Annotated in this window: 43 protein-coding genes and 13 pseudogenes (2 of these 56 only partly in view); 18 read left to right on the top strand and 38 right to left on the bottom strand. The window is 49.8% G+C overall.

Annotated elements, in window-relative coordinates; genetic code table 11:
• A pseudogene (locus KHX94_RS10270) lies at positions 1-235 on the bottom strand (heme lyase CcmF/NrfE family subunit); it reaches 1,740 nt to the left of the window's first position.
• Between the two features lie 456 nt (positions 236-691).
• Between KHX94_RS10270 and ccmI the strand changes: the two are divergent.
• Entirely contained in the window at positions 692-1,984 is a 1,293-nt protein-coding gene (gene ccmI, locus KHX94_RS10265; RefSeq protein ID WP_213680570.1) for a c-type cytochrome biogenesis protein CcmI, read from the top strand.
• A 198-nt stretch (positions 1,985-2,182) separates the two neighbouring features.
• On the opposite strand, the pseudogene KHX94_RS10260 reads toward ccmI, so the two are convergent.
• The 25 genes and pseudogenes from KHX94_RS10260 to gmk all read right to left on the bottom strand — a co-directional run bounded on the left by KHX94_RS10260 (position 2,183) and on the right by gmk (position 27,448).
• Positions 2,183-3,414 (bottom strand): annotated as a pseudogene (locus tag KHX94_RS10260) (beta-ketoacyl-ACP synthase).
• Positions 3,411-4,136, bottom strand: a complete 726-nt coding sequence (locus KHX94_RS10255; RefSeq protein WP_213680569.1) for a 3-ketoacyl-ACP reductase FabG2 — start codon at positions 4,134-4,136, stop codon at positions 3,411-3,413. Before KHX94_RS10255 ends, KHX94_RS10260 begins: the two are co-directional and overlap by 4 nt.
• Positions 4,133-4,623: pseudogene (locus tag KHX94_RS10250) on the bottom strand (hotdog family protein). The gene KHX94_RS10255 and the pseudogene KHX94_RS10250 overlap by 4 nt, the downstream one beginning before the upstream one ends.
• Positions 4,616-5,808: pseudogene (locus tag KHX94_RS10245) on the bottom strand (beta-ketoacyl-[acyl-carrier-protein] synthase family protein). Before KHX94_RS10245 ends, KHX94_RS10250 begins: the two co-directional pseudogenes overlap by 8 nt.
• A 16-nt stretch (positions 5,809-5,824) precedes the next feature.
• On the bottom strand, positions 5,825-6,403 hold the full coding sequence (locus KHX94_RS10240) for a DUF3261 domain-containing protein (RefSeq protein WP_213680568.1): 579 nt from the start codon (positions 6,401-6,403) through the stop codon (positions 5,825-5,827).
• Positions 6,403-8,739: an MMPL family transporter gene (locus tag KHX94_RS10235; RefSeq protein WP_213680567.1), complete on the bottom strand. Its 2,337-nt coding sequence runs from the start codon at positions 8,737-8,739 to the stop codon at positions 6,403-6,405. The genes KHX94_RS10240 and KHX94_RS10235 overlap by 1 nt, the downstream gene beginning before the upstream one ends.
• Complete coding sequence (locus KHX94_RS10230) at positions 8,739-9,413, bottom strand: outer membrane lipoprotein carrier protein LolA (protein WP_213680566.1); 675 nt, start codon at positions 9,411-9,413, stop codon at positions 8,739-8,741. The genes KHX94_RS10235 and KHX94_RS10230 overlap by 1 nt, the downstream gene beginning before the upstream one ends.
• Positions 9,410-9,833: pseudogene (locus KHX94_RS10225) on the bottom strand (acyl-CoA thioesterase). The gene KHX94_RS10230 and the pseudogene KHX94_RS10225 overlap by 4 nt, the downstream one beginning before the upstream one ends.
• Positions 9,833-11,365 carry an HAL/PAL/TAL family ammonia-lyase gene (locus tag KHX94_RS10220; protein ID WP_213680565.1) on the bottom strand — a complete coding sequence of 511 codons (1,533 nt, stop codon included), beginning with the start codon at positions 11,363-11,365 and terminating at the stop codon, positions 9,833-9,835. Before KHX94_RS10220 ends, KHX94_RS10225 begins: the two are co-directional and overlap by 1 nt.
• Entirely contained in the window at positions 11,362-13,059 is a 1,698-nt protein-coding gene (locus KHX94_RS10215; RefSeq protein WP_213680564.1) for a glycosyltransferase family 2 protein, read from the bottom strand. Before KHX94_RS10215 ends, KHX94_RS10220 begins: the two co-directional genes overlap by 4 nt.
• Positions 13,056-13,418, bottom strand: a complete 363-nt coding sequence (locus tag KHX94_RS10210; RefSeq protein WP_213680563.1) for a 3-hydroxyacyl-ACP dehydratase FabZ family protein — start codon at positions 13,416-13,418, stop codon at positions 13,056-13,058. The genes KHX94_RS10215 and KHX94_RS10210 overlap by 4 nt, the downstream gene beginning before the upstream one ends.
• Positions 13,411-14,783, bottom strand: a pseudogene (locus KHX94_RS10205) (AMP-binding protein). Before KHX94_RS10205 ends, KHX94_RS10210 begins: the two are co-directional and overlap by 8 nt.
• 9 nt (positions 14,784-14,792) lie before the next feature.
• On the bottom strand, positions 14,793-15,341 hold the full coding sequence (locus KHX94_RS10200; RefSeq protein WP_213683399.1) for a COG4648 family protein: 549 nt from the start codon (positions 15,339-15,341) through the stop codon (positions 14,793-14,795).
• Positions 15,341-15,588: pseudogene (locus KHX94_RS10195) on the bottom strand (acyl carrier protein). The gene KHX94_RS10200 and the pseudogene KHX94_RS10195 overlap by 1 nt, the downstream one beginning before the upstream one ends.
• A 9-nt stretch (positions 15,589-15,597) precedes the next feature.
• Entirely contained in the window at positions 15,598-15,852 is a 255-nt protein-coding gene (locus KHX94_RS10190; protein WP_213680562.1) for a phosphopantetheine-binding protein, read from the bottom strand.
• Positions 15,839-16,630, bottom strand: a complete 792-nt coding sequence (locus KHX94_RS10185; protein ID WP_213680561.1) for a lysophospholipid acyltransferase family protein — start codon at positions 16,628-16,630, stop codon at positions 15,839-15,841. Before KHX94_RS10185 ends, KHX94_RS10190 begins: the two co-directional genes overlap by 14 nt.
• Positions 16,624-17,349, bottom strand: a complete 726-nt coding sequence (locus KHX94_RS10180; RefSeq protein WP_213680560.1) for a beta-ketoacyl synthase chain length factor — start codon at positions 17,347-17,349, stop codon at positions 16,624-16,626. The genes KHX94_RS10185 and KHX94_RS10180 overlap by 7 nt, the downstream gene beginning before the upstream one ends.
• A gap of 198 nt (positions 17,350-17,547) precedes the next feature.
• Positions 17,548-18,432 carry a DUF3014 domain-containing protein gene (locus KHX94_RS10175; protein ID WP_213680559.1) on the bottom strand — a complete coding sequence of 295 codons (885 nt, stop codon included), beginning with the start codon at positions 18,430-18,432 and terminating at the stop codon, positions 17,548-17,550.
• A 173-nt stretch (positions 18,433-18,605) separates the two neighbouring features.
• Positions 18,606-20,679, bottom strand: a pseudogene (gene recG, locus KHX94_RS10170) (ATP-dependent DNA helicase RecG).
• Between the two features lie 88 nt (positions 20,680-20,767).
• Positions 20,768-21,696: pseudogene (locus KHX94_RS10165) on the bottom strand (calcium/sodium antiporter).
• Between the two features lie 139 nt (positions 21,697-21,835).
• On the bottom strand, positions 21,836-23,494 hold the full coding sequence (locus tag KHX94_RS10160; protein WP_213680558.1) for an AMP-binding protein: 1,659 nt from the start codon (positions 23,492-23,494) through the stop codon (positions 21,836-21,838).
• Between the two features lie 436 nt (positions 23,495-23,930).
• Complete coding sequence (locus tag KHX94_RS10155) at positions 23,931-24,314, bottom strand: RidA family protein (RefSeq protein WP_213680557.1); 384 nt, start codon at positions 24,312-24,314, stop codon at positions 23,931-23,933.
• A 23-nt stretch (positions 24,315-24,337) separates the two neighbouring features.
• A pseudogene (spoT, locus tag KHX94_RS10150) lies at positions 24,338-26,456 on the bottom strand (bifunctional GTP diphosphokinase/guanosine-3',5'-bis pyrophosphate 3'-pyrophosphohydrolase).
• Positions 26,457-26,484: 28 nt separating this feature from the next.
• Positions 26,485-26,766 carry a DNA-directed RNA polymerase subunit omega gene (gene rpoZ / locus KHX94_RS10145; RefSeq protein WP_133040421.1) on the bottom strand — a complete coding sequence of 94 codons (282 nt, stop codon included), beginning with the start codon at positions 26,764-26,766 and terminating at the stop codon, positions 26,485-26,487.
• A gap of 58 nt (positions 26,767-26,824) precedes the next feature.
• On the bottom strand, positions 26,825-27,448 hold the full coding sequence (gmk, locus tag KHX94_RS10140; protein WP_213680556.1) for a guanylate kinase: 624 nt from the start codon (positions 27,446-27,448) through the stop codon (positions 26,825-26,827).
• Positions 27,449-27,614: 166 nt separating this feature from the next.
• Between gmk and KHX94_RS10135 the strand changes: the two genes are divergently transcribed.
• The 4 genes from KHX94_RS10135 to yjjG all read left to right on the top strand — a co-directional run bounded on the left by KHX94_RS10135 (position 27,615) and on the right by yjjG (position 30,735).
• Positions 27,615-27,905 carry a hypothetical protein gene (locus tag KHX94_RS10135; RefSeq protein ID WP_213680555.1) on the top strand — a complete coding sequence of 97 codons (291 nt, stop codon included), beginning with the start codon at positions 27,615-27,617 and terminating at the stop codon, positions 27,903-27,905.
• Entirely contained in the window at positions 27,829-28,794 is a 966-nt protein-coding gene (locus KHX94_RS10130; protein WP_213680554.1) for a hypothetical protein, read from the top strand. The genes KHX94_RS10135 and KHX94_RS10130 overlap by 77 nt, the downstream gene beginning before the upstream one ends.
• A gap of 10 nt (positions 28,795-28,804) precedes the next feature.
• Positions 28,805-29,899: a phosphotransferase enzyme family protein gene (locus KHX94_RS10125; RefSeq protein WP_244859092.1), complete on the top strand. Its 1,095-nt coding sequence runs from the start codon at positions 28,805-28,807 to the stop codon at positions 29,897-29,899.
• Between the two features lie 137 nt (positions 29,900-30,036).
• A complete protein-coding gene (yjjG, locus tag KHX94_RS10120) occupies positions 30,037-30,735 on the top strand; it encodes a pyrimidine 5'-nucleotidase (protein ID WP_213680552.1) in 699 nt (232 codons plus the stop codon).
• Between the two features lie 47 nt (positions 30,736-30,782).
• On the opposite strand, the gene ccmE is transcribed toward yjjG, so the two are convergent.
• Genes ccmE through ccmA form a run of 5 tightly spaced genes read right to left on the bottom strand, consistent with a single transcriptional unit; the run spans position 30,783 to position 33,567 of the window.
• Positions 30,783-31,277 carry a cytochrome c maturation protein CcmE gene (gene ccmE / locus KHX94_RS10115; RefSeq protein WP_213680551.1) on the bottom strand — a complete coding sequence of 165 codons (495 nt, stop codon included), beginning with the start codon at positions 31,275-31,277 and terminating at the stop codon, positions 30,783-30,785.
• Entirely contained in the window at positions 31,274-31,483 is a 210-nt protein-coding gene (gene ccmD, locus KHX94_RS10110) for a heme exporter protein CcmD (protein ID WP_244859091.1), read from the bottom strand. The genes ccmE and ccmD overlap by 4 nt, the downstream gene beginning before the upstream one ends.
• Entirely contained in the window at positions 31,480-32,223 is a 744-nt protein-coding gene (locus KHX94_RS10105; RefSeq protein ID WP_213680550.1) for a heme ABC transporter permease, read from the bottom strand. Before KHX94_RS10105 ends, ccmD begins: the two co-directional genes overlap by 4 nt.
• 1 nt (position 32,224) lies before the next feature.
• Entirely contained in the window at positions 32,225-32,911 is a 687-nt protein-coding gene (gene ccmB, locus KHX94_RS10100) for a heme exporter protein CcmB (RefSeq protein ID WP_213680549.1), read from the bottom strand.
• Positions 32,912-32,919: 8 nt separating this feature from the next.
• Positions 32,920-33,567, bottom strand: a complete 648-nt coding sequence (gene ccmA, locus KHX94_RS10095; protein ID WP_213680548.1) for a cytochrome c biogenesis heme-transporting ATPase CcmA — start codon at positions 33,565-33,567, stop codon at positions 32,920-32,922.
• Positions 33,568-33,892: 325 nt separating this feature from the next.
• Between ccmA and KHX94_RS10090 the strand changes: the two genes are divergently transcribed.
• On the top strand, positions 33,893-34,192 hold the full coding sequence (locus KHX94_RS10090; RefSeq protein WP_213680547.1) for a c-type cytochrome: 300 nt from the start codon (positions 33,893-33,895) through the stop codon (positions 34,190-34,192).
• A gap of 497 nt (positions 34,193-34,689) precedes the next feature.
• Here the strand turns inward: KHX94_RS10090 and KHX94_RS10085 are convergent, their stop codons facing one another.
• The 4 genes and pseudogenes from KHX94_RS10085 to KHX94_RS10070 form a co-directional block, all read right to left on the bottom strand.
• Positions 34,690-35,283 carry an FMN-dependent NADH-azoreductase gene (locus tag KHX94_RS10085; protein ID WP_213680546.1) on the bottom strand — a complete coding sequence of 198 codons (594 nt, stop codon included), beginning with the start codon at positions 35,281-35,283 and terminating at the stop codon, positions 34,690-34,692.
• Positions 35,284-35,434: 151 nt separating this feature from the next.
• Positions 35,435-35,872: a D-aminoacyl-tRNA deacylase gene (dtd, locus tag KHX94_RS10080; RefSeq protein WP_213680545.1), complete on the bottom strand. Its 438-nt coding sequence runs from the start codon at positions 35,870-35,872 to the stop codon at positions 35,435-35,437.
• The gene (locus KHX94_RS10075; RefSeq protein WP_213680544.1) at positions 35,869-36,813 is read right to left on the bottom strand and encodes an alpha/beta fold hydrolase; all 945 of its coding nucleotides are present in this window, start codon (positions 36,811-36,813) and stop codon (positions 35,869-35,871) included. Before KHX94_RS10075 ends, dtd begins: the two co-directional genes overlap by 4 nt.
• Positions 36,800-37,694, bottom strand: a pseudogene (locus tag KHX94_RS10070) (virulence factor BrkB family protein). The gene KHX94_RS10075 and the pseudogene KHX94_RS10070 overlap by 14 nt, the downstream one beginning before the upstream one ends.
• Positions 37,695-37,805: 111 nt before the next feature.
• On the opposite strand from KHX94_RS10070, the gene KHX94_RS10065 reads away from it, so the two are divergent.
• Entirely contained in the window at positions 37,806-38,024 is a 219-nt protein-coding gene (locus KHX94_RS10065; RefSeq protein ID WP_213680543.1) for a hypothetical protein, read from the top strand.
• Between the two features lie 19 nt (positions 38,025-38,043).
• Positions 38,044-38,688: a DUF2959 domain-containing protein gene (locus tag KHX94_RS10060; RefSeq protein ID WP_213680542.1), complete on the top strand. Its 645-nt coding sequence runs from the start codon at positions 38,044-38,046 to the stop codon at positions 38,686-38,688.
• A 23-nt stretch (positions 38,689-38,711) separates the two neighbouring features.
• Here the strand turns inward: KHX94_RS10060 and KHX94_RS10055 are convergent, their stop codons facing one another.
• A complete protein-coding gene (locus tag KHX94_RS10055) occupies positions 38,712-40,067 on the bottom strand; it encodes a diguanylate cyclase domain-containing protein (RefSeq protein WP_213680541.1) in 1,356 nt (451 codons plus the stop codon).
• A gap of 268 nt (positions 40,068-40,335) precedes the next feature.
• Here KHX94_RS10055 and KHX94_RS10050 point away from each other — a divergent pair.
• The 4 genes and pseudogenes from KHX94_RS10050 to KHX94_RS10035 all read left to right on the top strand — a co-directional run bounded on the left by KHX94_RS10050 (position 40,336) and on the right by KHX94_RS10035 (position 46,944).
• Positions 40,336-41,546, top strand: a pseudogene (locus KHX94_RS10050) (4Fe-4S binding protein).
• 855 nt (positions 41,547-42,401) lie between these two features.
• Positions 42,402-45,417: pseudogene (fdnG, locus tag KHX94_RS10045) on the top strand (formate dehydrogenase-N subunit alpha).
• 76 nt (positions 45,418-45,493) lie between these two features.
• Positions 45,494-46,324, top strand: coding sequence for a formate dehydrogenase subunit beta (fdxH, locus tag KHX94_RS10040; protein WP_280529556.1), 831 nt, complete (start codon positions 45,494-45,496; stop codon positions 46,322-46,324).
• Positions 46,321-46,944 (top strand): formate dehydrogenase subunit gamma, encoded by a 624-nt coding sequence (locus KHX94_RS10035; protein ID WP_213680540.1) that lies wholly within the window; start codon positions 46,321-46,323, stop codon positions 46,942-46,944. Before fdxH ends, KHX94_RS10035 begins: the two co-directional genes overlap by 4 nt.
• A gap of 196 nt (positions 46,945-47,140) precedes the next feature.
• On the opposite strand, the gene typA is transcribed toward KHX94_RS10035, so the two are convergent.
• Positions 47,141-48,964: a translational GTPase TypA gene (gene typA / locus KHX94_RS10030; RefSeq protein ID WP_213680539.1), complete on the bottom strand. Its 1,824-nt coding sequence runs from the start codon at positions 48,962-48,964 to the stop codon at positions 47,141-47,143.
• A 756-nt stretch (positions 48,965-49,720) separates the two neighbouring features.
• Between typA and glnA the strand changes: the two genes are divergently transcribed.
• Complete coding sequence (glnA, locus tag KHX94_RS10025) at positions 49,721-51,133, top strand: glutamate--ammonia ligase (protein ID WP_213680538.1); 1,413 nt, start codon at positions 49,721-49,723, stop codon at positions 51,131-51,133.
• A gap of 99 nt (positions 51,134-51,232) precedes the next feature.
• On the opposite strand, the gene KHX94_RS10020 is transcribed toward glnA, so the two are convergent.
• Positions 51,233-52,147, bottom strand: a complete 915-nt coding sequence (locus KHX94_RS10020) for a LysR family transcriptional regulator (protein ID WP_213680537.1) — start codon at positions 52,145-52,147, stop codon at positions 51,233-51,235.
• A 111-nt stretch (positions 52,148-52,258) separates the two neighbouring features.
• On the opposite strand from KHX94_RS10020, the gene KHX94_RS10015 reads away from it, so the two are divergent.
• The 5 genes from KHX94_RS10015 to glnG all read left to right on the top strand — a co-directional run.
• Complete coding sequence (locus KHX94_RS10015; RefSeq protein ID WP_213680536.1) at positions 52,259-53,074, top strand: SDR family NAD(P)-dependent oxidoreductase; 816 nt, start codon at positions 52,259-52,261, stop codon at positions 53,072-53,074.
• 32 nt (positions 53,075-53,106) lie between these two features.
• The gene (locus KHX94_RS10010) at positions 53,107-55,047 is read left to right on the top strand and encodes an FUSC family protein (RefSeq protein WP_213680535.1); all 1,941 of its coding nucleotides are present in this window, start codon (positions 53,107-53,109) and stop codon (positions 55,045-55,047) included.
• 90 nt (positions 55,048-55,137) lie between these two features.
• Entirely contained in the window at positions 55,138-55,533 is a 396-nt protein-coding gene (locus KHX94_RS10005; RefSeq protein WP_244859090.1) for a DUF4124 domain-containing protein, read from the top strand.
• Positions 55,534-55,807: 274 nt separating this feature from the next.
• Entirely contained in the window at positions 55,808-56,875 is a 1,068-nt protein-coding gene (gene glnL / locus KHX94_RS10000; RefSeq protein WP_213680534.1) for a nitrogen regulation protein NR(II), read from the top strand.
• 22 nt (positions 56,876-56,897) lie between these two features.
• Positions 56,898-57,671, top strand: the 5' portion of a protein-coding gene (gene glnG, locus KHX94_RS09995; protein WP_213680533.1) for a nitrogen regulation protein NR(I). 630 nt of this gene lie beyond the right edge of the window; only the first 774 of its 1,404 coding nucleotides appear in the window; it begins with the start codon at positions 56,898-56,900; its stop codon lies beyond the right edge, outside the window.

Below are 57,671 nucleotides of genomic sequence, written 5' to 3'. Positions count from 1 at the left end.
GTTCAGAGTTCGAATGATGTGCCACATAAGCAACTGAGAAATCATCCACGGCGAAGCTGTATGCCAGAGAAACAACAGCAAGAAGAATAAATAAGGTCATACCGTAACTGAGTGGCCAAGCATAGCGCACCAGATACTGGTCTTTTCGGGCAACACCGATCAATGGCACCGTGGCTAGCAATACCGCAAATGCTAACCCAATGATCATTGAGAGATGTCCAAGTTCTGGAATCATGGTTTTTCCTCGGTTCTACGTTCCACATCATTCCCTAAAGGAATAACGACCACACACGACTTAAGAGCTACAAAATCCTAAGCTAATGATTAATTTAAAAAATAATGCTTTATTAACTAGAATATCTTATTTGAGCTTTGGCTCATTTTAGTATTTGCTTTTGTTCCTGTCTGCCCCTTTGCGCTAAATCTGGGTGACGGCTCTCATTCTGCTGCAACGCCCGGATTTTCTTCATATAACGGGTAAGACTCTATGCTGTGACAGAGCTTCGTCATATAAGTTTCATAAGTTTTTGAGTGGTGAATTGGAACTGTGAACCAAACCCCAACTATCGCCTTTAACCGCTAACACTATGGTTATATTACTGTTCAATGAAACATCTTTACGTATAATTTGCGCTCAAGGCTTGCGGTAGGCGACTTTCCGCTTTATCTCCAACCAAAGTGAAACACGATAATGACCACATTCTGGATTTTCATCGCAATCGTTGTGCTGATCAGTTTAGCGCTGATCTGGGTCCCGCATTTCCGCCAGAAAAAACTCCTGGAAGCGGGCGAAACTGAAGTACGTAAAAAAACCAATTTGGAACTGTTCAACGAACGTCTGGCTGCACTGGAAAAAGAACACAGTGAAGGCTCCTTGGATGAACAGGAATTTGACTCTCTGAAAAAAGAGCTCGAAATCAGTCTGCTGCAAGATATGAAGCAAGCAAAAGATGAAACGCTCGAAGTCTCAAGCAAACCTCGCGGTTTATTGTGGCCCAGTCTGATGTCGGTTGCCGTATTAGGGCTTGCTGGTTATGCCTATTATCATCTGGGCGCCTATCAAGAAATTGAAACCGTTCAAGCGACACCCGTCAATCCGCATGCTGGAATGACCCCAGAACAGCTGATGGCCAAGCGGGTGGAGATGCTGGAATCAGCAGTACAGAGCCAACCCGATGACAGCCAAGCCTGGTTTAGTCTTGGTCACGCTTACATCTCTGCTGGCGACTACGATAAGGCAGTACAGGCCTTTGATAAAGTTATTGATTTAGTCGGTGTACATGCCGAACTGCTCGGTCCGAAAGCAACTGCGCTGTACTATAAAGCCGGGCAACAGATGATCCCGATCGTGCAGTCACTGATAGATCAGGCGCTGAAGCTTGACCCTAAAGATCCATCAACCTTGTTGCTGGTAGGGATGAATGCTTTCTACACCGCCGATTATCAGAAAGCCATCGACAGCTGGCAGACTATTCTTGATAGTGACCGGAGTGATGTTGACAGAGCGGCGCTGATCGATGCAATTAACACTGCCAAGATCCGCATGCAGGGTGACACTACCGCTATGCCAAATGACGCGACCCACAGCAAGTTAAAGCAAGAACAAGCCACGGAAACAACAGCTGCGCCGCAAACTGCCACCGCAGGTAAAGTCACAGTGCAAGTATCTGTTGCACCAGCACTGGCCGCCAAGGTTGATAGTACAGATATGGTGTTTGTTTTTGCCCGTCCGACCGAAGGGCCAAGTGTGCCGGTTGCCGCGACCAAAATCAGCGCTAAAGCGTTGCCAGTTACCGTGACACTGGATGACTCTACCAATATGGGCGGTAATGTTAAACTGAGCAGCACCAAAGCGGTTGAGATTATTGCTGTGCTGTCCAAACATGGTAATGTAAAACCACAAGCGGGTGATCTACAAGGTAAAATAGCCAGCGTAGATGTGGGTGGTAATGGTTCACTGGTACTGGATACCGAAGTAAAGTAAAACCTTAACAACCCAAAACGCCACTTTACTCCAAAGGTGGCGTTGCCCCGTAGGCCCCTCGATGGGGCCTTTGTTTTACTCGCTGATTATATTTCCGAGGGCGTCGCTACCGATTTACAGCTTTTCTCTGTTGGCGTTACCGATTGCTTTATCCCACCAACACGAGCGCGTTCATCCACCGCCGCTGGAGTAAAAGTATTACGCAGGCCAGCGACGGAAAATCAGCGAGGTGTTGATGCCACCAAAGGCAAAGTTATTACTCATCACTAACTCGGTTTGTAATGCGCGTCCATTATCGCGGATGTAATCCAAGTCAGCGCAGTCCTCAGCAGGATGTTCAAGATTCAATGTGGGGACAAACCAGCCATCACGCATCATCATGATGCTCCACCAAGCTTCCAACGCACCGCAGGCTCCAGCGTATGGCCGGTATAGCTCTTTAACGAAGATATTGGTACTTGGTTGCCAAAAACAGCATAGGTGGCCTGGCTTTCGGCGGCATCACCACGATCAGTGGCTGTGCCATGGGCATTCACATAGCCAATTTGCTGCGGTGTGATCCCGGCGTCATCCAAGGCTAATCGAATCGCGCCTTCCATGGTGGTCGCATTGGGCTGGGTGATATGTGCGCCATCGGCATTGGTGCCGAATCCTATGACTTCCGCATATATCCGCGCACCACGCGCCTGTGCATGTTGTAACTCTTCCAGTACCAAGGTACCCGCGCCCTCACCAATCACCAGGCCATCGCGGTCGCGATCGAACGGCCTTGGCGTTAACTGTGGGGTATCATTGCGAGTGCTAGTGGCAAATAGCGTATCAAATACCACAGCTTCGCTAGCACAGAGTTCCTCGGCACCGCCTGCCAGCATCAGTGGTTGGCGACCATATTTTATTGCTTCATAGGCATAGCCGATGCCTTGACTGCCTGAAGTACAAGCACTGCTGGTGGTAATAGTGCGGCCTTTTAAACCGAAAAAGACCCCGACATTGACAGCCGTGGTATGGCCCATCATGCGGATATAGCTGGTAGCATCGATACCGCTCATATCGCCATGCTTGAGCATGTCGCCAAAACCTATGATGGCAGAAGGGCTACCCGCCGACGAGCCATAAGCAATCCCCATAGCACCAGAAGCGACAATAGGATCATCCAGTAACCCCGCATCAGCTAACGCGAGTTCACTGGCACGGGTGGCCATCAGGGCTACCCGTCCCATTGAGCGGGTTTTCTTGCGGGAATAATGCGCAGGCACCGTAAAATCGTTGACGGGCGCTGCCAACCGGGTATTGAGACCATCATAACGATCCCACTCTGGCACACGCTGCACCGCATTACGGCCACTCTGTAAGCGCGCTTTAATCGTTGGCCAATCTTGCCCCAATGCCGAAATACCCGCCATGCCGGTAATGACAACTCGTTGACTCATAACATACCGCCATTGACTGAAATCACCTGGCGGGTGATATAGGCCGCTTCATCAGACATCAGGAAATTTGCTAAGCCAGCTATCTCTTGCGGTTTGCCCATACGGCGTAGCGGTACCAGTTGCTGAACCAATTCCTCACTGAAATTATCCACCATCTCGGTATCTATGATGCCGGGCGCAATGCAGTTGACGGTAATTTTGCGTTTGGCAACTTCCAATGCCAGTGCCTTGGTAGCACCAATAATACCGGCCTTGGAGGCACTGTAATTCACCTGTCCACGATTGCCGGCCAAGCCTGAAACCGACGACAACGTGATAATGCGGCCACCATGACGAGCTTGGATCATCGGCATCAATAACGGCTGCAGTACATTGTAAAAACCATCGAGATTAGTATGAATAACACCATCCCATTCCGCGTCTGTCATGGCCGGGAAGGCGGTATCGCGGGCAATCCCCGCATTGAGCACTGCGCCATAATAAGCGCCGTGGGCGGCAATATCGGCGGCGATGGCGCTGCGACAAGTCGCTCTGTCGGCCACATCAAACTGCAACTGGCTTACCTGTACACCAAACTCAGCCAATGCTTGTACGGTTGCGTTGGCCGCCTGCTGATTACGATGAAAGTGCAGCGCGATATCGTAGCCTGACTGTGCCAGACGCAAAGCAATCGCTTTGCCGATACCACGACTGGCACCGGTCACCAAAATTCGTTTACTCATGTGCGAGCTTCCACAGATACTTCGGCACCCGCCGCAACATAAGCGGCGGTGTCCTGGGGTTGAAATACGTTCACATTGGCACTGGCGATAACTTCGCCATGATGCAATATCTGGCAGTCAAATACCGCCAATCCACTCTCTTCCTGATAAAGCCGTCGTACGCTAGTCTGATACTGTTGTCCTGAGAAAAAGCCGTCACAATGTAATTGCAATTTGCGGCTTCCCAGCAAGAATCCTACTCGTATTGGTTCACGCCGGAGTTCCGCCTCAACCCCGCGAGGGCTGCAATGCTCTGCGCCATATATTCAATACCGACATAGTTGGGCACTCGCCCGAGAGCAAGCTCAAAAAATGGGCTCTGTTCATGGATGTTGATATTGGTCAGCAGCGAGTTGTCGCTGTACTGTTCAATGCTGTCTATCAGGATCATCGGTGGCCGATGGGCCAGAAAATCGGCAATATTCCGCTGCCGTAATGCTTCACTCATGCAGGTTTCCACGACTTAAAATCAGGCTGACATTACTGCCGCCAAAAGCAAAAGAGTTACTCATCAGATGCTGCAAACGGCCACGGTCACCCGCTTGCACCAGTGGCAATGGCACTAGTTTTTCATCAACAATGCCGTCCCAAAGATGTGGCGGCAACAACTGCTCGTTATTATAGTGAGACAGCAACAACCAACAAAATGCCGCCTCAATGGCCCCAGCAGCGCCTAATGTATGACCCACCAGCGGTTTAGTAGAGCTACAAGGGGGAATCGTATCAGCCCCAAATACACTGCTCATTGCCAATGCTTCCATGGCGTCATTTTTTCCGTAGCGGTACCATGCAGATTCACATAATCAATATCTGCCGCGGTTAATTGGGCTTGGTTAAGCGCTGCCTGCATTGCCGCAATGGCACCGCGCCCTTGCGGATGTGGAGCTGAAATATGATAGGCATCGGACGACTCGCCACAACCACTCAGCAAGATCTCGCCGTCGCCCCGCTCTAAGGTAAATACCGCGGCACCTTCACCAATATTGATGCCGTGGCGATTGCGACTACAGGGATTACAATGCGCATCATCGATAGATTCCAGTGCATCAAACCCATTTAGCGTCAATTGGCTGAGGCTATCAACGCCGCCAACAATCACCAGATCACACAAGCCGCTGAGTAACAACCGTCGCCCACTGGCAAATACCTTGGCACTGGAAGAACACGCGGTGGAGACTGTGTACGCTGGGCCTTGTAGCCCAAGTAGCTGTTGCAGAAATTCAGCGGGGCTGCCTAACTCCTGCTGCACATAGTGATAATCTTCTGGGAAACGCCCATGTTGCTGGAGGTAAGCCAGAGCCTGTTCGCCGTTGGCGATGCCAGAGGTGCTGGTGCCCAACACTATGCCAATGCGATCAACACCATAGCGCTTGGCAGCGGCGCTGATAATCTCGCGCAGAGGTTGCACCGCTTGCAACAGCAGCGCATTATTTTTGCATGAAAATTTTGCCAATTCAGACGGTAATGCTGGTAAGGCCATCGACACTTCGCCAACCATTGCCGGGCGTTCAAATAACAGCCCATCACGACTTACCATTGCCGAGGCATCACCCGCAATTAACGCCTGTAGAATGGTGTTGGGCTCATGGCCCAGTGGCGTACAAAATCCAGCATGTCTGATGGTTATTGGCATCTTATCCCTATGCGGTTCACATCGGCTGCAGCGTTAACCGGACATCGGCATCCGGTAGTTCAACGGTGGCTGGACTTAGCCAGCTAGGTGTTTGTGTATAGTGTATGCTGACTAAGATTTTGCCGTTGAGGGTTAGTTCACGGCAATAATGCTGCTGACAACGGAAATCCCGGACAGCTGCACTGGGGATTGCTTGCTGCACCATGGCTGTTGGCCAGTAAACCAACTGCTGGATGGCCATCAGATAATCGCCACGGAAGCCGCCTGACAGCAATACACTGTGTTCGCTGACCAGTGTATTGCCATCATAACGCAGGGTAAACAGTGATTGCCCGAGCGGTGCCAACCCCACCATAATTTCGCTACTTGGGCTGAATTGTAGCTGTACCAGCAGCTCCTGAGCCTTGCCCTTGTGTTCGAATCGCACCTGTTGTGCCATATCAGCGGGTATGGCTGTCAGGTGTTGCTGCCACGGTAAAGGTGCCAAGCAATAATTGGCAGTTGCAGCCAAGGGGACGCAGGTTTGCTGCCAGTTCTGACGGCTTTGGCAGCCACTGATGCTGCCCAATAACAGGAGATAAAGTATCCATCGCATCAGCGCAGCTCCTCTGTATTACCGGCATTCAATAAGGCCAGTAACAGTGTAAACAGAATACCTAACGCCAGTGTTTGACCAAATGCGGCAATTGCATGGGTACTGCTAAATCCCAGTAACCCGAACGCCAATAAGGTCGAGGCGGCAGACAACAGTACCGCTAGCATTACGGCTGCCGGGTGACGTCCGGCACTGGCAAAAAACAGGCTGTAATCAACCCCAATGCCAAACACCAGCAACAGCGCCAGCGTGTGGAACAAGGTAAGTCCTGCGCCAAACCAGCCCAGTGTCGCCAACGTCAGCAGTGCGGCCATAACCGGCACAGATGCAATCGAGAGTCCACGGTGCAGTCCGTAACGCCAGACGAACAACAAGGCGGCTAACACCAGTGATAATCCCAGTAACCAAAACGTCAGTTGTCGAAAATGCGCCATGACGGCAGAGATATCCGCCACTTTATCCACCAGAATTACTCCGGGCACAGTTTCGCTGATGGCTTTCACTGCCCCCAGCTCCTTGATCCCACCCAATAGTACAATGCTGCCGTATTGCGAGTGACTGGCATCCGCTGGCAACCATAGCTGTGCTAGGCCACTCTTTTGTGCCGCGGCTGTGGTTAACCATTGCTGGATGGTGAGCGGATTAGCGGCCGCAGCACTATATTGCTGAAGCAATGCAGGGGCGAGCGCTTCATCCAGCCCCAACTGTTGCAGCAGTGTCGGCAATTGCTGATAAATTTGCCCCTGTAACTGATAGTTGCGTTGTTGCTGTTGCGCGCTCGGAACAAAGCGTGACAACGACACAAAGTTGCCCAATTGCTGCTGATGCTGCAGTGCTTCCAGTTTAGGGGTTAATTGTTCGAGTCGTTGCAGCAATTGCTGGGCGTTATCGGCCTTAACTAACAGGAACTGATTATCGGTGCCACCACTTAACAATTGCCGCAGTTGCTGTTCCTCGGCGGTAACGCTGGCCGGACTCTGTTGCAAATTGCGGATATCGTCATCGTGATGCAGTTGTAGCAACCCGACTAGCAGTAGGACTAACAGCAAACTCAGTAACCTGCGCCAGCGCCTAAACTGTTGGCGAATGGCCAGGTAAAAGTTATGGGCCAATTGCAGTTGTCGCGGCCCCGCGGGCAACGGACTGGCCGCCAGTGCCGGATAGGCCAGCATGAGTGTCAACCAGCTAAAAACTAACCCCACCGCGCAGAATACCGCCACTTGCTGCATCCCTGGGAAAGGCGTTAACCCCAACGCCAGATAGGCGATGACACTCGACGCCAGCGCCAATGTCAGTGTTGGCGCGATGTGCCGTAGGCTATCTTGTACTGTGGTTTGCGGTGATTGCAGCCGTTCACAATAAAAATGAAAACTGTAATCGATGGCAATGCCTACCAAACTGGTGCCAAACACCAACGTCAACAGATGCAAGCCATTGAAACACAATAAAGTGACGGCCAATGCCACCCCAAAGCTGCTACCAAGGGTGAGCAGCGCTACGGTTAACGGTTGCAGTGAACGAAACCCCAGCAGCACCAACAGCACTACACCTGCCAGCGAAATACTGCCAATTATCCCGATTTGTGCCTTGGCACTGGTAGTAGCGGCGGCGGCATGAAACAGCGCCCCAGCTTTTAGCACTGCAACCTCGGCCGGTAAACTGGACAACGCTTGTCTAAGCGCTTGCAATTGCTGTTGTTGCGCCTGTGGATTGAAGGCGCTGCCACTCGCCTTGGCAATCACGATAGCCGCGGTTTTGTTACCACTGCGTGTCAGCAGTATGCCATCTTGCTGTTGCAACGACTGACCATTGGCGAGCTGCTGCAACCAATCGGGAAACAGCAGTAACGGATCCTGCTGTAGTAATTCACTATTGGCGCTGCCAAAAGGGCGGTAAAACTGTTGCTGTACCGATTGTAATAGTGGCTGTAGCTGCTGTTGTTGCAACAGTTGCCGTTGGCTTTGTGTCAGTAGCCGCATGCGATACGGGAAATAAAAATGGCCAAGCGCTTGCAGACTACCATCATCGCCACTGCGTACCTGGGTAAACGCGGCAGACTTGGGTAATTGCACTAGCAGTTGTTGTGCTGCACTGATCGCCTGTTCGCGTGAGTCTGCTAATAGCGCCAGATAAATTTGTTCACCAAACTGCTGTTCTACCTGCGTCAGTGCCGCTTGGGTTAACGGCGCTTCCTGCACTTTAGGTAACAATGCCAGAATGTCAGTTTCAATATGCGCCCCGCGTTGCCATTGCCATACACCGCTGGCAATGATAGTCGCCAACAATATCAGCCAGATAACCAGTCCCTGGCGTGGTGTCAAACGGGGCGCAGGCATCAGTTAGCGATCCCACTGGGTGTAAATAATTGCTGCTCAGCGGCACTGAGCGGGCCGGGATGGATTTGACTGAAACGAATATCGCTAATATCGCCTTGTTGCCCCAGCATCAGCAATTGCTGTGGCTGTGTATCGCCGATGAGAACCAACTTAGGTAATACGGCTTGTAGCTGATTATCTTTGGCAATTAATCCTAGTTGCCAAGACGATTGGGCTTGCAGGTACAGCACAAAATGCTGTTGCAGGTAATCGATATTGCCCGCCAATAAGGCCTGCATCAGTGTTGGCAATAAGCTCGCCAACGCCGTTGGCGCCGTACTAGCTTGTTGTACGCTGAGATGACCCTGGCTATCGAGCTGAAGCAGTTGCTGCTGTTTCAGGATAAGCGTCGTAGCAAAGGGCTGTTGCTGCTGCCACAACATGCCCTGGGTGGCGGCAAAAATAAAGTGGCCACTACTAAAGAGTGGTTGCTTTAATACTCTTAGCCAGCGCGTCTGCTGAAAATTGCCGCGACTGGTATCAGTGAGAGCCAGCCGCTGTTGCAGTTGTTGCAGTTGCTCGCTGCTGGCTTCTGTTGCAAACAGACTGTCATAATCGCTGAGTTGCGGGCGATTATCAGCCATGACCTGATGGCATAGCAGTAACAGTAGTACGCCAAACAGACAACGCCTCATTGAGCCTCCAAAAACGGTTGCAACCGCTGGCGGAACACTGGCGGAGTTTCAAAACACAGCTCTTTGGTCTGCATATTGACGGCGGCCTGGATGGTGTAGCCTTTGGTCAGGCGTTCACCACTGCTAACATCGAAGATCAGGTATTGGATTTTCAGGCGGTTTTCCCATTCCACCAGCCCAGCGACAACGCGAATTTTTTGCTCAAAGGTAGTGGATTTCACGTATTTGACTTGAGCATCCACAATTGGCCAGCCATAACCGGAGGTCAACATCTGCCGGTAACCATAGTCGATTTTATCCAGTAGCTTGCAGCGGGCGATTTCAAAATACCGCAAGTAATTGCCATGCCAAGTGATGCCCATAGAATCGACATCAAAAAGGAATTTCCAGTTCCACTTCCGCAGTTACCACAGCTTTCATCAGCAAACCTCCCAAAAACCTTGCTGAATTTTCAACAAGGTATCACGCAATGTGGCTTCCAAAGGCCGATCCTCTTGCAGTAGCGGCAACTGTTGCGTCAGTTGTGCTAGGGTTTTGGCTAGCGATGGCGTCAGGCGCTCTGCCGCCAGTTGCTGTTGGCGGATGCGCAAACGTATGCCCTGACTCATGGCTAATAGCGCGGCCGCGGCTACCTGTTCGGTCAATTCCAACACCCGCAGGCAATCACGGGCGGCGATGGTGCCCATGCTCACTTTGTCTTGATTGTGACACTCGGTTGAGCGGGAAAACACGCTGGCGGGCATGGTCAGTTTCAGCGCTTCGGCGGTCCAGGCAGAACAACCAATCTGCACCGCCTTAAATCCGTGATTAATACTTTGGCGTTCGCTGTCACAACCGGAAAGGTTGGCAGGCAGACCATTATTGAATTTAGGATCCATCACCAGTGCCATCTGCCGATCCAACAGATCTGCCAGATTCGCCACCGCGTTTTTCATAGCATCCATGGCGAATGCAATATGACCACCGTAAAAGTGACCACCGTGCAACACATGTTCGCCGTCACCATCTACAATCGGGTTGTCATTGGCACTGTTGAGTTCATTTTCGATAAACTGCCGCATAAACGGTAGTGCATCTGCCAAGACCCCGATAATGTGAGGCGCACAGCGGATGGAATAACGGTCTTGCAGTCGTTCGGAATTACGTGGATGTTGCTGGTGATTAAGATCCTCACGGATCCAAGCCGCCACCTGATTTTGCCCAGGATGCGGCTTTACGGAAAATAGCAGCTCATCAAAATGATTGCTGTTGCCTAGCAACGTCAAGGACGCCATGGCGGTGATGCGGGCACATAAGCGTTGTAGATACTGCGCGCGCTGATAAGCGAGACACGCCAGTGCGGTCATCACTGCAGTACCGTTCATTAACGCCAATCCCTCTTTCGGGCGTAGTGTCAAAGGCTGCAGTTGCTGCGCGCCATAGACCTCGGCGGTATCGCAGATTTTGTCCTGAAAGTAGACCTGACGCTCACCTACCAATACCGCAGCCAAGTACGACAGTGGTGTCAAATCGCCACTAGCCCCCACCGAGCCTTCTTCTGGGATCAGTGGAATAATGTCCTGATTCAGCAATAGTGCGATACGCGCCAGCAATGCGTAACTAACGCCGGATTTGCCGCGAGCGAGTGAATTCAAACGACAAGCCAGTACCGCCCGCGCTTGCACTTTATCAAGATGACGCCCAAGGCCACAGCCATGAAAACGACTAAGATGCAGCGGCAGTTCTGCTACCAGCTCGGGAGCGATGGCAACGGTGCAGGAATCACCATAACCGGTAGTGACGCCGTAGATCACCCCATCCTGGGCTAACAGCTTGTCGATAAAGCGCGCGCCGCGTTCTATGTATTCACGGTAATCATGGCTATCATCCAGTGCTACCTGAGCACCATTAGCTACCGCAATTATCTGTTCTAGTGCTAATGGATTACGGCCAAAGGCAATCGCCTGGGTCATGACATCTCCTTGCGCGTTGTATTTTCATCTCGGCGCCAAAAATCGTAAAAATTAAACCACTGCAACGGCACTCGCCGCGCCATGATTTCCAAGCGCTCGGCATAAACCTGGGCTGCCTGTTGCAAGCGTTGCTGGCGCTGCGCTCTGGGGCCGCTAAGTGGTGCGGTAAAAGGCTGTAATGCCACCTGATAACGCCCATGTTGGCGCACACAAAACATAGTGAAAACCGGACAATCCAACATACCAGCCAGAATAAACGGCCCTTGCGGCAGTGCGGCTTCAGCCCCGAGAAATGGCACATAACACACGCGCCCCATGCTGTGGCGCGAAGTGCGGTCGGCGGCAATCACTACCAACTCTCCAGCATCGATTTTGTCCTGCAACAACATCGCCGTGGCGGGGCTCAGCTCGCTCACTTGCAACAGATGTAACTGGCTATCTGGATTTAACTGCTTGATGATTTGATTAAAATTTTCCGCATTGTCGGTCATCACCATCACGTTAACTTTAATCTGGCGCTGGTGGATGGAAATGGCTCGGCATAATTCAATATTGCCAATATGCGACACCAGCAGCACTGCACCGCGGCCACTGGCGAGTTGTTCTGTCAGCAACTGTTTTTCGGGGAAATCGACTTGATTGAGGGTAATACGCTCGCACCAAGCATCGATTCTATCTAACGCGGCGTTACCGAAGCTGAAAAAGTGGCGCAGGCTGTCGCGCCAGTCTGTCGGTCGCTGTAAGTCCGGGTGTTGCGGCTCTAGTGCTTGCACTCGCTGTAGAAATTGCCGCGAGGCCGCACGCGCGCTGCGCCCTGTCGCGAAAAAATAACCGATGACCGGATACATCACCAGCCGTGCCAACCAGTGACCACCAAGGCGGTAACACGCGACTAAAATTTTCAGCCCCAACAGACTGCCACGTTCGCGGATACTGGACCAATGGCGCGTGTCCTCAGCCGTTTTTGGACCCAATGTCTGTCCGCTAATTTTGCGTCTCAGCATGCCGAAGAACAGCCGACTGTGCATCTTACTGATGCGCCAGTTATCGGCCCAGCCCTGAAAATGGCTTACACCGTCTTGCGGATAGATCACTCGTGTCGGCAGATGCAGCGTTGGCGTGCCGCGCCAATACAGCCGCACCATAATTTCAGTATCAAAATCCATCCGCTCACCAAGCGGCTCGCTACGAAACAGCGCTTCACAAGCGGCTAAGGGATAGACACGAAAACCACACATGGAATCGCGGATACTCAGGCTTAGAGTTTCCAACCATACCCAGAAATGGGTGATATAACGGCCATACAGGCGAGCTTTGGGAACGCTGTCGTCATATTGCGGTAAACCGCTGATCAGCGCCTGAGGATGTTGCTGTGCCAGTGCCAGCAGTTGTGGAATATCGTTAAGATCATGTTGACCATCAGCATCCACCTGCAACGCATGAGAATAACCTTGTTCCCAGGCGGTGCGCAGACCACTGACCACCGCTGCACCTTTGCCGCGGTTATAGGGATGGGTCAGCAAAGTTACCCAATCACTATGCTGTGCCGCCAGTTGCTGCAACAGATAACGAGTTGCCTCATTACTGCCGTCATCCACCAGAAAACAGTGCATTCCCAACGGCTTTAATGTTTGCAGCGTTTGGGCAATGTAGTTGCCGTGGTTGTAGTTAGGAATGACCAATGCAGGCTTCATGTGCGCTCCTGCAAAGCAAAGGCAATACGACCAGAAGCAAAACGTTGTTCGCCAGCACTGAAGCTAAATTGCAGTTTCCGCTTTTCAGCCAGATGCTGGATGCTGAGCAAAACCTGCATGCCCGGTTGGATTAACTGCTGGAATTTCAGCACTTCCAACTGCGCTACTGCAGTTTGATAGCCAAACTGCTGACAACCGAAGCGTATCGCCCAGTCGAGCTGCACCACCCCTGGCAGCACCGGATATCCGGGGAAATGCCCGGCAAAAGCGGGATAATCCACCGGCACTTGTAGCTGCCAATGGGCCTCGTCACCCTCAAAATAATGCGCCAACACTGGCGGCAATACTGATTTAATCATGGTCAAACAGTTGCACTATTTCTTGCTTCAGCAGTTTACCTTGGGCGTTCATCGGCATTTTCTCTGGGTAACGCCAGCGGCGTGGCAGCGTAACGCGCTCAAACTGACTCAGCAGGTGAGCTTTGAGACCATTGTTAATGCTGAGTTTGCCTTCGGCGGTCAGTTGCTGTTTACCGTAATCCGATAACTCCACTACCGCACCTAACTGCTGACGCGGTGTTTCCAACAACACCAGATGACTCTGTTGCACCCAAGGGTGGCTATTCAATAGTGCTTCCATCTGGGTCAGTGACAGCCGCTTTTCTTCAATTTTTACAATGCGGTCGAGTCGTCCTTCCAGCCGGAACAACTCTTTATCCAGCAAGGTGATTTTATCTTCACAGCGCAGTACCTTATCGTCTTCCAGATAGGGCGATTGCAGCAGCAAGGCGTTATCTTCTGGGTCAACGTCCAGCACCATGGGCGCAAACGCGCGCCAAGGAGTGTCGGCATTATGCTGACGCCGATAGCCGATGCCACCAGTTTCGGTGCTGCCATACACTTCGATTGGCAGACTGCCATAACACTGGCGAATGCCTTGTGCCGCTTCTAGCGATAATGGGCCGCCGGAGCTGAAAATCAGACTGGGAGTATGGAGTTGCCGTTCAAACCCCAATGCTTCCGGTAACCGTGATAGCTGCGCCGGACTACTGATCAGGCACAGCTTAGGAAATAGTGCGGTGTAATAACTTAAGGTTTCTGGGTATTCCACCAGATCTGACAAGAATGGCCGACTGGCCGCAAGTGGCCAGAGGATTTTAAACAACAGACCATAAATATGCTGATGGCTGACGGTGGCAATCACACTACAGTGTGGCAAATGTTTAGCAAACGTTTGTTCCAGCACTGTCACTTCAGCATCGAGCTGCCGCAACGTTTTACGAACCGCTTTGGGATAACTACTAGAACCGGAAGTAAACAATACCAGCTCGCCAAAATCACTGTCAGGGGACAATTGTGGCCAAGGTGCTAACGGCTGGCCGAGCTCTTTTTCAGCTCAATGTATGGTTTGCCTTCACACAAGGGCTGGTCAGCCAATACCGCATCAAATTCATCGAAGAGTTCGCTGAGCGTTCCAGGCTGGGTGTTAGCCGGGAGGATCAGTTGTTTGCCCGCTAACAGTGCCGCACACAAGCCAACGGCAAACTGGTCACTGCTATCACAGGCCAGCAGCCAACGTTGTGCACTACTGGCCACCAGCTGTTTATGCAGGTGATGCACCTGAGTAGCAAACAGCCCACCGGTCACAATATCGTGATGGTTGAAACTGATCAGTTGTTGTCCAGATGGACCCTGGCTCAACCAGGATTTCAGTAACTCTGTCATAACCGTCTCTTACGATCTTGTCAGCCAAAAGTGGCGGTATAGCCATTCACTACCAGCCAGCAGGCCAATAAGCAGATAGGCAATGAAGCCGTTGTATAAGGTCCAGGTAGCTAAGCTGGTATACAACGCAGTGTAGGTTGCCATTGCACCATTTATCACAAACAGTAAACACCACAGCCAGGTCACTTTACGTAAATATGGCCGCGCGGCATCTGGCAACTGAGGTTCAGTAATGCTTGCCAGCCGTTCAACCATGCTTGGACCTTGCAGCAATGAACCGCCAAATAGCCCTAGCATGCACAGATTCATCACTACCGGATAGTACAATAACCAATGCTGCTGCTTTGCCACAAAACTGCTGATGGCTAGCAACAAGCCAAAAAATATCGGTAATGCTAGAGCCTTGAGCTGTTGTTGCTGTGTGAGCAACCGTAACAGCAGTAATAGCGCCAGTAGTGGTGCCAACAGATTGCCGGGCAGATAATTTAGCCCGAGATAGACTGCCAGCGGGTAGCCCAGCAGGAGTATCACCGTCACTGCTTGGGCCAGTTTACGCATCACTCATTGACCAGTTGCTGAATGGCACTGACCACATCATCCACGGTTCTTACCGCTTTGAAGGCCTCTGGCTGGATTTTTTGCCAGTGATCTGCTGCAGTTTTATCACTAAATCCACAGCATCAATACTATCTAAATCCAGATCCTGATACAGCGATGCTTCAGGCGTGATATCTGCCGCATCTATTTCAAATTCATCTTCCAGAATACGGCTCAGCATCTGCAGGATCTGCTCACGGTTTTGCATGACAGTCTCCTACACTCGCTGTGATTCAATAAACTTAGCTAACGTCGCGACACTGTAAAAGTGATCACGGGTAGCCTCAGAATTGGCTTCGATCTTGACATCAAACTGCTTTTTAATTGCCAGTCCCAACTCCAAGGCATCAATAGAGTCCAGTCCCAAACCGTCGCCAAAAAGTGGCGCGTCAGTCTCGATGTCAGCCACGCTGACATCCTCTAAATCCAGACTATCAATAATCAATTGCTTGATTTCGTTATGTAAGCTCATAGTGTTCATCTAATTGTTGTCTATAGTAAATTTCTAACTCGTGCGTGAGTTTTCTGGCTTGCTTAGCACTGCTGTCAGATGCAGCTTCTGGGGTGTCGATATGCCCAGCGAGCAACACCTGAATAGTCATGGTCTTGCGTGGGATTTCATACCAGGGATCCTGTTTGGTCAAGCCAGGATCTGTCACTTTCAACACCACGGGCAACAAGTTTGCGCCGCAGCGCAGTGCAATATTGGCAGCGCCGCGAGCGAAATCATTGATAACAGCACCTTTTACTGTGCGAGTACCTTCAGGGAAAATGATCAGATTTGTGCCCCGATTTAGCACTTGTCGGCAGTCTGCCAGCAATAGTTCAGCACCACGGTTAGGAATATAACCGGCGGCGGCAACCACACCGCGCATAAATGGATTGCGCCAAATCCCCTGTTTCACAATACAGCCAGCATTAGGCATCAGACTGATCAGCACCACAACATCAATCAGCGTCGGATGGTTAGCCACCACAACCATCCCCTGAGCCTGTCGCAGCAGTTGGCTCTGCGGTACTTGCAGATGGATCACGCCAGCCCAAGTCAGCATTCTGACAAAGCCACGGAACATCAGATGCACCGCCTTTTGTACCCGTTGAATACGTTTTGCTGGTGCCCCAGGCCAATACTTGAGAATGGGCAGTATTGTCAGCGAACTAAGCAGGCCACCAATACCAAAAGTGATATAACAGCTCATGCCTGCCAGCCACCGTGGTACATAGCCAATACCGTTAGCTGAACTCAACATGAGCGGCTCCCAGCAAGAAGTTGCCACTGCATTCCCGCTAGCGCGCCATCCAGACAGTCACCCGTTGCCAAACTCTGTAGCAACTCACCGTAGCAGAGTTGTCTGGTCTCCACCTTTTGCGGCGTTAAGGTCAAGGTTGCTATCCCTGGATGCGGCGCGGGCGCCAACACCAACGCCAGTGCCAACGGGTATTCGGGTTCATCGGTGAATTTATCATAAACAGGAGGCACTGGATCATCACCAAAAACCAACAGTATTGGGCTAGGATCTTCGGCTAACTGACCCCAACTTTCCAATAGCGCTTGAGCTAAGGTATGACTGCCAGCCGCAATGGAGGTGGAAGCCGCTTGATTCTGCGTCACTATCCCGAAAACGCCACTGGCCGTGTTATGCACTGACTGGCTGAAGCCTGTGGGTGACAACGGCTGTTTACTGAGAATATCCTCCAACAACACCACAGTTCGGTGTAGCTCACCATGTCGTGACGCAAAAACTGAACGGCAGTGCTGTGGCGCTGCTGCCTGAAAGGCGGCTTCTAGCATCATTTTAGTCAACCGACTAAAACGGCGTTTTTGCATAGAGGGTATTTGTGTTAATGACGGTGCAGCAGCAGACACAGGTGCAACTTTGTCGGCATGCTGCCAGTGTTGCCAGTCCTGTTGTTGCTGATAATCGGGAGACCATGCTCCCCAACTGAGAATGCTAAAAGCTAGTTGCACCGTTGAGTCTCTGAACTGTTAACCATCGCCTATGGCATGTCGGCAACATCCATGAGGTCCGGCAACAACTCTTCCTGTGTTTGATTCAGAATAAGTGGCTAGTTTACATTGAATGACGGCGTCTACAGAAGGTATTTGTTAACAGGATATTTGACCGTTAACAAAAAATGCCCATGGGGTCACATGGGCATTCATCTGTTATTGAGGCAGCAACGTTTGCAGATGACGTAACACTTTCTTGAGCTTTCGCGTGTTATCTGGCCCCATGCGGATCAGCAATTTCTGGGCATTGGGCAACGCTTCTAGTTTGGGATCAACAAACTTGTAATTAACACTGATGGAGTACAGTTCGATGGGTTCTTCAACAATCGGCGTTGCCAGCAGCACTTTAAGCGCCTGATGCAACCGCTGATTAAAACTGACATTGGGATAACCCAGTTCGGAAAATGCCTGATCCAGCAATGGTAACATCTGTTTATAGGTTGTCAGCAATTGCTCATCATTAAGCCCGCTGACAAAATCAGCATAAACATCATACCGATGGTAACTATCTGGATCTAGATAAGTTTTATTGGTGATATCCGATACGCTGAATTTTTGTGTTGGCGCTTTCATCGGACTGGTTTTACGTGCCAATTCCCCTTGCGCCAGATTGTCTACGAAGACCACAAATTGCCTGACCATGTCACTTTCATTCAGCAACGGATTGATATCCATGCCATCAGACATTTTCACCACTTTGTCATGCACAAATTTATCGCTGTCTGCCAGTGCGGGCAAAGGCTCTTGGGGTGGAGCAGTTGGTGTTTCTGCTGCGGGTTGCGCTTGTGGCGCCACAACTGGCTGCGGCTCTGGTGCTGGCTCAGGCACCGGGGCCTCAGTGGGTAGCGGCTGTTCTGGTGCAATATCAGGCAGACTAACGGCAGCTTGTTCTTCGCTCTGTTGCGGTGCTTCGTCTTTGGTCAGGTAATACCAACCACCGCCAGCCAGTACAACCACCAATAACGCTAGCCCCCAGACAATACCATTGCCACTGGCTGCCTGTTTGCCGTGAGTAATTCGGTCTTCTTCATTGACTTGCATAGGATATCCTTTCATCACAACAGTGAGGAGCGCCCCCTCATTCTGCAAATTTTATCGTGGTTGTCCACCCGGCAGCGCCAGGCTGACCGTGGGAAATTATGTAACAGAATCCTTTGCCGAATATTGTGCGGCAAGCGGAGTGAATATCACCTGAACAGATGCGGCTTTTTTGCTCAGGCTTGTACATATTGTTGTCTGTCTCCCAACCAGCGCTGAATAATGCCGTCAACATTTTCTGGTGCCTGCTGCATTAAGTGCTGGGCCAACTTCTGAATATGTGGGATCAATGCCTGATCACGCACTAAATCAGCTACTTTCATCTCAGCTAGCCCCGTCTGACGCGTGCCTAACACTTCACCTGGACCACGTATTTCCAAGTCTTGTTGAGCGATCACAAAGCCATCATTGCTTTGTCTGAGTACCCCCAAGCGTTTGGTTGCTGTCGGTGACAATGGCGGCTGGTACATCAAAACACAATGGCTGGCGACTGCCCCGCGCCCCACTCGACCACGTAGCTGATGCAACTGTGCCAACCCTAACCGCTCAGGGTTTTCGATGATCATCAGACTGGCATTAGGGACATCCACACCGACTTCTATGACGGTGGTTGCCACTAACAGGTTCACGGTCCCTTGTTTAAAACTGTCCATGACTTGCTGTTTTTCTGCACTTTTCATGCGGCCATGAACTAGGCCAATCTGCAATTGTGGCAAGGCAGTTTTCAGCTCTTCCCAGGTGTCCTCGGCGGCTTGGCACTGCAACACTTCAGATTCTTCAATCAAGGTACAGACCCAGTAAGCCTGGCGGCCATCCTCGAGTGCGGCTTTGCGCACCCGCTCAATCACTTCTTGGCGTCTATGGTTACTGATAGCCACCGTAGTCACGGGTGTTCTTCCGGGGGAGTTCATCAATGATAGAGGTGTCCAGATCGGCATATGCCGTCATCGCCAGCGTCCGTGGGATTGGGGTAGCAGTCATGATCAGCTGATGAGGATAATACCCCTGTGCCGCCCCTTTTTCACGTAACCCTAAGCGTTGGTGCACACCAAATCGATGCTGTTCATCAATGATAATCAGTGCCAAGTTGTGAAACCGTACCTGTTCTTGAAAAATCGCATGGGTGCCGATGACCATCTGCGCGCTGCCATCAGCAATCTCCTGCAACGATTGTTCACGCGCCTTGCCTTTCAGTTTTCCTGCCAACCAGCCGACTTTCAATCCTAAGGGAGCAAACCAGAGGTTGAAATTTAACGCATGTTGTTCTGCTAGCAGTTCGGTAGGCGCCATCATTGCCACCTGATAGCCGTTTTCAATCGCCTGTAGTGCCGCCATTGCGGCCACTAAGGTCTTCCCGGAACCGACATCTCCCTGCACCAGCCGCATCATTGGCTGTGGTTTTGCCATATCATGGCCGATATCCGCCACCACTCGTTGCTGAGCGTTGGTTGGCCGGAATGGCAACGCCTGGAGAAAGGGTTGCAATAGCTGGCCCGTAGCAGGCAAGGATACCGCTTTATCATGGTTACTGCGTTGCCGTAACTTCAACATACTGAGGTTATGCGCCAGCAGTTCCTCTTGCACTAACCTTTGTTGTGCCGGATGCTGCCCCTGCAACAGGCGGACTTGGTCAACATCGGCTGGGGGCCGGTGCAGTATGCGCACCGCGGTTGCCAAGCTTAACTGGTTGGGTTGCAACGCCGCAGGAATTAACTCCTGTAGACCGCCCTCTTGCAGTAATTCTAACGCCTGACCGCTGAGCTTGATCCAACTGGCCTGTTTCAACCCTTCGGTGGTGGGGTAAATAGGGGTAAGACTATCACTAAGTTCTGCGGCTTCTCCCGCACGGAAGATTTTGTACTCTGGATGAATGATCTCTGCTTGATGATTGCCGTGACGTATTTCACCATAGGCTCGGATCATCAACCCCTGTTGCATGGCATTACGCTGCGCCGCCGAAAAATTGAAGAAGCGTAAGGTCATAGTGCCGCTGGCATCCCGTACATTGCACAGCAGCATACGCTTGCGGCCATTGATAATCTGACTCGACTGAATTTCAGCCTCGATGGTGCCATAGTCGCCAGGATGCAGTTCAGCGATGGCGTAGATACGCGTACGGTCTTCGTAGCGCAGCGGCAGGTGGAACAGCAGATCCTGTACTGTGTGAATTCCCAGCTTGTCCAGCTTGCCCGCCATTCTGGCAGCAACGCCTTTCAGCTCGGTAATGGGAATAAGATCCAGTCTCTGCAAAACATTAGTACCGGATTACTGTGAATTTATACATATATTATCAAAGATTAGCCCTTTGACAATGCGATAATTGCCCGCTGCCACATTATCAGGCCGTTGCGTGAGTCACCAGCCAACCCATGTACGCCAGATATGCCAGCAACAACAGTAAGCCATCGCGGCGACCAATACGGTAACCGCGATGAGCCAGTGGCAGCAGTAAAATTGCTAATAACAACATCACGCCAAAATCGAGAATGCTGAAACCAGCAGCACTGATGGGGTGTACGAGTGCGGTAATCCCTAAAATCCCTAACAGGTTAAACAGGTTAGAACCGACCACATTGCCAATGGCAATATCACTTTGCCCCTTGCTAGCCGCAACCATTGAGGTCACCAATTCCGGCATGCTGGTACCGATGGCGATGATGGTCAGGCCAATAACGACTTCACTGATCCCAAAGGCGCGCGCTAATTCCACGGCACCGTCAACAAATAACACACCGCCACCGACCAAGCAGCCGATACCTACTGCGATAAAGGCTAGTGACAGCAATGGATTACGCGGACCAGCTTCTATCTCTTCCGCATCATTGTCGTTCGCGGAGTAGTAGCTGTAGATGAGATATCCTAACAGCAGTAATGACAGCAACAGACCATCCAACAGACCAAGGGTGCCATCCAGCAGTAACAACCATACCAGCACTGAAGCGGCAATCATCAGCGGGATATCTCGGCGTACCATCTGTGACTGCACACCCACCGGACGGATCAACGCGGTTAACCCTAGGATCAGGCCAATATTGGCAATATTGGAACCAACCACATTGCCCAACGCTATGCCGGGGCTGCCCGCCAATGCCGATTTGACGCTGACCGCCAACTCTGGCGCACTGGTGCCGAATGCCACAATGGTCAGGCCAATAACAAGGGGGTTACACCAAGCCGCAATGCAATGGCACTGGCGCCTCTCACCAAGGCTTCTGCACCAAAAGTGAGGATCAGGAATCCCCCAAGAATTGACATGAAAATCAGCATGTTTATTACGGCCTACGAGTTAATACGGTGAATAGCGTTGGAGTGTCAGCATAAGGGGTTTACTTGGCAAAGCAAGATTTTTTGACAGAATATGTCAGAAAGGTCCCATGAACATCAGGACCTTTCAGACTGGAGTCGCTTAAATCTCATCTTCCCAGACAACCACTGCCCCTCGACAGCCGTCGACTTTAGCTGTGTAGCGTTGCTCTAACACATGGCGTTTGATTTTCAGTGTCGGGGTCAACACATCATTTTCGATAGTCCATGGCTCATTCACAACGACGATGGCATCGACTGTCTCATGGGATTCTAAGTTGGGATTAATGGCATCCAGTGTCGCTTTCAGCGATGCCCTTACTTCCTCTCTGGGTTGCAGTGTTGCCCCTTCTGCGAGTTGTACCAGTGCCACCGGATGAGGCAGACCAGAACCAATCACACACAGCAGTTCAACATGTGGATCCTGTGCCAGTTTACGTTCAATTGGCACAGGTGCAACATACTTGCCTTTAGCGGTTTTGAAGTTGTCTTTCACGCGACCCGTAATGCTGACACAACCCTCTTTATCAATCTCACACAGATCGCCAGTGCGGAAATAACCCTCTTCATCAAAAGCGGCGGCGGTGGCTTCGGGCGCTTGGTAATACTCTTTCATCAACCCTGGGCTTTTGACCAGTAATTCGCCGTCAGCCGCACGTTTAATGCTGCAACCAACTATCGGCTTACCAACGGTGCCAATTTTGCTGGCATCAAACGGATAATTGATAATGGAGTAAGCACAGTTTTCAGTCATTCCCCAGGCTTCACAAATATCCAGTCCAATGCTGTGATACCACTGCACCAGTGACGGTGGAATAGGGGCAGAACCTGAACCTAATAGTCGTGACTTGCCCAGCCCAAGCCCTTGATGGATCTTACGTTTTACTAACCAATTCAGTAGTGGAATTTTCAGCAGCAGATTCAGTTTGTTAAAGCTACCGACCTTGTCGATAATATTTTTCTGGAACAAGGTCCACAGCCTTGGCACTGAGAAAAACACGGTAGGCTGCATCCGTTGCACATCCGTAACAAAGGTATCTAGGCTCTCAACAAAGGCGACTGGGCAGCCCGCATAAAATGATGAGCCTTCAATGGCAACACGCTCTGTGATGTGTGCCAATGGCAAATAGGATAATAAGCGATCTTGCTGGTTGGCTTTGAGATCGCGCACCACGGCATTACAGGTCCAGCTGTAACTGGCAAAAGTTTGCACGGCACCTTTGGGCTTACCGGTAGAACCTGACGTATAAATAAGCGTCATTACCTGTTCAGGTAATGGCTCTGGCGCTTCCAGTAACGGTTGCCCCATGTTCAACAACTGCAACCATTGATATTGGGCGGGCATAGTATCGTAAGGCAGTGCCAGGCGCAGTAATTCACCACCGACGCCCGTTTCCTGTTCCGCCCAGTGATCCAGCTTACCGACAAAAATGGCTTTGCTGCCGCTATGTTCCAGCACATAACGGATAGTGTCAGCGTTAGCGGTTGGATAGATAGGCACACTGATATAGCCGCCGTACATCAGCGCCAGATCCGTGATAAACCATTCCGCACAGTTCTTTGACAACAGAGCTATTTTGTCTCCTGGTTGATAGCCAAGATGGCGTAGCGCTCCCGCCAGACGTTGCACGGTTTGTTGTACCTGACGCCAACTGTAATCGCGGAACTGACCTTTTATTGGTTGCCGCAAATACACCGCGTCCCCCTGGACATCAGCCCACTGAGCTAACATTTCTACTGGGCTTTTATACGATGCTGACATGGCCTTTCCCCTATTAGGTTAACGCGCCGCAGTATTCCCCAAAAATACAGTGGCTACTGAAACTCTATGTTTTCTAAAATATAAAACGCTTGTTTGATTATGAAGGGCAAATAACCAGGGCGCAAATCCGATGAGCCTTACCGATCATCAATCGACAGATATTATATTGTTTGTACCTACAGAGTTTTCCATCTGTGAGAAATATCTCCGTACTACCAAATTGAGTGTTGAGCAATAATAGATTAGAGATCGTAGGTCAGAATAGGATGTGTGGCAGGAATATACCCCCACACCCGCCGAAAAATATCGCGCAGAAGTGTGGTTTAAACAAGCGGGCCTAGCCCCATCGACAGTTGGGAATGGTGGTCGCTAGCGGATCACTTCCATAGAAAAGGCGCTATTTAAGCGCCTTTTCTATGTTCGCTGAAGATAACGATTAGAGTTCTAGCACTCCATCCATCTCCACCTGGGCGCCTTTAGGCAATTGCTTAACCCCAATGGCGGCACGGGCAGGATAAGGTTGTGGGAAGTAGCGTCCCATCACTTCGTTAACTTTGGCAAAGTTAGCCAAATCAACCATATAGATATTCAGTTTAACGATATCGGCCAGACTACCACCTGCGGCTTGGCAGACAGCCTGCAAATTCTCGAATACCTGAACAACTTGGGAGTCAAAATCATCACCAACGAGTTCCATGCGGACAGGATCCAGCGGGATCTGCCCGGATAAATACACGGTAGTGCCGACTTTAACCGCCTGGGAATATGTACCAATCGCCGCTGGGGCTTTGTCGGTTGCAATAATTATTTTTTCCGCCATAACGTTTGCAAACTCCTTATGATTTAGCGGTTACGGGAAATACGCAGCACTTCAGGTAATACACGAATACGGCGCATTACATTTGCCAGATGCACACGGTCACGCACCGAAATACGCAGATGGATCAGATATACTCGGCCATCGCGTTCTTCGGTACTGATGTTACTGATATTGGAACCCTCGGCCGCAATAATATTGGTAATTTTCGCCAAAGCGCCCTGGTGGTTAACAATCTCAATACGCACATTGGCCTGGAATTCAGTGCCATCCACCGCATCCCACTGTACCGGAATATATTTATCAGGCTCACTCTGGTAACCACGGATATTGGCACAGTTTTCCATATGCACCACCAAACCTTTGCCAGGGCTGACATGCGCAATCACTGCGTCACCGGGGATTGGGCGACAGCAGTTAGCAAAAGACACCAGCATGCCCTCGGCGCCACGAATTGGCATCAGATTGCTGTCATCATCGCCCTTTTGCGAATCGACTGCATCGCCTTTGAGGCGCTGCGCCACCACCAGACTCATGGCGTTACCAAGGCCGATTTCAGTCAACAGCTCATCAAAATCTTTGTGTTTAGTGTCAGTAACCACTTTGGCAATCTGTTCCTGACTGAACAGCTCCAACTTACTGTCACCTAAGGCGTGGTTAAGCAGACGTTTGCCCAGTGCAATCGCTTCGTCTTTTTTAAGATTTTTCAGTACCTGGCGGATTTTCGAGCGCGCTTTACCTGTCACTACAAAATTCAACCACGCCGCGTTAGGTTTGGCACCTTTAGCGGTAATGATTTCTACCGTCTGACCGGATAACAGCGGTTGACTCAGCGGGTAAGACATACGGTTTACTTTGGCACCCACGCAGGTGTTACCCACATCGGTGTGGACTTCATAAGCAAAGTCGACCGGGGTTGCACCTACCGGCAATTCCAGAATGCGACCTTCCGGAGTAAACACATAGATTTCGTCCGGGAACAGCTCGGTTTTAACGTTCTCGACAAACTCAAAGGACGACGAAGCACTTTGCTGCAATTCCAGCAGGCTTTGCATCCATTTACGGGCACGCAACTGAGTGGTAGTGCCACCGGTGCCAGGGGCCGCAGTGCTTTGACCACTCTTGTACATCCAGTGTGCCGCCACCCCTTTGTCGGCCATCTGATCCATATCTTCGGTACGGATCTGGATCTCCACTGGCACGCCATGTGGGCCAATCAGTGAGGTATGCAGTGACTGATAGCCGTTAGCCTTGGGAATCGCGATATAGTCTTTAAAACGTAGTGGTCGTGGTTTGTAAAGGCCGTGCATCACGCCGAGCACGCGGTAACAGGTATCAACACTGTCAACGATCACTCGAAACGCGTAGATATCCATCACTTCCTGGAATTGCAGCTCTTTGCTGCGCATCTTGTTGTAGATGGAATAGAGGTTTTTTCCCGGCCCTTAACCTTGGCATGGATGCCGGTATCTTCCAGCCGGGTATGCACTGCTGCCTCAATGCCTTGGATCAGTTCTTTACGGTTGCCTCTGGCGGCTCGAACCACTTCTTTTAATACCCGGTAACGCATTGGGTAATAAGCCTGAAACCCCAGATCTTCCAACTCGGTTTTAATATTGTGGATACCGAGCCGATTGGCAATCGGCGCGTAGATTTCCAACGTTTCACGGGCAATGCGGCGACGTTTATCTGGCCGCAAAGCGCCAAGGGTACGCATATTATGGGTGCGGTCAGCCAATTTGATGAGAATAACTCGGATGTCCTGAGTCATCGCCATCATCATCTTGCGGAAGTTTTCGGCTTGGGCTTCTTTCTTGTCGCGGAATTTGATCTTATCGAGTTTAGAGACACCTTCCACCAGCTCTGCCACCGACTCGCCAAACATATTGGTCAAATCCTGATGGGTGACATAGGTGTCTTCAATGGTGTCGTGCAGCAATGCCGCCATCAGCGTCTCATGGTCGAGACGCATATCGGCAAGAATATGAGCAACAGCAACCGGATGGGTAATGTAGGGTTCACCACTGGTACGCATCTGCCCTTCATGAGCATCACGCGCGACCTGATAAGCCTGTTTGAGTAATTCTACCTGCTCCGGCTCCAGATAAGCGGCCGCGGCTTCCTGAGACCTTCAAACAGATACAAGTGGCGATACTCCTACTAGCAGCCTGCCTTACAGCGACTGATGGCCTTCAGCAATGGCAGCCACGGCAGCAATTTCAGCTGCTTCACGTTCACGCACGCTCTGACGCTCATCGGCTTCGAGAGTTTGTGCATTCACCAGACCCTGTTCAATTTCACGCAGGGCGATGACGGTTGGCTTGTCATTTTCTTCTTCCACCAGGGGATCTTTACCCTGAACGGCGATCTGACGGGCGCGACGGGCCGCAACCATAATCATGTCAAAACGGTTGCCGATCTGCTTTACGGCGTCTTCTACAGTTACGCGAGCCATGTGTTGGAACTCCAGTGTGTTCGGTGAAAAAATGACGCAAAAGTGTACACGATGACAGCTAGTCTGCCAACAGACCTTTAAGCATATCACTGTGGGCATTGATTTGACTAGCTTGAGTCAACCGTTGGCTGCGGATAATTGCCCGCAAATCGGCCAGCGCCTGCTCAAACTGATCATTCACAATAATAAAATCGTACTCGTTATAGTGCGACATCTCAGAAACCGCTTTTTCCATTCGGGAAGCGATCACGTCTGCCGAATCTTGTCCCCGCCCTTTAAGGCGCAGCTCTAGCGCCTCACGAGATGGTGGCAGAATAAAAATCCCTACCGCTTCCGGCATCTGCTGTTTTATTTGCAACGCACCTTGCCAGTCGATATCAAGGAATACATCAATGCCATCTGCCAGCGCTTGCTCAATCACTTTGCGAGATGTGCCGTAGTAGTTTCCGAAAACTTCGGCCCACTCAAGGAAAGCGCCTTCGGCAATCAGAGCCTTGAATTCATCAACGGAGACAAAATAGTAATGCTGTCCGTGGCTTTCTCCCGGGCGAGGTTTGCGGGTGGTATGCGATACAGACACCTGCATATCTGTGGGTTTGTCGCTAAGCAGTGCAGCAATCAAAGATGATTTCCCTGCGCCGCTTGGTGCCGACACAATAAATAGGTTTCCACGGGCACTCATAAGTTTATATCCCGATAACGTTGGTTATTGGCTTGACGGAAAAATAGGGGCGACATTATAAGACCGTGGAGAAAGCCTTACCAGTGCCGCTGACATTTGAGTGTAAATTCGTTAGTCTGTCATCACATTATTTTACTGCAGCGACAAGCTTAGCAAAGAGGATATCGTGCTGTTTAAATCGCTTATCTGTTTTCGGGGCTTTGACCGTGGCTGGCGTCACCTCGCGATCAGTGTTGCCGCTTATCTGTTGTTGATGCTGGTATGGTTGCTGTTTGGTAATGGATACTTTATTTGGCTGCCTGGCTCGTTACTGGCGGTGGTAGTAATAGCGTCAGCACTACGCCGGGTACGTGATGCCAGGCAGACCTTTAGCTATGGCCATGACGCCGATATTGCCTTGGCTGTTGGTGTTGACCGCATTATCTACGGCGGCCTCAAGCGCAGGTGTCTACGTTAACGTTGGCTTAGTACTGGCGGCCTTATTACACCTGGGATTGGCATTTTTACCGGCAGTGTCTGGTAAGGGCGCCGCCAACCGCCGTAGTTATATTCAGGGCTACTCTGGGCCAGTGAACCTATCACCAAAATCCCGAGGTTATCGGGTTGAACCCACGTTGGGTGGCGCAGGTGCCGCCCCCGTTAATATAATGGCAAGCACTGAAGTGCAAGCTGCTCCGGCATTTATCGAGCCGTCAGAGCCGCGGTTTGCTGCTGAGAGTGAGAGCTTAAACGATATTGATCCGCGTACCGACAGTGTCTGGCAGGATGAACCACAAACGGGGTCGTTATCGGCCTTGCTTGCCAGTTGGCGTGATGCTGGTGCTGAGGGACTGCAGCAAGCATGGCACTACCGTAAGCTGCTCGGTGGGTTTACCTTAATCTTGCTAGTACTGGCCGTAGCTATCGTGTGGTGGCTAAGTCCAGCGGCGCCTGTCGATGCAACACCCCCAACGGCGGCGCAGGCAAGCGCAAATGATAATAGTGCACGCGACACCATAAAGCTGCCTGATCATTTTGATTTATCACTACAGGGCGATGTGCTGTCTTTGAGTTGGTTTGGCGATACCTTAACCCCGGGCATCATCTGGGATCTGGCAAGCGCCAAAGGCGATAAACACTGTGCCGAACTGGTATTTAACGATGATAGCCGTTTCCGACCGATGCAGGTGAGTATCGTCAATGGCAATGGGCGAGTCGAGGCCAGATTCAGTCCCTTAGATACTAAAGCTTTGATTAACAACGTAGCACTACGGGGCAGTATCAAGCTCTGCGGCTATGATTTCAGCCTCAAAGGTAGCCAGGCAGCGTTACAGGCTGATACCGCATTCAGTCGCTATCTCGATTAAGGATTTTCATTTGTCTCACGCAAATGTTGCTGTTACCACAGCGTTCATCCGGCATGAAGTATTACCTCATTACCTCAACGACCAAGAGCTGCCTCAAGCACTGATCCAGCCCTTGGGCAATGGACATATCAACAGTACGTGGCAAATCACCAGTCAGCGTATCTCATTAGTGTTGCAGCAGCTCAACACGGGGGTATTTCCGGCGCCTTGGGCATTGGTGAATAATGCGGCGGTTATTGCCCAGCACCTATCTCTGCCACAAACGGCTTACCCGTTAGCAGTGACACAACCATTGACAACCTTGAGTGGCGAGTTGGCTGTTGATATGGGCGAGCGAGGGTTTTGGCGCGCTATCAGTTATATCAAAGACAGCTGTAGTGTTGAACAACTCACGTCGCCGCAACAAGCACAGCAATTGGCGCGGGCATTTGGTCAGTTTGTTGCGGCTCTTGCCGACCTTGATCCCGATAAGCTACAGGAGGTCATCCCAGCGTTCCGTTCACTCTCAGCCAGATTGGATGCGTTGCAGCAAGCAGCCGCGACCGACCACTTGCAACGCCTCAAATGTTGTCGTCAATGGTATGAATTCGCCTTGGCTCAGCAGGCATTAGTAGCCGAATTGGCAGAGATAGAACCGCAGCTACCACGGCGTATTTGTCACAATGACACCAAGAGCAATAATTTGCTATTTACTGAAGATCGACAGCACCCATTAGCGGTTGTCGACCTCGATACCTGTATGCCTGGATATTTAATGTACGACTTTGGCGACATGGTGCGCAGTTGCTGTGCCGCTGTCGCTGAAGATGCCACAGAGCTGCAACAGGTACGTATGCTGCCGGAGTATTTCTCGGCGCTAGTAGCAGGCTGGCAACAAGCGCTCGGCACCACCATGACGCCCGTTGAACAGCAAAGTCTCTGGTTGGGGATCCGCGTAGTGACACTGATGTTAGCGGTACGTTTTTTAACTGACTATCTGGATGGGGACCGTTATTTTCGCATCAGCCATCCACAACACAATCTTGAACGGGCAGCCAACCAGTTTACCCTTTACCAACAATTACTGGCGCAAGAAACGGTTATCAGGGCCATTCTAAAAACCTAATGCCTAAGTGCCTAGCTTGGGTTTTCACCATGATGAGCTAACAATGCCGTTAATTGTATCGTGGTGTAAGACGTTGTCTCAATGCGGCTATCCGCTTAAGATCAACCACAATTTGTGGGAAATCCACTGGAGTAACTATGACCACTACCCGCCACCCAGATTATGACTGGGTGCTGTTCGATGCCGATGATACGCTGTTTAACTTCGATGCTGAGCGAGGATTACGGCTGATGTTTTCCCGCTATGGGGTGGATTTTGGTCCGGCAGAATTCGCTGATTACTCAGCGGCAAACGTGCCTTTATGGCAGGCTTATCAGGCACAACAGATCGATGCCGAAACGCTACAAAGTCGCCGTTTTGCCTTCTGGGGGCAGCAATTGGGCGTTGCCCCTTTGCTATTGAATCAGCAGTATCTGCTAGCAATGGCTGAAATATGCGAAATGCTACCCGGTGCAGCGGAGTTATTGGGTTGCCTGAAAGGGCGTACGAAACTAGGCATAGTCACTAATGGGTTCTCAGCGCTGCAACGTATTCGTTTGGAAAAAGTCGGATTGACTGAGTTAATCGATGTATTGGTTATTTCCGAAGAGGTCGGTGCACCTAAGCCCGAGAAAGCGATCTTCGAGCACGCGTTAGCGCAGATGGATAATCCCCAACGCCATCGAGTGCTGATGGTTGGCGATAACCCACATACCGATGTCCAAGGTGGCCTGAACGCCGGACTACATACCTGCTGGCTCAACAGCCACGGAGCATCACGCCCAGAAGGTATCACACCTAATTATGAAGTGACATCATTGCCAGAACTGCAGCAATTACTGTGTTGTGCAGCTTAACAAGGCAATAAAAAAGGCGCCAATGCGCCTTTTTTATTTTGCATGCTTTACTTACTACCACCAGATGCCATCTGTTCTGCGGTGTATTCCATCTTCTGATGGTTTTTACCCATAGCGGCAGCTACTTCTGGCGGCATGTAGTTTTCGTCATGTTTGGCTAACACTTCGGTCGCTTGCAGTTTTCCAGGAGCAACCAGTACCCCTTGAGCAACAACGCCCTGACCTTCACGGAATAGATCCGGTAATAGATCATCATAGGTGACGGTCACTTGCCCACCATTGGCATCGTGCACAGCAAAGCTGACGTCTAGACTTTTGGGATCTCTAACGACAGTACCTTCTGTCACCATACCACCAATACGGATACGGTCACCGATTTCTGGTTTAACGCCTGTATCCACTTTACCGTTGATGATCTCAGACGGGGTATAGAACAGGTTAAGGTTAGAATTCAGCGCGTACAGCAGCAATGAGGCCACTGCTGCAACACCGCCCACCAGCGCACTGGCCAGAACTAATCTCTTTTTGCGTCTTGAGTTCACTGTTTGTTACTCCGATGTTGCGCCAAACGCTCTTCACGCTTGACCTTTGCTGCAATCTCTTTCAATACCCGCCGCTTACGGGTGATGCAAAAACCAATCAATATGCCCAACGCGCCATAAGCAACGCCATAGGACAGCCACACGTAAAAGGCATATCCGCCCATGTGGAAGAAATCTGCTACGGACTGAAATTGTGCTTGCATCATTTGACTCCTTCAGCTTGTGCCAGTTCCCTTACCCAGGGACGCATACCGTTACGAGCCAACACTTCGGCGCGGAAGCGTATCAAACTCAATGCCGCAATCATTACCCCAAAGCCCAGAATATTGATCACTAGCGGTACCAGCATATCGGGTGGCATGGCTGTTTTACCGGTCATTTTGATAGATCCCTGATGCAAGGAGTTCCACCAATCCACAGAATACTTAATTATAGGAATATTAATTACACCTACTATGGCTAAAATGCCAGCAGCACGGGCAGCTAATACCTTATCTTCGAACGAAGCGTAGAGCGAGATCACACCCAGATACAGGAATAGCAGCACTAACTCGGAAGTCAAACGCGCATCCCAAACCCACCAGGTACCCCACATTGGCTTGCCCCAAGTAGAGCCAGTAACCAATGCAATGAAGGTAATGACAGCACCGACAGGAGCAATGGAGGCGGCCATCCAGTCTGCGAGTTTGATTTGCCAAACCAGACCAATAAACGCTGCAATCGCCATCCCAACATAGGCACTCATTGACATAGAGGCCGCAGGCACATGCACAAAAATGATGCGATAGCTATCGCCTTGCTGATAGTCAGTCGGTGAAAACACCATGCCCCAGATAGTGCCAGTAAGCAGCATTAGCGTGGCAAGAATAGATAACCAAGGAATGAATTTCCCGGCCAACTGGTATGCCCTTTGGGGCTCAGCGTAAGGATGTAACCATTTCCACATATCAGTTTGTACTCACACGTAAGGAGGCGCCAATGGCAAAGGGCGCCAAAACCAAGGATCCGACCAGCAAAGCGGCAATAATTGCCAACTGGCCATCATAGGGTTGTTTAGTTGCGGCAAATTCTATCGCGCCAGTAGCAAAAATCAGTACTGGAATATACAGCGGTAAAATTAACAAACTCAGTAATACCCCGCCTTTACGCAGCCCAACGGTTAATGCCACACCAATGGCACCCAACAGGCTTAACACTGGGGTTCCCAGCAGCAGGGTTTCAATCAATGCTGGATAAGCGTTGCCATCCATGTGCAGCAACACGGCCAATAATGGGGCCACAATAATTAAAGGCACGCCGGTCAGCAGCCAGTGCGCCAACACTTTGGATAACACTAATAGTTGTAGCGGCTGAGGGCTGAGTAGCATTTGCTCCAGACTGCCATCAGCAAAGTCAGCTTTGAACAGCCGCTCTAGTGATAACATTGAAGCCAACAACGCCGCGACCCAGATAATCCCCGGCGCAACTCGGCTGAGAATTTTTGCTTCAGAACCGATCCCCAACGGGAACAGGGTAACGACAATGATAAAGAACAGCAGCGGGTTGAAAATATCACCACGATGACGCACAGCAATTTTCAGGTCGCGCTGGAGCAGAGTGAAAAATGCCTGGGTGTAACTGATACCTCTGTTCATCTTATTCCCTATACGAACCGATAATCCAAACGGATTTTGCGTAACCTGTCATCGGAGATGATCCCCATATCCTGATGAGTGGTGAGAATGACACAGCCACCGTCATTAGCATGGGCAATAAACAACTCTTCAAGTTCTGCAACCCCTTTTTTGTCGATAGCCGTAAAGGGTTCATCCAAGATCCAGATTTTGCAGGCGGTATGCCACAAGCGAGCCAAGGCCGTACGGCGATGCTGGCCTGCCGACAAATGCCCGGCTAAGGCGTCTTCAAATCCGGTGAGGTTGACCTTAGCTAGGATCTCTCTTGGATCAAACTGAGCGTAACCGCTAATCCTTAAGTTGAAGTTAAGGTTCTCTTCCGCAGTCAGCTCGCTCTTGACGCCAGCAAGATGCCCGAGATACAGCAGATCTTCGTTGAATTCATCACGGCAACGGACGATGGGTTCTCCCTGAAATAGCACTTCTCCGCCATATGGACGAGAGAGACCTGCGAGGATCCGCAGTAAGCTAGTTTTACCTGCGCCGTTGGGGCCTTCAATCTGCACAATATCGCCACCGTTGATCTCGAAGCTGAGATCATCAAACAGGATCCGTTCTTCACGGATACACGTGAGGTGGCTGGCAGACAGTAATGGTGGGTTGGATGGTGCTGTCACTTAGCCCTCGATAAACATGCACTTCTGAACGCCAATGATCCTAACATAAAGCAACAATTGGGTTTACATCTGCTTTTGATTAAGTTTCAGCAATTTGATGTGCTTCCAATAAAAGGGATCTTTTGGGAACTTTTTCATAAGTGAATAATATATTAGTGATTTACAAAACTTTATCTGCTAAGCAATTTTAAGATGAGAGTCAGCTCACAAAAAGATGAGTTTCCCGATACTTTGATGTAGGCTGGTACAGCACGCAACAACAAGTCTGCCACATAACATAAGGCAGCTGTGTACTTGATAAGTCTTTGCTTTAGGAACGAAGTTTATGAAAAAGATATTTATCACTGCCGCACTTACTGCGCTCAGTTTCACTGCTAGCGTTTCAGCCCAGGATGGTGAAGCCGTTTACAACAAATCCTGTATGTTCTGTCATGCCAGCGGTGTGGGCGGTGCGCCAAGAGCGCATCAGGAAGCCGCATGGAAGTCGTTGATGGATAAAGGTATGGATAGCTTGCTCAAGAGCGTCAAAGACGGTAAAGGCAATATGCCTGCGGGCGGTATGTGCAGCAGTTGCTCAGACGACGAGCTTAAACAAGCCATTGATTTTATGGCGAAGAAAAAATAACGTAGCATTATCGATGAGCTAACCAACAGGTTGTTGCCAGCAAAAATTCAACAACACCGTTAGTCAGCTAGTGCATCGGATCTGTATAGAGCCTCCATCGGGAGGCTCTTTCGTTCAGCAAGCGCCATGAGCTTAATACTCATCCCCACAAAAACATTGCTGCCAGTCTTTATTTATTAAGTCCCCATGTTTCTATCGTTCAGCCCTGCAAACACACTCAAATAGCAGTCTCGCTGCATTAGCGCCAAATTTGGAACAGGTCATTCGTATCAGCGATTGGGAAATGAGTCTGGCACCATGTTAGCTGTCTAGGCAGTAACGTCTTCACCGAAGAGCACGACTTCAGTTTCAACGGTACCCGTTTCAAAGGGAGGATGTTTATCTCGATACCATAACTGAGGAAGATAAGGCACCATAACAACAAGCCCCGATAGACTATCGGGGCTTGAAATGTATCATCGTTCGCTGACAGCTACGATGCAATCAGGTGCTAATTGTTACACTGACAGCTTATCAATCGCTGCTTTGGCATCAGCGATACCTTTATCGTGTGGTTCATCGCCCATGTTCAGTGCTTCTGCATAAACCACATCAACATTTGTGATACCAATAAAACCAAGCACGGTTTTCAGGTAAGGAACCACAAAATCTTCAGGTGCATTTTTGTGGATACCACCAAAAGTAGCAACAATCACGGCACGCTTACCAGTTAATAGGCCTTCGGCACCTGCGGCTGTGTAGCGGAAAGTGACACCAGCACGAGCAATAAGATCGATCCAAGTTTTCAACTGCACCGGAATAGTGAAGTTATACATAGGGGCAGCAATAACCACTGTGTCACTATCTTTGATCTCACTCACCAGTTTGTCTGACAGTGCTAGAGCTTCCTGCTGACGGGCATTCAGATTATTGCCACCACGTAGACCACCGGCTAATTCACCATCCAGTACAGGCAAAGCATCTGCCGCCAGATCACGTACGTTGATAGTGGCACCCTGTTCCTTCCAGGATGCAGCCAAATAGTCCAGTAGCAGACCTGACTGTGAATAACCACCTAGAATGCTGGACTTCAATACTAAAACCTTGCTCATAATTCACTCCGCTATATTTGGATAACTGCTCAGGGCTTTCCCTAAATAATGGAGCCAGTCTATAGACAGAGAAATTAGATAAAAAGCGGATAAAATTTGATTTTTTATTCGATTAAATAGAAAGGTTATAAGACCACTGCACCATAAGCCATTATGCTCGTAAGTTAAAGGTCACAGGCCCATCGTTGATGAGAGCCACCTGCATATCGGCCGCAAAACGACCGTTTGCCACAGTGATTCCCGCATCCCGACAATACCCAATAAAGGCTTGATAAAGTTCATCAGCCTGAGCCGGAACGGCGGCACTGGAAAAACTGGGGCGCAAGCCACGGCTGGTGTCTGCAGCCAGAGTGAATTGCGATACCACTAATAAGCTGCCCCCAACCTGAGATAGATTGAGATTCATCTTACCCTGCTCATCGCTGAAGACCCGATAATGCAGCACCTTGTGTGCCAGTTTGGCAACTGTGGTGGCATCATCCTGATGTTCAACACCCAGCAGTACCAACAACCCCTTGCCAATTTCCCCGACGACTTGTTCATTGACGGTAACACTCGCTTGTGTCACTCGTTGGATCAGCGCTATCACTCAGTTGTTCTCATTGTGATTGATGGTTCGATATTGTCAGCCATTTGTGCGATGGCGGCAATCACGGCTTGTTGCATCCGGGCATCCAGCAATGAGTGATGCCCGCCACGGATCAGTTGCAGCGCTACGGGCTGTTGCTGTTTGGCTAACAACTGTTGCAATAAAAATGGTGGGCATACCCAATCTTGCTCGCCCTGCAACAACTGCGTCGAGGGCGGCCAGCGATTAAGGGTGGCCCGCATCAATGTATAGGCGGCAAAATAATGATGGCAGGCAAAATGGTTTTCAATCAGCGCACAGCTGCGATCGGCAACTGAATAGTCTGCGGGTAATAATGTCCAAGGATGCGCCAGCGTTCGTTCCCAACGACACCAAGCCGCAACAGCTCGGCGCTCCTGTGCCTGTAACGCCTGGGCATATGCCTGTAATAGCTCAGTTTCATTAGTGCCAGTGACGGGGTTGCGCCAACCACGATAATCCACTGGGAAGCGTTTGGCCGCCCCGTGACTACCATAGAGCCAACTGCGGCCAGCAGCAGAAGGCACAAAGACGCCCCAGTAGCATTGCGCTAGCACCCGCTGCGGACACAGACCACCGTAGATGAGCCCCAAGGTAGCACCAAACGAGCCTCCCGCTAAGCACCAGCGTTCAATCCCCAACCAGTGTCGCAAGCGTTCAATATCGGTCAGCAGGCACAACACATCGTTATGCACCAGCTTACCCGAGGGCTGCGACTGACCGGCACCACGTTGATCCAGCAGCAATACCCGATACCGTTGCAGATCAAACAGCGCCAGATCGCTTGCATGACAGCCACTGCCAGGGCCACCGTGCAAAAATAACACGGGGATACCATCGGGCTTGCCATATTGCAGCAGATGCAACAGATGCCCATCCCCCACATCTAGCCATTGTCGCGATAGCGGTTCAACTCTGCTCATCTGGAGTCACATCATTATCGGCAACCTGTTGTAGTTCTTCCAGATACTCAGGTAAAGATGCGGTTATTTCGGCGCCTAACAACACAATCATCCAAGACAGGTAGACCCACAGGAACAAAATGGGAATCGTTGCCAGAGCACCATAGATAGCTTCATACGTCGGGAAATGTGTCACATAAAAAGCAAAACCTTTTTACTCGCTTCAAACAGCAAGGCTGCAACCACGGCCCCCAGTAACGCATGTAACAGCTGTACTTTCTGGTTGGGCACCACGGTATAAAGCAACAGGAAAGTGGCCACCGAAAATAAAAAAGGCAAGCGTGCAACGAAAAAAGCGCCAACACCGTAAGTGTCGGCCTCATTGAAAATCTTTAGCGATACCACATAAGAGGTGGCGGCTAGACTAGCGCCAATCAGGATGGGACCTAAAGTGAGGATCATCCAGTACATGGAGAAGGACAACACCAATGGCCGTTTGCTGCGATTGCCCCAGATATAATTCAGCGCCTTATCGATCGCTGAAATCAACATAATTGCCACCACCATCAATGCGCCAATACCAATGGCCGTCCCCTTGGACGCATTCCCCACAAACTGGTTGATATACACCTGCACAGTGTCACCAGCGGCGGGCAAAAAATTCTGATAGATAAAGTTTTCGATCTCTTTGCGAACCCCTTAAACACAGGGAAAGCCGACAACATCGACATAGTCACCGCCACCATAGGCACCAGCGACAACAAGGTTACATAGGCCAGATGACCAGCACGAATATTGATTTGGTCATTCAACACCCGACTTTTGACGTGCAGAACATAGCACCAAACACTGCGCCCAATAGCGCCGGTACGTTGCAAACTTAATTGAGATTTCACGGTAATCATGATTGTTGGATGACTTATGCCGATATCTTCGTACAATAACAAACAGATTACAAAATCCCGGCATAAAAAGCGCCTGGCTTTTTATATCGGAAACCAAGGAGATATTTGATGGCACAACAAGGATCTGCCGGCAATGTTATCGCAGCGCTGGTAAATGTCTTTTTCCCCGGATTAGGACAACTGATTCAAGGACGTATTCTGGCAGCAATACTATTTTTCGTTATCACAGTTGTCGGTTATTCCCTGTGGTGGTTGGTCATACCACCAATAATCGGCGCTATCGCCCATATATGGAGCATCATTGATGCCGCCAAATTTCGCGCCTGAAACATAAAAGGGATACACGATGAAAGCACTTGTAAGCAGCGGTCTAATAAGCCTGATATTACTGTTAGGTGGTTGCCAGTCAGCCTATTTTGGCGCCATGGAAAAAATGGGATATCACAAACGGGATATCATGGTAGATCGCGTTAAAGACGCACAAGAATCACAGCAGGACGCGCAAAAGCAGTTTAGCTCGGCACTGGAAGAGATGCAGGCCTTGCTGCATCACAATGGCGGCGACCTAGAAGTGGCCTATGACAAGGCCAAGGACGAATATGAATCGGCCCAGTCAGCCGCCGATAAAGTCAGCGATCGCATCAATAAAGTCGAAAGTGTGGCCGATGCCCTGTTTGATGAATGGCAAGATGAAATTGGGGAAATCAGTAAAGCGAGTCTTCGCCAGAAGAGTCAGCGCAAATTGAACCAAACACAGCGTTCCTACACTCAGATGCTGAAAAGTATGCGTCGTTCAGAAAGCAAAATGGCCCCAGTACTGACGGCGATGAAAGACAACATGCTGTATCTCAAACATAATCTCAATGCTCAGACCATTGCCTCAATCAAGGGCGAGTTTGCTAATCTGCAAACTGATATTTCTTCATTGATCAAAGAGATGAATCGCTCCATTGATGAATCCAATAAATTCATTGCCAACATGGAACCCTGATCTTCCTTCCGCAGAGGCGAGGATTATCTTGCCTCTCGCCCTCTGTGCTGTTGTTTATCTAGGTACATAGCACGGTCAGCAATGTGCAGTAATTCCTCAATATCATCCGCATCTTTAGGGTAGCAGGCGTAACCCATACTCATCTGTATCGGCAGGTTTAGCCCTCGCCAACTAAAGTCTGGTGCACATACCTGGGTCATAATTTTTTGTTGAATTGCCAGAATACTGTCGGTATCGGATATTCGTGGCAAGATCACTAAAAATTCATCGCCCCCGATGCGGGCCACCATGTCGCTCCCCCGCAATTCTCGCTCAAGCCTCGCGGCAATCTCAATCAACAACGCATCACCCGCAACATGACCATAAGTATCGTTAATCTGTTTAAAATTATTAAGATCGATATTGAAGATGCAGAAATGACTACCATGCTTCTGTAGCTTATCCAGCACCCGCATCGCCCGGCGACGATTGCTGATCTTGGTCAGCACATCTTCATAGAAATAACGACGAGCATTACGATAGGCATTTAACAGCAGCATAACTACGCCAAATAAGACAAATGAGAGCGTGTAGCCTAATAACCTTACTAAGTTACTCCGAAACCATAATTCTGTAGAGTTGCTGGGTATTGCCCTAATTGCTAACTCCCAAACGCCACTGACCAGATTAACGGTTTCGCTACGTAGCGGTTGGAGGAAAACCGCAGGATCGCCATAAAACACTGCGCCTAGCGGCCCTAGGCCATCAACACCGCGCATTGCCAATTCGATGTCATCGGGGAAGGAATCACTGCCAGCGTCATGCAATAAGCGATGCCAGTCCAAAGCAACACTGCATACGCCCCAGTAATGGGTATTGGCTGGCGGATCAGAAAAAATAGGAATGCGGACAACCAGACCTTCTCCGCCCTGGACTAATGTCAGCGGCCCAGCGATGAAGATGTTCTGTTGCTGACGAGCCAACTGCACGGTACGCCACTGCGACGTCTCTCGAAAATCCAGTCCCAGAACCTTTTCATTGCCAGCCAAAGGAAAAACAAAACTGATAACATCGTCAGGAGCTACCGCTATGTTACGAATATGGATAGCTTTACGAATGATGCCTCGCGCCAATGGAAGCCATTGTTGTGGTGTGGAATGCGGGCTCACAGAGATATAAGACGCCAAAGCATTTGCCTGAAAAACTTCAGCGGTGACAGAGGCTTCCAGCCGATAGCGCACCAACGCCAGTTGCCGTGACAAATCGTCTGCGCGATCTTCCGCAATATCCCGACTATAACTGCGTTGTAAATACTCAACGACTTCATAAGTCACCGCAAAGTAACACAACGCCAGTATTCCCCAGAGGGATTTGCTAATGATTCCTCTGTAATTCCGCATCGGCCACCCCTAAGATAATTAACTCAATTTTAACAATTTTTTATTCTAGCGAAAATAGCGGAATATCACTGCCAGACCACTTTCTGACAGCATTTTTGACACCATATTTTAACCTTTACCGGACTATCCATCTATGTGAGCCAGAACACGAATTTTTACTATGCCGTTAGCATTGTTGGATCTGGTGCACAAATCCTACACCTCAAATACAACTATTTTGCCTGCGGGGTTTCACACTAGGCACAGACTCTCAGATGTAGGAAATCTCATGACCATTACCGAATCCGTCACCTTAATGTTGGCATTGCTTTATGGTGCCAGTCAGCTGTGGTGGGCGGGTAAACGCTATGGAGCGGTTGTTGCGGCTGCGTCTTTACTCATAGCGTTAGTTATTAGTGCCAGCCCGGTGTTACTTGGTGGCACATTGCTGGCAATTGCTGTTTTGGCATTGCTACAGTGGCGCAAACCCGCCTTTGCTAAAGGTGAAATGCGGATCAACGAGTTACGCTCCGCATGCCAACACCTCATCGCCCTGGCACTGTTAATTGTTGCGGTGCAGTACACCATCAATAGCCTGATGCTTAAAGCTGGCATGACCCCGGTGGTGGGTCGTCCCAATGTAGTGGATGCCTTTTTACCCATTGCCGGTGCCATAGAAGTTAAGGGGATAGTGTCATTAGGCTTATGGGATCAAACCCATCCGGCCGCCGCGGTGATGTTAGCAATCGTGTTGCTCACAGGTATTCTATGCAAGCGAGCATTCTGTGGCTGGGCCTGCCCGATTGGACTGGCCGGCGAACACTTATACCTGCTGCGAAAGCGTTTTATCAAAGAAGAACTCATGCCGCCAAGATGGCTCGATTGGCCCTTACGCATGCTTAAGTACGTCCTGTTAGCTGCATTTGTCTCCCTAGTGGCAGGCATGCCAGCGATGGGCATTCCCAGCTACCTGCAAAGCAACTACCATAAAGTGGCTGACCTCAAGATGGCATTGTTCTTTGTCACTCCTGGGCTGGTCACCTTATGCGGTTTTGCCTTAATCCTGATGCTTGCGTCATGGCGGCGCCAAGGATTCTGCCGTTACCTGTGTCCTTATGGTGCCGTTCTGGGCTTACTTAGCTTTCTAAGCCCCTTCAAAATTCGCCGGAATGATAACGCTTGCTTACTGAGCAAAGGCATGAAATGTGACAAGTGTACTCGGGCATGTCCGGCCAATATTATTGTTCACACCAAAACTACGGTTCGTAGCGATGAATGTCAGGCCTGTATGCGCTGCGTTGCCGCTTGTCCGAAGAAAGAAGCTCTCGGACTGGCACTACCGGGCAATCATGCCATTTCTGCGCGGTCACTCATGCTGGGCATGCTGACTATTATGTTCTTTCTCCCCTGATAGCCTGGCTGTTTGGTTATTGGGATAGCCAGACACCTGATGCAGTAAGAATGCAACTACTGCAGATGATTGACCATGTAAGCCATTAATTCCTAAGTCCTGCACGGGTTTATTATTCAGTAAACCTGTGCAGCACCCAGCGCTATCAGACAAGCTGCCGCACCAATATATCACCCGCGAAACACCACCAGCTCACTTAGCTATCCTGGTGATGGTCATTCAGGGCCAAACTGTATCTCTCGGCCACCCAGTTGCCCTAACCATGGACAGCAGTAACCCTCACAGTTCATGAGCCAATTTGCCAGCGATAACCAATGATGGTGGTGCTGCTTACTGCACCTCTGTACCGACAAAATTACCACCCAACGTTAGCGGACAAACACCTTTTGATATTTGGCGAAGAACATAAGTGAACCATTAGCGGTCATGAGCCGAAGTCAAAAGTGCCCCATCACACCCTATGGGGATCACACTGTCGTGTTGGCCGATGGTCGGACATTAACGACAAATTTGTGACACACTCCACAATTTACCCCACATTAAGTATGGGTAATTTTGTCTCAGTTACGCATTTTCACTTGTTTAAGTCACTTTGAACGCCGCTTCAAATGTGATCTAAATCACATAGCATCTCCCAGTTATTTATTTATGGACAATTTTGCCACTTTCAATAAGTCATTTTGACCATAGATATTTTATACATAAATACCTATTTTTTTATATTTTACAGTTTTTAATTCTTAAAATTACCAATTAATTGCATTTTTATAGATGAATATTTCACTTATTGAAAAACAGGATATTGATCACATGTCATAATTTGTTATTTAAAGTTATTTAAAAAATAATCACGCCCTAAGTAGGGTTTATTCCTGCTACTCAACGCCGCCGCTATTTTGGGTGACGTGCCACAACTCATAACAACAAGCGTGTGAGAGTGAAGTATGAACAGACGACAGTTTTTCAAACTGTGTGCCGCTGGAGCAGCCACATCAGCCATTTCCGCATTGGGGCTGATGTCTGATAAAGCGTTTGCCGCAGTCAGAGAATTTAAACTCATCAGGGCCAAAGAAACTCGCAATAACTGCTGTTATTGTTCAGTTGGCTGCGGTCTGCTGATGTATAGCCACAGCAGCAATGGCAAAAATGCCGAACAACACATCTTCCATATTGAAGGTGATGCTGATAACCCAATCAACCGCGGCGCATTATGTCCAAAAGGCGCGGGCTTGGTAGATTATGTCAACAGCCCACACCGGCTGAAGTATCCAGAAGTACGCAAGCCAGGTAGCAATGAATGGCAACGTATTAGCTGGGACGAAGCGTTCAAACGCATCGCGCGTCTGGTAAAAGATGAACGTGACGCCAACTTAGTTGAAAAAATGCTAAAGGCCAAACCGTTAACCGTTTGACCAGTTTGGGGATGATGACCTCGTCAGCACAAGCTAACGAAGGTTGTTTCATGACCCATAAATTTGGCCGTGCTATCGGTATGCTGGGCTTGGATAACATCGCCCGCGTATGTCACGCGCCAACTCCTGCCGCGATGGCACCAACCTTTGGCCGTGGTGCAATGACCAACCACTGGGCCGACATGAAAAATACCGACCTCGCAATCGTGATGGGCGGAAACGCAGCAGAAGCTCACCCAGTAGGTTTTGGTTGGGTCACTGAAGCAATGGAACACAACAACGCCCGTTTGATTGTGGTTGACCCACGTTTCAACCGTAGTGCGGCTGTAGCAGATACCTATGCCCCACTGCGTTCAGGTACTGATATTACTTTCCTGCTGGGGATGATCCGCTATCTGCTCAGCACCAATCAGATCAACGTTGAATATGTCAAAGCCTATACCAACGCCCCCTATATCGTGCGTGAAGACTTTGACTTTAACGATGGTTTGTTCAGTGGCTTTGATGATACCACTAACACTTATGACCAATCTTCTTGGTTCTATGAGTTGGATGACGAAGGCTACGCTAAAGTCGACCCAACCATGAGCCACCCACGTTGCGTACTGAACCTGTTGAAAAACACGTTGAACGCTACGATCCAGACACAGTATCAAGCATTACTGGTACACCTAAAGATGCTTACTTAGACGTATGTAAACAGATTGGCGCCACCCATGTTGATAACAAAGCGGCGACTTTCCTCTATGCCTTGGGTTGGACACAGCACAGTGTAGGCGCACAAAACATCCGTACCATGGCCATGATCCAGTTGTTGCTGGGTAACATGGGGATTATGGGCGGTGGTGTTAACGCACTGCGTGGTCACTCAAACGTACAAGGGGCAACTGACTTGGCACTGCTATGCCAGGGTCTGCCTGGTTATTTGAAGCTGCCACAAGATCAAGATATCAATCTTGAAGCTTACCTGAAGCACTACACCCCAAAACCACTGCGTCCGAACTCAACCAACTACTGGCATAACACGCCAGCATTTACCGTGTCGCTGTTGAAAGCGTTCTACGGTGATCACGCAACAGCTGCAAACGATTTCGGTTATGACTGGTTGCCAAAATGGGATCAGCAGTACGATATCAACAAACAGATCGACATGATGGTTCACGGTGAAGTGCATGGTTACTTCATTCAAGGGATTAACACCCTGAACTCTCAGCCAGATAAACAAAAAGTATCTAAAGGTTTATCTAACCTGAAATTCTTGGTCATTCTGGATGCTTTGGCAAACGAAACTTCCACCTTCTGGCGTAACGCTGGCCAGTTCAACGATGTTGACACTGCAAATATCCAAACTGAAGTTTTCCGTCTGCCAACCACTTGTTTTGCTGAAGAAAGTGGTTCAATTGCTAACTCTGGTCGCTGGTTACAGTGGCATTACAAAGGCGCAAATCCACCAGGTGAAGCTCTGTCAGATCCGGCTATTCTGTCTGGCATCATGCTGGAACTGAAACGCCTGTATCGTGAAGAAGGTGGCCGCCTGCCTGAACCTATCGAAGCGATTAAATGGGATTATGCTATCGAGCATGAACCTAGCTCCGAAGAACTGGCGAAAGAGATGAACGGTTACGACCTCAATACTGGCAAGCTGCTCAATAGCTTCTCAGAGTTGAAAGCCGATGGTTCAACCTCTTGTGGTATCTGGATTTATACCGGTCAATGGACCGAAAAAGGCAACATGATGGACCGCCGTGACAACAGCGACCCATCTGGCAAAGGTATCACGCCAAACTGGTCATTCGCTTGGCCGGCTAACCGCCGCATTCTGTACAACCGTGCCTCATGTGACGTACATGGTAAACCACGCGATCCAAGCCGTGTGTTGCTTGAATATAAAGACAACAAATGGCAAGGCATTGACGTACCAGACTTTAACGCTAAGTTAAATGCAGAAGATTCAGCCCATCCATTCATCATGCAAGCCGATGGTGTGGGTCACTTGTTCGCATTGCGTGCCTTGAAAGATGGTCCGTTCCCTGAACACTATGAACCATTTGAATCACCGCTGGCCAGCAATCCGCTGCATCCAAAAGTCACTAACAACCCAGTTGCTCGTATGTTCCAAGGTATGCGTGAAACCTTTGGGACTAATGAAGAGTTCCCATACGTAGGGACTACCTACTCAATGACCGAACACTTCAACAACTGGACAACTCACTGTCGTCTAGCCGCGATTACTCAGCCACAACACTTCATTGAAATCGATGAAACGCTGGCGGCCGAGAAAGGTATCGCTAACGGTGATTGGGTGAAAGTAACCTCTAAACGTTCACACATCATCACTAAAGCGTATGTGACTAAACGTCTGCAACCTATGATGGTACAGGGCAAACCGGTGCACACTATTGGTATTCCGCGCCATGGTAGCTATGAAGCGCTGACTCAGAAGAGTTATATCGTCAATGAGCTAACTTCCGCTGTGGGTGACGCTAATACGCAAACACCTGAGTACAAAGCATTCCTTGTGAATATTGCTAAAGCGGAGGGCTTCTAATCATGGCTACTCAAGATATTATTCGTCGCTCTGGCACAACCGATATCACCCCTCTGCACAAGCTCGTACAGGGGCAGTGAAAGAGGTAACTAAACTGTTCGACGCTACTAAATGTACTGGCTGTAAAGCCTGTCAGGTAGCGTGTTCAGAGTGGAACGATCTACGTGACGAAGTGGGCACTTTCCAAGGCAGCTATCAAAATCCAATGACGCTGTCTCCTGAAAGCTGGAACATCATGCAGTACCACGAAGTGATGGATGAAAACAAACTGCGTTGGCAGTTCACCCACACTGCATGTATGCACTGTGCCGATCCGGCTTGTTTGAAAGCTTGTTCAACTTCAGGCGCTATCGTGCAACACGCCAACGGTACTGTGGACTTTGATTCAGACAGATGTATTGGTTGCGGTTATTGTGCCAGTGCCTGTCCATTCAATGTGCCTAAAATCAGTAAAAAGGACAACAAAGCCTATAAATGTACTTTGTGTTCTGACCGCTTGGCAGTGGGCTTAGAACCCTCATGTGTGAAAACTTGTACTGTAGGTGCACTGCGTTTTGGTACTCGTGAAGACATGCTGTTCTATGCAGAAGAACGTGTTGCCCAGTTGAAAGAACGCGGCTTCGCCAATGCTGGTCTGTACAACCCAGAAGGCGTTGGCGGCACCCACTACATGATGATCCTGCACGACATCAATAAACCAGATACCTACGGCATGCCAACAGATCCTGTGGTACCTGCTGCTACTGAAATCCGTCAGGATTGGCTGAAACCTTTGGGTACCGCTGGCTTGTTGGCTACCGCTGGTTTTGCCTTGCTGCATCGCATCACCGTAGGACGCAATATTGTTGAGGAAGATCAGCCAGGCTATGTTGACGCCGCCGCTGAAACAGAGGAGGACAAACAATGAGTAACAAACAGATGATTGTTCGTCATAAGCTCATTGACCGACTCTGTCACTGGACCATCGTCTGCGTTGGCTTAGTGACATTCTTAACCGGTTTTTCATTCTTCTTTCCATCATTCCAATGGTTGGGTGGCATTGTTGGCACACCACAACTGGCGAAAATCATGCATCCGTTCTTCGGTATCGCGATGTGTGTGTTGTTGGCAGTAATGCTTATCCGCTATTACAACCACAACAAATGGAACAAATATGATTTGCCATGGATGAAAGCTGTAGTCTGGGTTCTGCTGCAAAAAGAAGACAACATTCCACCCGTGGGTCATTACAACCCTGGTCAAAAAATGTTGTTCCGCGCCTTCGTGATCTTTGTGCTGGCATTTGTGATCACTGGCTTCATGATGTGGCAGCCCTACTTTGCCCCCATGTTCTCACCAGAAACCGTAAACTGGGCCACCCTGATCCACTCAGCCTGTGGCATCCTGATGTTGATCTCGTTAGTGATACATGTGTGGATGGCTACCTGGATTGAAGGTTCCATTACCGGCATGCTCTATGGCAAGGTGTCCAAAGCTTGGGCTAAAAAGCACCATCCAATGATGCTAGAAGAGGAAGACCATAAGTAATCCTGTGGTCGCTAACGCGGTGTAATATCGCGTTAGCACTTCCCAGATAAGGCACTATTGACTTAGGTTGATAGTGCTTTTTTATTTTTGCCTTACGCTACAAGCGAGAGATAAGCTATCTAAAGGCTATTTTTAGACAAAAAAATCCCCCATAAATGGGGGATTAACAAGCTGGATGACTTTCGATCAGCAGATATTAACTCTGACGGTATGCGCGTTTACGATCCATCTCGGTCAGATACTTCTTACGCAAGCGAATGCTTTTTGGTGTAACTTCCACCAGTTCATCATCGTCAATGAACTCCAGCGCTTGTTCCAGTGTCATCACAATCGGCGGAGTCAGCGTCTGAGCTTCGTCAGTACCGGAAGCACGGATGTTGGTCAGCTGCTTTCCTTTCAGACAGTTCACTGTCAGATCGTTGGAACGGCTGTGGATACCCACAATCTGACCTTCATAAATTTCTGCTGCGTGACCAATAAACAGACGACCACGTTCCTGCAAATAGAACAGTGAATAGGTCAGTGCCTTACCGGTAGCATTAGAGATCAATACGCCATTGGCCCGCTGACCAATATCACCTTCTTTCAAAGGACCATAGTGATCAAAAGAGTGATACAGCAGACCAGTACCAGAAGTCGAGGTCATAAAGTCGGTCTGGAAACCAATCAGGCCACGGCTAGGGATCATAAAGTCGATACGCACACGACCTTTACCATCGGGTTGCATGTCCTTCATATCCGCTTTACGGATACCGAGTTTTTCAATAACAGTACCTTGATGTTGTTCTTCCACATCAACGGTCAACTGCTCGTAAGGCTCGCATTTTACGCCATCGATCTCTTTAATGATCACTTCTGGACGAGAAACGGCTAGTTCGTAGCCTTCACGACGCATGTTTTCGATCAGGATCGACAAGTGCAACTCACCGCGACCAGACACTTTAAAACGATCTGGGCTATCGGTTTCTTCCACGCGCAGCGCTACGTTGTGTACCAACTCAGTCTGCAAACGTTCGAGAATATTACGGGAGGTGACAAACTTACCTTCTTTGCCGGCAAACGGTGAAGTGTTTACCTGGAAGGTCATGGTCATGGTCGGTTCATCAACGGTTAGTGCAGGCAAGGCTTCCACATTGCCAGTGGCACATACTGTGTCAGAAATCTTCAGTTCACCAAGACCGGTAATGGCCACAATGTCACCCGCATCCGCTTCGGTAACTTCGTTACGTTCCAGTCCAAGATAACCCAATACCTGACCCACTTTGCCATTACGAGTTTTGCCATCGGCACCAACCACAGTCACCTGCTGGTTAGTTTTTACACTACCGCGTTTGATACGGCCAACCCCAATAACACCAACATAAGAGCTGTAATCCAGTTGCGAAATCTGCATCTGGAACGGACCTTCATCATCCGCATCTGGCGGAGACACTTTGTCGATAATGGTCTGGAACAGCGGGGTCATATCATCGCTGTGAGTGGCAGGATCCAATGAAGCGTAACCGTTCAGTGCTGAGGTATACACAATTGGGAAATCCAGCTGTGCATCAGTCGCACCTAAGTTAACAAACAAGTCGAACACCTGATCAATCACCCAGTCAGGGCGAGCCCCAGGACGGTCAATCTTGTTGATAACCACAATAGGTTTCAGTCCCTGAGCAAAGGCTTTCTTGGTCACGAAACGGGTCTGAGGCATTGGTCCATCAACGGCGTCTACCAGCAGTAAGACCGAGTCCACCATGGATAACACACGTTCTACTTCACCACCGAAGTCAGCGTGCCCGGGAGTATCTACGATATTGATGCGATAGTCCTGCCAACGAATGGCAGTGTTTTTCGCCAAAATAGTAATACCACGTTCTTTTTCCAGATCGTTGGAGTCCATTACTCGCTCAACCGCTTCACCACGGGAGGCCAAAGTGCCGGACTGCGACAATAACTTATCCACGAGGGTAGTTTTGCCATGGTCAACATGCGCGATAATCGCGATGTTTCTTAATTTATTGAGTTCACTCGACATTTTACTTGTGACGCCTTTGTTTGCATCGGGGACTGCATGCCCGCGGACAAAAAATTTCGCCGCCGGATACGTTAATTCTTGCGGAAAGGCGGCGATTATACACTGAGCTATGTGTCATTGATATTAATTTATACAATTTACTCTCTACACCCGAGCCGTAGTAGCAGTGGCAAAAGTCGCTTCGTTTTTTCTGGGCAGACATATCACCAAGTTGGGGCAAGATTGTAATGTGCATAAAACGAAGGGCTCAATGTTGACCACTTTTTATCCATGATAATAGTTGTTAAATGTCACCATAAGGAACCCTTGTTATTTGTGCATGTGAAAAGCATTTTTTAGCACGCTAACCTTTTATAGTGCAAAATTTGCGGCTCATAAAAACATTGGTTTATAGGAAATGTCGGCGTTCTTTTAAGATTTTCACAACAAGGCGATAACGGTTGATTTACCCTCAAGAGCGCTCTACTCTAGCCAAGGCAGATAGCAGCATAAGTGGTCATATTTCGGCGAAGTTACATGACTCCGTACTAGTGCGCCGCAGCATGACTTGCACCATAAAATAGCAACATTGCACCAATAGCGTGCAATATTAACTACTTTATTTGCGCCATATTCAAACATACCCTTTGATTTCAGCGTGTTAAAAATCTGGCACAGCTCTGGCTTATAGAAGCCCTAATTACAGGCAGCGCCTAGCGCAGAGCTTACACAAAGTTGACAAAGGGCATAAACCATACCCTATCCGGAGGCTTTAGAATGTCATCAGTTGAGTCCGTTTTAAAACAACTCGAAGAGTTGGAAGTAAAGTTTGTCGATTTGCGTTTTGTTGATACCAAAGGTAAAGAACAGCACGTATCAGTACCTTCTCATCAGGTAGATGCGGATTTCTTCGAAGACGGTAAAATGTTTGACGGTTCTTCTATTGCTGGCTGGAAAGGCATTAATGAATCTGACATGGTGCTGATGCCTGACGCGTCTACCTTTGTACTGGATCCTTTCACTGAAGAAACCACCGCTATCATCCGTTGTGACGTGCTTGAACCTGCAACTATGCAGGGCTACAACCGCGACCCACGTTCTATTGCCAAGAAAGCAGAAGAATATCTGAAAGCAACTGGCATTGCCGACACTGTACTGATTGGCCCAGAACCAGAATTTTTCGTATTTGACGATGTGCGTTTCGGTTCAGACATGTCTGGCAACTTCTACAAAATCGGTGCTAAAGAAGCGGCTTGGAGTTCTGCTAACGAATATGAAGAAGGCAACACTGGCCACCGTCCAATGGTGAAAGGTGGTTACTTTCCAGTACCTCCTGTCGATTCATCACAAGACTGGCGTAGTGCCACCTGTCTGGTGCTGGAAGAAATGGGGCTGAAAGTTGAAGCTCATCACCACGAAGTGGCCACTGCTGGGCAGAATGAAATTGCGACTCGCTTTAACACTCTGACAGCCAAAGCTGACGAAATCCTGACCCTGAAATATGTTGTGCACAACATGGCGCACGCCTACGGCAAAACCGCCACCTTTATGCCAAAACCTATCATGGGCGATAACGGCAGCGGTATGCACGTGCATCAGTCACTGGCAAAAGATGGGGTTAACCTGTTTTCTGGTGATAAATACGGCGGTCTGTCTGAACTGTGTCTGTACTATATTGGTGGCATCATCAAGCACGCTCGTGCACTGAATGCTTTCACCAACCCAAGCACTAACTCATACAAGCGTCTGGTTCCACACTTTGAAGCACCAGTAATGCTGGCTTATTCTGCCCGTAACCGCAGTGCGTCTATCCGTATTCCAGTGGTGCCATCACCAAAAGCACGTCGTATCGAAACTCGCTTCCCTGATCCAGCAGCAAACCCATACTTGGCCTTTGCCGCGCTGATGATGGCGGGCCTGGACGGTATCCAGAATAAGATCCACCCTGGCGATGCTATGGACAAAGACCTGTACGATCTGCCTGCCGAAGAAGCGCTGGCAATCCCAACAGTAGCTGAGTCACTGGATATTGCCCTGGAAGCATTGGATGCCGACCGCGACTTCCTCACCAAGGGTGGGGTGTTCTCTGATGACTTCATCGATTCTTACATCGCCCTGAAGACTGCTGAATCAGAGAAAGTTAACCGTACTACTCATCCAGTAGAATTTGAGCTGTACTACAGCCTGTAAGGATTGCCCTGCAATCAACCCGATGAGTCAAGCCATCGGAGTATAACAATAAAGCCCCGGGTTTATCCCGGGGCACTTATTTTTAGGCCACCAATATCTTCAACAACTTAACACTGTGCCCTCGCCAGCAGCAAACAGCTGTGTTAGCCAATCACTGAGTAAACGTAACCGCTGTGACATGTGACGACGATGGGGATACAACAAATACACCGGCATACTGGGCACCAGAATATCCGGCAGGATCTGCTGTAACTCGCCGGTTTTGAGATATGGATTCAGGCCCATTATTGGTGACTGGATAATGCCGAGATGACCACGACAAGCTGCAACATAAGCGGCACTGTTATTGACAAACACTCTGGTCGGCATTGCCAATATTTGTGATGTTTTTCCATCAATATATTCAAAGCCGCCGACATTACCGAAAGCCGTGACATATTGAACCCATTGATGTTGTGCCAAATCCTTGAGTGTTTGCGGCATACCATAGCGTTGTAAATATACCATTGAAGCCACACTCACCTGTTGCAGATACCCCAGTTTTTTCGCCACTACGCCTTCCTGCTCCAGTTTGCCGACCCGTAGCACCGCATCAAACCCTTCAGCCACAATATCCACTTTGCGATCGGTACTGCTGATCTCCAATATCAGCTGTGGATGCTGTGCCATAAATGTCTGCAATGCCGGAAACAACAACTGTCGAGCAAAGCCTTGTGACATATCAAGACGGATACGCCCACTGAGCACCTGCTCCCGCCGCAGAAACTGCTCTTCCAGTTCGCTATATTCGGCCAGAAGCGCCTGACAGCGTTGCAGACACTGTTCACCGTCCACCGTTAACCGTACTGTGCGGGTCGTCCGCTGTAACAAACGAACTTGCCATTGCTGTTCCAGCTGTTGCACCGTTTTAGACACTTGGGTGCGCGAAATTCCCAGACTATCGCTGGCGCGGGTAAAACTGCCTAACTCTGCTACTCGCAAGAAAATACGGATCGCCTCCAATCTATCCTGCATTTAATTATCCCTAAATTGGCACATATCTATCCTTTATAAGGATGTTTATCCACTAAATGCAAATCAATATGCTGATCTCGACATCAACTCATGTGATATTGGAGACAACCCATGCAACAGATAACCCTGATCACCGGTGCCAGCCGCGGCCTTGGAAGACAAATGGCTTTAGCACTTGCTGCTCGCGGACACGACCTTATTCTCACCTACCAACATAACGCCAGCGCGGCAACGGACGTCCAACAACAGGTGTTCAAACTTGGCCGTAAGGCTGAAATACTGCAATTAGATGTGGCAGACAGCAGTCGCTTTGCCGACTTTACCCATACCGTAGCCAAGCTATTACAACAGCAGTGGCAGGGAGCATCCTTGAACCATCTGGTCAATAACGCTGGCACGGGCCTGCACCAACTGTTAGCGGAAACCACTGAGACGCAATTTGATGAGCTATACCGCATCCACCTCAAAGGCCCGATGTTTCTGACACAGGCATTACTGCCGTTGCTCAGTGATGGCGGCTCAGTACTGAACATCTCCAGTGGTCTGGCACGCTTTGCCATTAATGGTTCAGGTGCGTATGCGGCGATGAAAGGTGCCATAGAAGTGCTCACTCGCTACTGGGCAAAAGAGCTCGGGCCACGCCAGATACGTGTCAACGTGCTCGCCCCCGGTGCTATCGAAACCGATTTCAGTGGTGGTGTGGTACGCGATAATCCAGAGATGAATCGCTACATCGCAGCACAAACCGCACTGGGACGAGTTGGCTTGCCAGAAGATATTGGCAATGCAGTGGCGCTACTGCTATCAGAAGAGGCTCATTGGATCACCGCCCAGCGCATTGAAGCATCGGGGGCATGTTTATCTGAAAATTCAGAAAAATATCTGTGGGTAGCCACTGAAATAACCGTGGGGAATGGATTAAAATAAGCAGTAGTTAATTCATCCCCACATTTGATCCCATGTTTTCCAAAATAATAACGCTGGTGCTGCACTGGTTACCGGATAGATCTGATCTTCCAGAAGGACTGCGCATTGGCCTGCCAATGATGGCGGGGCTATTGTTGTTTTCAGCCGTTGGTGATACCGCGAGTGGTGTCAACGCCTTGATTTGCGCCTGGCTGGTAGGAGTGCAAGGCCGTAATATTGCCTATCCCAAGCGTCTGACGTTGCTGAGTTTATCGGCGGTGTTATGTTGTATCGGGGCGGGGCTGGCGCTGCTGAGTCTCATCCAGCCGTTGCTGGGGATTGCCGTGCTGATGCTCATTGGCCTGTTGTATGGCTTATGCTCCAACCAACGTAAGTATATTCAGCTACTAACGTACAATGCGGGTTTTTCATTAATCTGTGCCATGCATCTGCTGGAAACCGATACCCCTTGGCTGATGGTGCTACTGTCCACCGCGTTTGGTAGCTGGAGCGCCATGCTAAGCGCCGTAATAGCTGGCCCGTGGTTGTCTATTCGCCAAGGCGAGCAACTGCTCGCCAAAGTTACCCAGCAGTTTATCAGTTGGTGTGCCATTCTGGGCTACTCTGATGCCGCTAACGTTGGGAAACGATTGGCATTGCGTGAGCAATTGGATGATGCGATTGCCGTATTGGCTCACTGGTTACAGGAAATGCCCGACAATAGTGCCGTAAAGCGTATTGCCGGAGGGTTACGCTCACAACTGCAACTAATCGAGGCCATGGAAGAAGTTGGCCGTATCCGTCAGCATGAAACCAGTGTCAACAACGCAGAGGCATTGCAGCATTATCTGCTTGAATTTGCAGCTAACTTTGACCGTTTTCTACATCGAGAAGCGCAGCTACCAACACTGCCGCTGGAAAATGGACAACATCCTACACTGGCGGCGGTTGAGCAACAGATCCAACAGGCATTACAGCCTGACGCTCCGCTACCTGCCAATTGGCGCACAATTCTGAAACTTATCTGGCCTTCCGATGCTGACAGCATAAAAACCCAGTGGCGCAAAGCGCTGCATAAGGGGTCGCGGGAATGGCACCACGGCTTACGCATTCTGTTCACTTTATTCTGCTGTCAATTAGTCGTTGAACTGCTGCCATTCCAGCAAGGGTATTGGGTCACATTGACCGCTTTTATTCTTTTGATGGCTGCGCCACTTGGACAGTTGCAGTTACGTATCTGGGGCCGCTTTTATGGCACACTGCTGGGTTCATTGCTGGCATTGGGGCTCGTGTGGTATTGCGGCACAGGCGCCTGGTTGTTGCCCGCCACCTGCCTGACACTATTTTTAGCATTTGCCACTTACTATAAAGCCCGTTACGAGATCCATGTATTCTGGCTGACAGTCATGATGGTATTTGCCATTACACTATTACTGCCCGCCGAACCTTATATTGCATTTTATCGCGCGCTAGATACGCTGACAGGCGTGGTATTGTCGGTTTTAGCCATGTACCTGTTTATTCCCAGTTGGACCCGTCGCTGGTTGGATAACTATGTCTGCCATTTTGTGGAACTGGAACAACAATGGCTACAGACCATTGCCGATGGCGCACCAGACATCGCCTTACGCTGGCAGGCTCATGCGGCACTACGCCAATTGAGCATGGAGATCAGCTATATGAAATTAGAACCCAACACCTCCGCCAGAGAGCTGCAAGACTGGCAGAGTTTCCTATGGCTGGGGCTGACCTTACATTGCACGCTGGTGGTATTAGCGCGACAAGGCCAGCAACCCCAATTACAGCCATTGAGTCAGCAGTTGGCAGCCTGGTCACCATTGTTCCGTCGACGTCTGCAACCGCAGTGGTCGGTGTTGCCTGAAACCGCAATTGCCAGTGATGAGGTACATTTGTGGCTGCTGCAAGATATTGCCCAATTATATTCCTGGCTGCATTGGCAACGGCCATTCCAGCTAGCCGCTAGCCGCCAATAAATCTTGTTATTGAAGCGCTGGATTTCGCTGGGCAAGGCGCTTTTTACAAGCTAGTCTTAACAAAATAATAACCAACGACAGGAATGGCTCATGCGCACTTGGCTGGTAATCCTTTGCCTGTGGTCAGTTGCCGCTCAAGCAACCGTCTATAAATGGGTAGATAAGGATGGCAACATCCATTACAGCGATCAGCCACATGCAGATGCACAGCAGGTGCAGTTGCGTGAAAATACCAGTAATCAAGTCAGTATGCCGCCGGTTAAGCCCATTTCGGTTGCCAATGACAGCGAAGAAACCACCGAGCAAAAAACACGGTACCAGGTCAGCATTGTGTCGCCGCACCATGAAGAAACCATCCGCGACAATGCCGGAGACTTCACGGTGACGGGGAAGTTCAACCACAACTGGCGTCCGGCCATTATCTGCAGCTGTATATTGATGGCGTCGCCACCACTGACGCCCAAGCCTCAGCCTTGTTCTCCCTGAAGGATATTGACCGCGGCGAACACCAGCTGCAACTTAAGGTCGTACAGCAAAACGGCAAAGTCCTTGCATCCAGCTCAGAAATTACCATTTTTCTGCACCAAGCTGGGCTAATCAAACCTGCAATTCCGGCACCGAGTGTTAAAAGAGGCAATGGATAACTATTTAATTCATATAGTTATATACATTATTGCGTCTTTTTACGGAACCGGTACCGTCTTGCAGCTCGCACCAGAATGGCGCACTATTATGGTGCAAACGATCTGGAAATATGCCGATGGACACGAATTTACTGCTCAATCATCTGGTGACTGCGGTATTGGTTATCGACGGCGAGTTGCGTCCGGCGTACGCCAATGCAGCAGCAGAGCAACTGCTGGGAGTTTCCAGCCATAAGCTGAAAGAACAGCCGTTGACCGACAACCTGCATATGCTGGTCATTGATGCCAAAGTGCTTAAAAGCGCCATCACCGGCCAACAGGGACTCACCGTCAATACCACACAATTGGTCACCCTTGATGGGCAACACCACACGGTTGACTTAACACTGGTGCCCATAGAACACGATGCCGAACAGCCACCGCACAGTGTGCTGGAATTACGGCAAGTGGATCAACAGCGGCGTATTCACCAACAACTGACGCTGGATGCCCAACAACAGGCGGCACAGTTTCTGGTGCGTAATCTGGCCCACGAGATCAAAAATCCGCTGGGGGGACTGCGCGGCGCAGCACAACTGCTGTCCAGAGAACTTAGCGATGAACATCTGCGTGAGTTCACCACACTGATTATTGAGCAGGCAGACCGGCTCCGCAGTTTGGTTGATCGCCTGCTTGGGCCGCAAAAACCTTCGCTACACAAGGTACTGAATATTCACATGGTCATTCAGAAGGTATTGAATCTGGTGAGTGTCACCTTACCGCCGAATATCCGGTTGCGGCAGGATTATGACCCTTCCATCCCCGACTTGCCGATGGATGAAGACCAACTACAGCAAGCTATTTTGAACATTGTGCAAAATGCCATTCAGGCGCTGGAACAGCAAAAGGTCGGAGACATCATGATCCGTACCCGTACCGCACATCAGGTCACAATTGGCACACAACGTCACAAGTTAGCGTTGATCCTGTCGATCATCGATAACGGCCCAGGTATTGCGCCTGAATTAGTCGATACTTTGTTTTATCCAATGGTAACCGGTCGTAAAGATGGCAACGGTTTGGGGCTCTCTATCGCCCACAACATTGCTCGTTTACATGGTGGCCGTATCGACTGTAATTCGGCCCCTGGCCACACAGAATTTAGCCTGACCCTACCTATCAATCTGGATCAGGACAACTTATAAGGTCTGCAGAAGAGGGAACAATATGAGTGAACAAGTATGGATCCTCGATGACGACAGCTCGATCCGCTGGGTACTAGAGCGAGCGCTACGCGGTGCCAAAATTAGCTGCGCTAGCTTCGCCGCCGCCGAGTCTTTGTGGGATGCACTGCAGATTTCCCAACCGCGAGTCATAGTGTCTGACATTCGGATGCCAGGCACGGATGGGCTGACATTGTTGGAACGTATCAATGTCCATTATCCGCATATTCCGGTCATCATCATGACAGCCCATTCGGATCTGGATAGTGCCGTCAGCGCTTATCAAGCGGGAGCATTTGAGTATCTGCCTAAACCCTTTGATATTGATGAAGCCATTACCCTGGTTGAGCGCGCTATCACCCACGCCACCGAACATTCGCCAGCCCCCGTGGAGTCTCAGCTCAACACCCCAGAAATTATCGGCGAAGCCCCGGCCATGCAGGAAGTGTTTCGTGCCATTGGCCGTCTGTCACGTTCTTCAATTAGCGTACTGATCAACGGCCAATCCGGAACAGGGAAAGAACTGGTGGCCGGAGCACTGCACAAACACAGTCCTCGCCGCGACCAATCCTTTATTGCACTAAACATGGCGGCCATCCCCAAAGAACTCATCGAATCGGAACTCTTTGGTCACGAAAAAGGAGCCTTCACAGGTGCCGCCAACGTGCGTCAGGGACGCTTCGAACAGGCGAACGGTGGCACGCTGTTTCTTGATGAAATTGGGGATATGCCTTTAGATGTACAGACGCGATTGCTGCGAGTGCTGGCAGACGGCCAG

It is taken from the genome of Shewanella dokdonensis, from assembly GCF_018394335.1.
Taxonomy (GTDB): domain Bacteria; phylum Pseudomonadota; class Gammaproteobacteria; order Enterobacterales; family Shewanellaceae; genus Shewanella; species Shewanella dokdonensis.
The sequence above is the reverse complement of the archived record's forward strand: the minus strand, read 5'-3'. Positions and strand labels throughout refer to the sequence as shown.

What these genes read in the sequence shown, in the direction of transcription:
- ccmI (WP_213680570.1), top strand. Translation starts at nt 692, where the DNA reads ATGACCACATTCTGGATTTTCATCGCAATCGTTGTGCTGATCAGTTTA.
- KHX94_RS10255 (WP_213680569.1), bottom strand. Translation starts at nt 4,136, where the DNA reads ATGAGTAAACGAATTTTGGTGACCGGTGCCAGTCGTGGTATCGGCAAA.
- KHX94_RS10240 (WP_213680568.1), bottom strand. Translation starts at nt 6,403, where the DNA reads ATGCGATGGATACTTTATCTCCTGTTATTGGGCAGCATCAGTGGCTGC.
- KHX94_RS10235 (WP_213680567.1), bottom strand. Translation starts at nt 8,739, where the DNA reads ATGCCTGCGCCCCGTTTGACACCACGCCAGGGACTGGTTATCTGGCTG.
- KHX94_RS10230 (WP_213680566.1), bottom strand. Translation starts at nt 9,413, where the DNA reads ATGAGGCGTTGTCTGTTTGGCGTACTACTGTTACTGCTATGCCATCAG.
- KHX94_RS10220 (WP_213680565.1), bottom strand. Translation starts at nt 11,365, where the DNA reads ATGACCCAGGCGATTGCCTTTGGCCGTAATCCATTAGCACTAGAACAG.
- KHX94_RS10215 (WP_213680564.1), bottom strand. Translation starts at nt 13,059, where the DNA reads ATGAAGCCTGCATTGGTCATTCCTAACTACAACCACGGCAACTACATT.
- KHX94_RS10210 (WP_213680563.1), bottom strand. Translation starts at nt 13,418, where the DNA reads ATGATTAAATCAGTATTGCCGCCAGTGTTGGCGCATTATTTTGAGGGT.
- KHX94_RS10200 (WP_213683399.1), bottom strand. Translation starts at nt 15,341, where the DNA reads ATGCGTAAACTGGCCCAAGCAGTGACGGTGATACTCCTGCTGGGCTAC.
- KHX94_RS10190 (WP_213680562.1), bottom strand. Translation starts at nt 15,852, where the DNA reads ATGAGCTTACATAACGAAATCAAGCAATTGATTATTGATAGTCTGGAT.
- KHX94_RS10185 (WP_213680561.1), bottom strand. Translation starts at nt 16,630, where the DNA reads ATGTTGAGTTCAGCTAACGGTATTGGCTATGTACCACGGTGGCTGGCA.
- KHX94_RS10175 (WP_213680559.1), bottom strand. Translation starts at nt 18,432, where the DNA reads ATGCAAGTCAATGAAGAAGACCGAATTACTCACGGCAAACAGGCAGCC.
- KHX94_RS10160 (WP_213680558.1), bottom strand. Translation starts at nt 23,494, where the DNA reads ATGTCAGCATCGTATAAAAGCCCAGTAGAAATGTTAGCTCAGTGGGCT.
- KHX94_RS10155 (WP_213680557.1), bottom strand. Translation starts at nt 24,314, where the DNA reads ATGGCGGAAAAAATAATTATTGCAACCGACAAAGCCCCAGCGGCGATT.
- rpoZ (WP_133040421.1), bottom strand. Translation starts at nt 26,766, where the DNA reads ATGGCTCGCGTAACTGTAGAAGACGCCGTAAAGCAGATCGGCAACCGT.
- gmk (WP_213680556.1), bottom strand. Translation starts at nt 27,448, where the DNA reads ATGAGTGCCCGTGGAAACCTATTTATTGTGTCGGCACCAAGCGGCGCA.
- KHX94_RS10130 (WP_213680554.1), top strand. Translation starts at nt 27,829, where the DNA reads ATGACGCCGATATTGCCTTGGCTGTTGGTGTTGACCGCATTATCTACG.
- yjjG (WP_213680552.1), top strand. Translation starts at nt 30,037, where the DNA reads ATGACCACTACCCGCCACCCAGATTATGACTGGGTGCTGTTCGATGCC.
- ccmD (WP_244859091.1), bottom strand. Translation starts at nt 31,483, where the DNA reads ATGATGCAAGCACAATTTCAGTCCGTAGCAGATTTCTTCCACATGGGC.
- KHX94_RS10105 (WP_213680550.1), bottom strand. Translation starts at nt 32,223, where the DNA reads ATGTGGAAATGGTTACATCCTTACGCTGAGCCCCAAAGGGCATACCAG.
- ccmB (WP_213680549.1), bottom strand. Translation starts at nt 32,911, where the DNA reads ATGAACAGAGGTATCAGTTACACCCAGGCATTTTTCACTCTGCTCCAG.
- KHX94_RS10090 (WP_213680547.1), top strand. Translation starts at nt 33,893, where the DNA reads ATGAAAAAGATATTTATCACTGCCGCACTTACTGCGCTCAGTTTCACT.
- KHX94_RS10085 (WP_213680546.1), bottom strand. Translation starts at nt 35,283, where the DNA reads ATGAGCAAGGTTTTAGTATTGAAGTCCAGCATTCTAGGTGGTTATTCA.
- KHX94_RS10075 (WP_213680544.1), bottom strand. Translation starts at nt 36,813, where the DNA reads ATGAGCAGAGTTGAACCGCTATCGCGACAATGGCTAGATGTGGGGGAT.
- KHX94_RS10065 (WP_213680543.1), top strand. Translation starts at nt 37,806, where the DNA reads ATGGCACAACAAGGATCTGCCGGCAATGTTATCGCAGCGCTGGTAAAT.
- KHX94_RS10060 (WP_213680542.1), top strand. Translation starts at nt 38,044, where the DNA reads ATGAAAGCACTTGTAAGCAGCGGTCTAATAAGCCTGATATTACTGTTA.
- KHX94_RS10055 (WP_213680541.1), bottom strand. Translation starts at nt 40,067, where the DNA reads ATGCGGAATTACAGAGGAATCATTAGCAAATCCCTCTGGGGAATACTG.
- KHX94_RS10035 (WP_213680540.1), top strand. Translation starts at nt 46,321, where the DNA reads ATGAGTAACAAACAGATGATTGTTCGTCATAAGCTCATTGACCGACTC.
- typA (WP_213680539.1), bottom strand. Translation starts at nt 48,964, where the DNA reads ATGTCGAGTGAACTCAATAAATTAAGAAACATCGCGATTATCGCGCAT.
- glnA (WP_213680538.1), top strand. Translation starts at nt 49,721, where the DNA reads ATGTCATCAGTTGAGTCCGTTTTAAAACAACTCGAAGAGTTGGAAGTA.
- KHX94_RS10020 (WP_213680537.1), bottom strand. Translation starts at nt 52,147, where the DNA reads ATGCAGGATAGATTGGAGGCGATCCGTATTTTCTTGCGAGTAGCAGAG.
- KHX94_RS10015 (WP_213680536.1), top strand. Translation starts at nt 52,259, where the DNA reads ATGCAACAGATAACCCTGATCACCGGTGCCAGCCGCGGCCTTGGAAGA.
- KHX94_RS10010 (WP_213680535.1), top strand. Translation starts at nt 53,107, where the DNA reads ATGTTTTCCAAAATAATAACGCTGGTGCTGCACTGGTTACCGGATAGA.
- KHX94_RS10005 (WP_244859090.1), top strand. Translation starts at nt 55,138, where the DNA reads ATGCGCACTTGGCTGGTAATCCTTTGCCTGTGGTCAGTTGCCGCTCAA.
- glnL (WP_213680534.1), top strand. Translation starts at nt 55,808, where the DNA reads ATGGACACGAATTTACTGCTCAATCATCTGGTGACTGCGGTATTGGTT.